The following is a 53,268-nucleotide window of genomic DNA, read 5'->3' on the forward strand; positions in this document are numbered from 1 at the left end:
TAAAATCTAAAATCTAAAATCTAAAATCTAAAATCTAAAATCTAAAATCTAAAATCTAAAATCTAAAATCTAAAATCGATTGACCCCGCCTGCGTAAGTTCTACACGTGAAATTACTTATGTTTTTATAGCCATCATCTCTGCGTGTAATTCCAATCACAAAAAAGTTCGCAAAATATCACATACTTTTTGCTACTTACAGCACAACTTTAAAAGGAAAGCGCGGTTTACAATGAGCTAGATAAGTTCAGAAATTTTTTTTCATGCGAGGTTAAATCAATGGTAGCAAATTCAAATTTTTTATATCCTCAAAATCGCTATTACGGTGAAGTCAAGCCAGAGAATTTGGTATTTAATGCGAATTTACAAGAGTTTTCTCAGCGGGTGGGCTACATCAGTTCCTTGACATCTAACGGTAAAATCTCTGTGGAACAGGCTTTTACTCAAATCCAAACACTCTGGGAACAGGTGGAAAACTCGAAAAAGCAGTTAGGAATCGGCGAAAATCCATTTTCTGCTTGAATAATTAGCGGTTGGCTTTGACGTTGATTTACGGTGATTGATGCCGATCGATTAATCCACAGCTTAAGATGAAAAAGTAGCTAGTGGCGATCGACCTTTTTGCCTATGAGTTCCGACCTAGTTCCTCTCCTTCCCAAAGTATCCGTCGGCCGCCGCGCCGCGGCCCTCTGCATCGACGGAATCGCAGTTTGGCTGCCCAGTTTGCTTCTGGGCAGTAATCCCATCGTCCAAACCATATTTTTTGTCCTGCTGTGGCTGATCCTGCGCGTAGCCATCGTCAGGAAAAACCAAGGTCAAAGTCTCGGGCGCTGGGCCTTGGACATGAAAATTGCCGATACCAGATTCCAACGGACTCCCGGAGTGCAAGAACTCTGCAAGCGCGAGGCATTGCTGGGCTTTTGCGCTGCCTTAGCCTTCGCAGGTATAGCTGGGCTCACATCTACCAACGCCGCCGTCTTGCTGCTGATGCTGCCCCTGGCGATCGACTGTAGCGTTGCCCTCACCTCCGCCGAAAGGTTTCCCCAAGCTTTCCACGATCGACTCGGCGGGACGATCGTCGTCGGAACCCGCCGCGGCTACTCCCTCGACATCAAAGTTAGAAGATTGCTTGACCAAGTGCAGAGCAATGTGAGAAGATAATAAATTGTGTTTAAATTAGTCGAAATTTATTTAGAATTATGGCTAAAGGCGTCCGCATCATAATTACTCTAGAGTGTACTGAGTGCCGAACAAACGCGAGCAAACGCTCAAAAGGCGTGTCTCGGTACACCACCACCAAGAACCGCCGCAATACGACGGCGCGACTGGAACTCAAAAAGTTCTGTCCCCACTGCAACAAGCACACTGCCCACAAAGAGATCAAGTAGTGATTAGTCATTAGTCATTAGTCATCAGTCATCAGTTGTTGGCAATTGATATTGAACCCGCCCAAAAACGGGTAAAAACCCCCGACAATCCTGAGTGGAGAGCGCAAAATTTTAGACGAAGGTTCAAGCTCCCAGATTCATTTGTGGAGTCAATCTAAAACCTAAAATCTAAAATCGACTCACCCACAAAAAGCAGATAACTAACAAATGCTTTACTGACGGCTAGCAACTAACGGCTAAAAACTAACAGTCAACAGTCAACAGTCAACAGTCAACAAACAACAAACAACAAACCATGACTTACTTTCGCCGGCGCGTTTCGCCAATCAAACCAGGAGACCCGATCGACTACAAAGATGTCGATTTGCTCAAAAAATACGTCACAGAACGCGGTAAAATCTTGCCCCGCCGGATTACCGGTTTGACGGCAAAACAGCAGCGAGACCTGACCAGAAGCATCAAAAGAGCAAGAATTGTAGCTTTGATGCCCTTCGTAAACCAAGAAGGTTAACAGGATTTTGGATTTTGGATTTGAGATTTTGGACTGGGATAAGACTTGCGCGAAAATAGCGTCTTTCTGTCATTAAAAAGGCAGCAAGATAATTGCGAAATCGGGTTGAGAGTCGCTGCGGCGCAAGTCTTAATCACAAGTCACAAAGTTAAAAAACAAGGAAGAAAAAAAATAACTTTTTAGATTTTAACTTTCACAATTGACCAGAAAAATTGCCAACATCCAAAATCTAAAATCGCAAGCTCGAAACTCGATAACTGGCAACTGTAAAAATCCAAAATCTCAAATATAAAGCTGGCAAGTGGAGAAGGGAACGTTAGTAGAATTTAGAGTGCACGGCGACCGCCGTCTGGCAGTTGCCGATCGCCCCGACGGCAAGAAAAACTGGGTGCTGGTAGACGAAAACGGTCAACCGCACAGCATACCGCCCAAACAAATCAGCTACGAAGTAGTCGGAGAAACTTACAAAGCCTCCGACATTCCCAAATTTCTCAAAGAAGTAGAAGCCTACTCAGATCCGTCGAGTTTGGAAGTAGCTTGGGAACTCCTAGTCGGCGACGGAGAAACAGCAGATCCCGAATCCCTGGCAATGCTGCTATTTTCCGATCGCAGTCCGGCCCAGTGTTACGCTGCTTACTGTTTGCTATCAACAGACAAACTGTATTTCAAACAAAAGGGCGATCGCTACGAACCGCGATCGGCCGCCCAAGTAGCCGAAATCAAACACCAGCAAGAAGTAGAACAGCAGCGACACCAAGAATCCCAAGGATTTTGGGATCGAGTCAAACAGCGGCTGGCAGGAAAAAATGTAGGTTGGGAAAACAGCGATCGAACTCGCCTCGACGCCCTAGAACGCTTTGCCACCCTCGGAGAAGAAGCAACGCACCGCACTCCGGCTTTAGAAACTTTAGCCAGCTTAGAACGCTCCGAAAACCCCGAAGCAGCCTTTGGGCTCCTAGTCGATCTCGGCCTGTGGAGTACCCACGAAAACCTGTTTTTGCGGCGCAGCCAAATTCCCCTACAATTCTCCGCAAAGGTATTAGAAGTGGCCCAACGCTGCCTAGAAAATCCTCCCACCGACTCGGACACAAATCGTCTCGATTTAACTCACCTCAAGGTTTACACGATCGACGACGAAAGCACCACCGAAATCGACGACGGCCTCAGCTTAGAATTTCTCGAAAACGGCCAGCAGCGCCTGTGGATACACATCGCCGATCCCACCCGCCTGCTATCCCCCGGAGACGAACTCGACCTCGAAGCCAGAAAGCGCACCACTACCGTTTACCTGCCCACGGGAATGATTCCCATGTTTCCCCCAGCTTTGGCAACCGGGCCGATGAGTTTAATTCAAGGCAAAGAGTGCAGCGCGCTCAGCTTCAGCGTCACCTTAGACGAAATCGGCGCGGCTCAAGATTACAGCATCCACATCAGCACCATAAAACCCACCTACCGCTTGACTTACGATGACGTAGACGAAATGCTGGAGTTGGGAATCGAAGCAGAACCGGAAATAGGCGCGATCGCCTCTGCGGCAAAACTGCGGCAAAAATGGCGGGAAGCCCAAGGGGCAATCAGCATTTTCATGCCAGAATCCGTCATCAAAGTCAACGGCGACGACATCAAAATCCACGTCATCGACGACTCCACAGCCCGGATGCTAGTAGCCGAAATGATGATTTTAGCTGGCGAACTAGCCGCCCGCTACGGTCAAGCTCACAGCCTGCCCATACCCTACCGCTATCAGCCACAGCCCGAACTCCCCCCAGAAGAAGAACTGCTGGCCGTGCCCGCAGGCCCCGCCCGCGCTTGCGCCGTGCGCCGCTGTATGCCGCGCAGCGAAATGGGTTTGACCCCCGGACGCCACGCCGGCTTGGGTTTGGAATCATACACTCAAGTTACTTCCCCGATCCGCCGCTATACCGACTTGCTGACTCACTTCCAAATCAAAGCCCACCTGCGGGGCGAACCCCTACCTTTTGCGGCTGAAGAAATACAGGACATAGTGATGTGTCTCGGCACCGCAGTTAAAGAAGCCTCTACCGTAGAACGCCAAACTAACCGCTATTGGGGATTGGAATATTTGCGGCGCAACCCCGATGAAGTTTGGGAAGCTTTAATGCTGCGCTGGCTGAGGGAAGACAGCAATCTCGGATTGATTTTATTGGAAGAGTTGGGTTTAGAATTGGCAATGCGATTTGGTCGATCGGTCGAAATAGGCGATCGGCTAGAAGTCAAAGTCACCCACTGCGATCCGCGATCGGATGTTATTAACTTCCAGGAAATGATCTTTGAAGCCGCACAATAGGATTTTAGATTTTAGATTTTAGATTTTGGATTGCAAAAATCTGTGTTGAAGGCTGAAACTGAGGATAAATATCGTTTTTAGTCGAGTTTCCGACAATCAAGCATCCAGGATACAAGCCCCCGGATTCATCCGTCCAGAAATAAAAAACCTGTATCCGACTAAAATCTAAAATCTAAAATCTAAAATCTAAAATCGATTGACCCCCTCGCATTCCCCTTGTCAAGGACAGGGGGTAAAAAAGATGATGGGTTCATATCTAGTCCTGTAAAATAATCTTGACATCCTCCCCGCCGTAAACGGTCGGGGATTCTAAACATCACTGTTTAGGCTTCCTCTTTCCACGACTCGACTTACATTGAGGAGTTACCTCACCAATGCAGCGGTCGATGTCTCCAGAGGCGTTTAACGTTTCCGTGTGCCCCACGGTACGAAGTCCTAACTCCAGTATGTTGATTGCTGCATTCCAGTCACGGTCTAGTACAACACCGCAGTGCTGACAGCGGTGCGTTCTTTGACTCAAAGACTTTTTAACAACTTCTCCACAGTTAGAACAATTTTGCGAAGTGTAGTGCGGAGGCACAGCGACTGTTACCACTCCAAACACTTTGCCAAAATATTCCAACCATTGCCGGAAATTAGACCATGCAGCGTCAGAAATAGACTTGGCTAACTTTCTATTTTTGACCAAATTTCGCACCTGCAAATCCTCGTAGGCTACCAAGTCGCTAGACTGGATTACGCATCTTGCCAATTTCACGGCAAAATCTTTACGCTGTCTACTTACTTTGAGGTGTTTTCTGCTTAATCGGTTTCTCGCTTTGGCTCTGTTTTTAGAGCCTTTTTTTGTTCTCGAAAAACGGTGGTTCAGTCGTTTGAGTGCTTTATGGGACTTCCTGAGATGACGCGGGTTCTCAACTGTTTGACCATCTGAATCGGTGTAAAAGTGCGTCAAGCCAACATCCAAACCTAGTGTTTTACCAGTTGGTGTTCTCTTTTCTAACCTCTCTTGGTCTATCAAAAACTGCACATAGTAACCGTCAGCCCTACGAACTACGCGGACTCGCTTAATCTGCTTTAATTGATAGAAGTGTAGGTCGCGAGTTCCCCACAGCTTAAAGCTTCCGGCTTCAAAACCATCAGTGAAAGTGATAGTAAGTCGATCGAACGACAATTTATAACCTGTTGTTTTATATTCAACAGAGCCGTGGGTCTGATGTTTCTTAAAGCGCGGAAAGCCTTTTTTCCCTGGTTTGCTTTTTTTGCAGTTGTCGTAGAACCGCGCAATTGCAGACCAAGCTCTTTCAGCAGAAGCCTGACGCGCTTGCGAGTTGAGTTTAGCGGCCCAGGGAAATTCTTTGGCTAGGACAGCGCAGTAGGCACTTAACTCGTACTTGCCGATTCCCAAGTTGTCGAGCCAGTATCTGAGACAACTATTGCGAACAAAGCGAGCAGTGCGGATGGCTTCGTCTAGCCTCTCGTACTGCTGCTGCGTTCCCTCAAGTTTTGCCTCAAATACCAACATAGTTACGCCTGTCGTGTTAGCGTAAGTATAGCACAGAAAGCCGTCCTACAAGGACGGGGCTTTAAACCAAATTATTTTGGTAATTCTTGTGTGGCCGGGTTCACCCCCGATCTGTAATATCAGCCAGAAATCCCGTAAACCCTCCCCGACCACAATATTGTGGTCGATCGACTGGACATAATATTCGATCCAAGACAGGTAATACTTTTGACGTTAAATTGACACGTTTTGCTATCTCCTCTCTTCCTCTGTCTCCTCTGTGTCCTCTGCGGTTAATCAAAAAAAACTTCAGCATTGTAACAATTGGAAGTTTTTACCGCAGCCTAGTAATCTAAAATCTAAAATTTAAAATCGCAAAATGCCCAATTCAATTAGCCAAGTTCAGCCGCCGCTGGAATTCATACCCCCAGCCTACAACCCGCTAGTGATGCAAGGTTGTAAGCAAATACTCCCCTGGTGGCTGCGATTTCGGACGAGTATCAGCCACATTCAAGCCGAAAACGTCGAAACCCTCGCCGAACTATTCCACCAATTTCAAAATCAGAAAGTTCGCTTCTTGCTAGCCTTCCGCCACCCCAACTCAAACGATCCCTACTGTTTGGGACAATTGGTTTGGAAACTGGTTCCGCAAGCTGCGCGGCAAAAAGGCATTCCCCTGCAATTCCCCGTACATTCGCACTTTATTTACGATCGCGGCATTCCCCTGTGGGCTGGTGCGGGCGTAGGCTGGCTGTATTCCAACCTCGGCGGAACTCCGATCGTTCGCGGTAAAATCGATCGCGCCGGATTGCGATCGGCCCGCAATTTATTTGCCAACAGCCAATTCCCGATCGCCGCCGCCCCAGAAGGCGCCACCAACGGTCACAATGAAATAGTTAGCCCCCTCGAACCGGGAATTGCTCAAATGGGCTTCTGGTGCGTTGAAGATTTGCTAAAAGCTGGACGCACTGAAAAAGTTTTAATTGTGCCGATCGGCATTCAATACCGCTATGTCAACCCACCTTGGCAACCCCTAGAAAAACTTTTAACTCAATTAGAAATTGATTGCGGACTACCACCCTTAGATCGCACCGAGATCGCCAACTTAGAGACCGCCAATCCCGATTCCGAAAACCCTAATCACAAATTCCAATATCTGCGCCTTATCCGACTGGGCGGTCATTTGCTAGCAGTGATGGAAGAGTTTTACAGCCGTTTTTATCATAAAACATTACCGCCACAAACATCTATTTTAACATCATTATCGCTACCAGAAAAAACGGCAAGCGATTCGGGCAATGAAGTAATGATCGCTCGACTGAAAGCACTGTTAGACGTGGCTTTGCAAGTAGCCGAAGAATATTTTAACTTAAAGCCCAAAGGCAGTTTAATAGACCGCTGCCGCCGTCTGGAACAAGCAGGCTGGGACTATATTTATCGAGAAGATATCAAAAATATTGCAGCACTTTCTCTCTTAGAAAGAGGATTAGCCGATCGCCTCGCTGAAGAAGCAAGTCTTCGGATGTGGCACATGAGACTTGTAGAAAGTTTCGTGTCCGTCACGGGGAGGTACGTGGAAGAAAAGTTGACAGCAGAACGTTTGGCAGAAACAACTTTACTGCTGTGGGACGTACTGGCTCGCATCAAAGGGGGAAATCCTTTCGGCCGACCGAATTTGGGCAAACAGCAAGTACAAATGACCGTGGGCGAACCGATATCAGTGGGCGATCGCTGGGAGGGATATCAAACCAGTCGCAGGTTAGCAGTTGCCGAACTCACTCAAGACTTGCAATCAGCTTTAGAAAAAATGATTAAATCTTAATTAGTCAGATCGCGAAGAAGTTCAAGGGAAGAAGGAAAAGGTTCGAGGAAAGAAGGATTATATATTTTTATTCACTACCTTTTTCTTTTGTGAGGTGTAAACTGATTGTTATAGACTTTTGGAATAGGTCTAATGAACGGCCAACGCTCGCTCGACAATGAACCAATAAAAATTACAGATGACTAACAAACCGATCGATTTGTCTACTAACTCAATTAAGGTAAAACTGCTGAATTATTTAGCACAGGAATTGCTCACCCCGCTCACTTCGGTGATCGGCATGGCAAGCGTGTTGAACCAAGAAATTTACGGCCCCTTAACCAGCAAACAAAAAGAATATATCGACGTGATCCAAGACAGCAGCCGGTCTTTGCGATCGCTCGTTGAAGAAATTTTGGAACTCGCAGAACTAGATGATTCGGCTTTCACCTTGAGGCGAACAGCAGTTGATATAGAAACTTTGTGCCAGCAGGTTGTGACAATCCTGTCGCCGGCTGCCTCTAGACAAGAGCAAGAAATCAACTTGTCGATGGGGCCCGGGCCGCGCATCTGGTTGGTCGATAAAGATAAGGTTCAGCAAATGCTGCACCACTTAATTTTTAGCATTATTCAATCAGCAGGGGCAGGCAGCGTGATTCGAGTCCACGTTTCTCGGAAAGAAGACGGTATCAACATCGGAGTTTGGGTTTTTCATCCTTGGTTGGGAGAAAGTTTGCCCCATGCTAAACTCTACACCGACTACTTGTTGAAGGTCGGATCGGGTAGCGTTTCGCCATCTAGCTCCGAAACCGACTCCCTCGAAGTCGAACCGCAACTTCCGACACAGGGTTCGCAGCGATTAACGCTGGCGTTTTCTGAATTGGCGTCTTTGGTGGCCGAGAATGCCGAAGATACCGCACCGGTCTTAGCTGGTTACGGGGCCAGGGAACGCTTGGGGCTGCTGCTTTGCTGCCAATTGGTGGAAATTCAAGGCGGTCAACTCTCGATTCAAGGTGCCCCGGAATCTGGATATCGCTACGCGCTCTGGCTTCCCTGCACCAATGCTACGGAATTGTTGGAAGGATGAAGTTAGTTGACTGTTGGCAGTTGGCAGTTGGCAGTTGGCAGTTGGCAGTTGGCAGTTGGCAGTTGGCAGTTGGCAGTTGGCAGTTGGCAGTTGTTAGAAATAACAATTACCTTTTTCCCAATTACCTTTTTCCCAATGCCCAATGCCCGATGCCCAATGCCCGATTACTAAGTACAAATCTAAAATTGAAATGAATTCAGTTTGGCAACAGTTAACTCTGGCAAATTTGCCGCTCTCTCAGTGGCAAAGTGGAAGTTATTTATTAAATTTGGCGATCGGCTCTTTGCGAAGTTGGCGGCAGAGTAGCTGGCTGATGCAGTGGGCAGAACCCCTGGGTTTTGTTTTGCTGGCCTTGACGTTTGGTTTGGGGCCGTTTGTGAACAATGCCTTGGTGGGAGTGTTAATGGCTGCTGGCGCTGCATTTTGGGTGCTGCTGACTGTTTCGGACGATCGCGCGATCGCCTTGACGCCCATTCACTTGCTGGTTCTGCTGTACTGGGGTATTGCCACCGTCGCAACCGCGATGTCGCCGGTGAAAGCCGCCGCTTTTACGGGTTGGAGCAAGCTAACGCTATATTTGCTGTTTTTTGCGCTGATGGCTCGGATATTGCGATCGCCCCGTTGGCGATCGTGGTTAATTGCCGTATTTTTGAACGTCGCTCTAGTTGTCAGTTTCTACGGCGTGCGGCAGTGGATTGACAAAGTGCCACCATTAGCTACTTGGAACGATCCGACTTCTACTCAAGCCGATGTCACGCGAGTTTACAGCTTTTTGGGCAATCCAAACTTGCTGGGTTCCTATTTGCTGCCGGCCATTGCATTGAGCGCCGCCGCACTTTTTGTGTGGAAAGGATGGGGAACAAAATTTTTAGCGCTGACGATGCTGGTGGTGAATTGCGCGTGTTTGCGCTACACGGACAGCCGGGGTGCTTGGATCGGTTTTGTGGCTCTGCTTGTGGTATTTTTAGTGCTGCTGTGGTACTGGTACAGCCCTTTGATGCCTCGGTTCTGGCGAACTTGGGCCTTGCCGTTAGGGTTAGGAGGTTTGGCTGGGGCCTTAATTTTGGGAGTGGCTTTAGTGGAGCCGCTGCGCGATCGAGTTTCGAGTATGTTTATCGGCAGAGGTGACAGCAGCAACAATTTTCGGATTAATGTTTGGACGGCGGTCATTGACATGATTCGCGATCGACCAATTCTCGGAATAGGCCCTGGGAATACTGCTTTTAATAAAGTTTATCCGCTTTATATGAAGCCGAAATTCACTGCTTTGAGCGCTTATTCTGTGCTGCTGGAAATTGCTGTAGAAACCGGTTTTATCGGTTTAATGTGTTTCCTGTGGCTGATGACTGTCACCGTCAATCAGGGTTTGGTGCAAATAAAAAGTCTGCGGGATTCACAATTTAACCTATCTCGTTTAGAGGAAGAATCCCAAGAGCCAAAATCTAAAATCCCAAATCTTAAATCGACTCAGGGGTTTTGGTTGATTGGGGCGATCGCAACTTTAGTCGGCATGATGGCTCACGGTTTTGTCGATACAGTTTGGTACCGGCCGGAAGTTAATATGCTTTGGTGGTTGATGGTGGCGATTATTGCTAGTTTTTACAGCAACTCGCAGCAGCAGCCAGATTCAGTTTTGACGGAGGGCGAGTAGATAGAATTGCTGGCGGGGTTTTCTCCCCGCCCGGTGCGGATTCCAGCAACAGCGGACACAGCAATTATTAATAGTTATACCAATTCAAAAAAAGAATGCAGCTTGATGCAAGCTGCAAACCATTATAGTCATTAAGTTGTTTCCAATTCTTCAATTATTTAATCTCAAATCTCAAATCCTATCAGGTGCGCGCTGCGCACCCTGCATACTACTACATACTACATACCTGTTGCTGTAAAGTGCTCAGGGTACACTCTACAAAATTTATTGAAAATAACTCTTATTCTGCGCTATCCGAAGGCATGACGAATCTTGGGCACGGATACTTTCCACCATCTCTATCTCTGCACCGCCGCCACGTCGATTGATTGAAGTCGAACGGCGTTTCGACTGATTCATTAACTGTAATTTTAACAGTCGCAGGAGTTGGCAGTGCTTTTGAGACTTGACTTAGCTCCAGTACCGTTATAATCGCCAGTATGGTTGATGAAAACAAAACTGTGCGTTTCATTTATTTGTTTTTTCCTCGTTTAATCGTTGACGTGCCATTCCTATCCATATATCCTCATCGAATTCTTGAGAATCCGCATACTTTAGACAAATTTTCCACTGCGGTAGCGCTTCCTTCGTCTTTTTCATCTTTTCTAGGACTTGCGCTTTTAAGCAGTAAGTTGCTGGTCTTTCACTATCAAGTTTAATCGCTGCATCCAGATGTTGCAATGCCTCTGAATATCGACCCTGTTCCAGGCGAGCCCATCCTAAATTTTTGAGTAAAGAATATTTGACTTGATCGTCCTCAGCTAATTTCAAACCTTGCCACAGCAAGTGAACGGCAGCAGCAAAGTTTTTTTGCTCAACTATATATAATCGAGCGAGATTGCTGTAAGCAGCAGGCAAACCGAGTTTGGCAGCTTGCAGATATTTTCCTCGGGCGCATTGTAAATCTTGCACCTCTTCGCAAAGCCACCCCAAATTGTAAAGAGCTGTTCGGCTTTTTGGATCTACCGAGAGTGCTAACTCATATGCTTGTTGAGTATCACCCAATCGATTGGCTTTGTAGTTTTCAAACGCCATATTATTAAAAAATGATGCCAGTTCCGGCAACCCAAGTTGCCAGCCGCCAAAGCCTACTGTTAGCATCAGGAGTAAGGCCCCCCACTTCGACGAGGGGTGATGCTTTTTTGCTGGCTCTTTCATGACCTTGAAAAGGTTAGCTAATGGTGTCGTTTTTAGCATATTTGAAATAGAAAGTTGCGCGATATTTTGTTTGCCAGATTTAATTGCGACCCTAATGGCATCATAATCTTATGAAATGACTCAGGCTTGAGTTCATTTCTTATAAGAGTTTGCAAGTCCACAGCCGAATGCTTGGGTAATGCTGCCACTACCTAGATGTATTCGAGCATAGGTTAATCATTCATGAGACTCCACAAGCGATCCGGATCTTTTCAGAAAGAAGGAAGCCGGAAGCCGAAAGCCTGAAGAAGGCAGGACTGTTGTCGATCGAATAAGTAATAATACTTAGTCTACGAGCGGGCGATCGACAGTATGCGACTCTATGAGGAGATACAGCGTATTCCACGTTTATCAAGTGTAGGGGCTTACCCTGGGCCGTTTCTCTACGGGGATCGAACGAGCTGGGGTTTAGTTCATCAACATAGAATCTGCTGTAAGATGGACTCCGGTGAAATAACTCTAATTAAGTTTGTAGTGATGATGGAAGTCCTCAAAATCCTCCTTTGAGGATTTTGAAAAAAATTATGATGAGTAATGAACCGAACTCAATTTAAAATAGCCAATCATTAATGAGCAATCACCAATCACTAATGACTCCTGACTAATAAACATCTCAATAAATTAACTTTTAACCTTCGAGTAGCAAAGGTTTTAGTTTATTTGTCGGAGATGACTAATGACTGATGACTGATGACTGATGACTGATGACTGATGACTGATGACTAAAATTGCTTCATTGCTCTTTCCATATCCCGCTTGTCTTCGCGTTTTTTCAAATCTTCGCGTTTGTCGTACAGTTTTTTCCCTTTACCCAAACCGATATCCAGTTTTACCCAGCCGCCTTTCAAATACATTTTTAACGGCACTAAAGTCAAACCTTTTTCTTCGACTTTGCCGATTAATTTGCGAATTTCCTGCTTGTGCATCAGCAATTTACGGGTGCGGCGGGGTTCGTGATTAAAATAGTTGCTAGCACTTCTCCAAGGCGAAATGTGAACGTTGATCAGCCACAGTTCGCCATTCCGAACTAAGCCATATCCGTCCCGCAAATTGGCTTTTCCTTCCCGAATTGATTTGACTTCGGTTCCCTTCAACTCGATGCCAACCTGATATGTCTCTATAATTTCATAGAGATGGCGCGCTTGTCGGTTATCGCTAACAATTTTGTATCCTGGGCTTTTTTCGCTCATTTTTACCTCCGATAAAATTAATTATTATAACGCTAGCTTTTCTGTAGAGAAAATCGAAGCTTGACAAAACTTAAATAATCGGTCTAGGCATTACCAATTTTGCTGAGCTAAGATGTCACCAACGTGAATGTCAAGCGGTATCATGCAGCGCACCAATATTCCCAATTCTGACCTTCCAGATGCTGTCAGTCCCAATTCAGGGTTTAATTTGGTTTGGCTGGCTCCTTTTTTGTTAGCGATTGCTTGGTTTTGGGCCAATATCTCGGCAGTTAAGTGGCTGTTATCCTCGCTTGTTGAGATACCCACACTGTACAAGATAGTAATTGCTTTTCTGATTGTAGCATTAGTAGTGCGATCGACTGGGAGCTCCGTTAGCGCAGCCCTCGAAGAGGATCGCCCGCCTGGATTTTCGCCCAATTTCGTTTTGAGGCGATATCCACTGCTGTTGATGTTGGGTGCAGGTATTTGCTCGATCGCCCTTCAGTGCATAATTGATATCAAACAAATTACTGTCCTGCTATTTATCCTCGGAACTTACGGGCTGTGCGGCTTATTGGTGGAGCCGAATTTTTGGCGAAAAAACTTGCCAGTTGCGGGCTTGCTGGCTTGTATTTTACCATTCAACACTCAGTTGAATAACGGATTAGGCTTGCCGGCGCGAGTGCTGACTGCTCAGGTAGTAGAACAATTGCTCTCAATGCTGCACGTTGGGGCTATTTCTTCTTACGATATCATCGTTTTGGAAAACGGCATCGCTCACGTTGACGTGCCTTGCAGCGGCATTAAAACACTCTTAGTGGGCACGCTATTTTTGCTAACTGCTACCTGGTTAGAAGGCCGCCAATTGAGTTTAAAATGGCTGGCAGTATGCGCTGCTAATTTCTTAATGTTAGTGTCTGCTAACGCTTTGCGGGTTGCCGTGCTAGTGCTGGTTGCCCAAGTTTTCCAACAGCCAACTTATGCAGAAATTCTGCACGTACCCCTGGGAATTGTGGGTTTAATCTGCGCTTGCTTCTTAAGTTGGTTGATGCTGCAAAAAGTTCCGAAATTTCAAGAAACAAAAGGAATTGATTTTAACTCGCAACGGGATTTAGAAATACTCAAAAATCAGCCTCTGGCAAAACCCGGACTAATTGCTGCGGTGGTTGTTTTGGGGGCAATTTCTCAATTGTATCATCTAGAAAGCGAAAAATTAGCGATCGCCCCCCTGAAATTTCCCGAACAAATTGTATCCGAATCAATCCCGCTGAATGCCAGCGAACAAAAATTCTTTGGCAATTACCCAGGCACGCAAACAGAAAAAAATCGATTTGTCTCAGGCAACTTGCGCGGTTCCATGCTCACAGTAGCCAGCACCTCTTGGCAGACTTATCACGCACCGGAGCTATGTTTTATAGCCAGCGGGATTCCCGTCAATCGAATAGAAAAAAAACAGCTAACTCCTGCCGTAACGGCGCGCTGGCTTTCTCTCAAAGACAACCAACTATCCGCTGCATACTGGCTGCAATCTGCGAAACAAACTACCGATAACTTCTTGTCGCGCATCGGCAGCGACATCACCCATAAAAATCATACTTGGGTGCTAGTTTCCATTCTATTTGACAGTTCTGTAAACCCCGCAAGTTCTGAAATACAAAACTTCGCTAATACTGTACACAATGCCGTAAATTATAGCTTAACAAGAGGCAAAAATGAAAAGATTAAAACTGGTCTTTAATATAATTTTTCAGTCAATATTTTGGCTGTGGAACCTGACATTTTTATCAATCGTTTATCTCGGAATTTTGCCCTATGTAGGAATTCCCTTAATTCAAGCCACAATAGACGGAATTATTCCCCTTGAATTTTTCTTAACCCTAACAGCACTGATAGCAATACCGACAATATCTACCGCAATCGGATTCAGGACTTTTAGGAAGCAACCATTGCAGCTAATGCGATTGTTTTACGGAGTAGAAACCCCCTTATTTTTGCTCTGTTTACTCAGGTTATTTCTGCTGCGAGAGCTGAATCCTGCTAGTTCTCAAATCATCGCTACTCTTGCTTTGTGCATTGCAGCATTTTTAGTGGAAATGCTGTACGGATATCTAGGGAAAATAGAAAATGTTCAAAACATTTCAGATTCCCAAACTTCCCATAACAAACAGCATCGTTTTATAAGCTTAATTGGAGAAAAGCAAAGTGCATGGTTGCAATTAGGTTGCCACAGTTTAATGCTAGTAGTTGGTATTTGGGCGGCAACATTGCTGATGTTTTACGCTCTACCAGTAGGATTATTTACAGTTGCGGGATTTTTCACTTTAGTCATTGAATTTTTCAAATTTACATGGGTATCACCATTTCTGGAGATTTTTAAATACGGGGCGTGGGCATCGGCTTTAATTTGGATACCGCTATCCTTTATATTGTTTGGTTTAACCTGTAGCTTATTCGTTGTCATGCCTTCGCTGTACGGCTTTCTCTACATTCATTCCGGGCGGAAAATATGGCAGAGTTTTGCTGCACAATACGGGAAAAATAAAGCGCTAATCGGAAGTTTGGGAGTCATAGCAGCTTGGCTGGCTATTTTCTCCGCTTTGCAGCAACAGCCGCAAGTTGCAGCACTGAAAATGCTGGCGACTCCGCCCGCAAATGATAGCAGCCGCCAAACTTTATTAGCCAAGTCTGATATGATTCGATCGGGCTTAGTTAACGCTTATTTGTCCCCTTACCGCTACCTCAGCACTGTGGGAGAAAACAACCACATTTATGAGATTTACACAAATACTTTGAATTTGCCTGACCAAGCGGCTCAAACTGTGCAGAACAGCTATAATTTTTTAATGTCGCCGTTTTTGTATCAAGGTTCTAGTGCAGATGTTAAAAAAGCAGAAAAACTCTACGGCGAATTCTTCGATACGGAACTGCAAAAAGGCGACACAGAAGCAGTAAAACACGCGGTACAGTCAACATCAAACCGCGAAGAAGCAAAAGCCGGTTTGCTGAATGTCAATCAGGAAAAAGTCTGGTTGCGATCGCAAGAAGTGACAGTCAAAGAAAACGGCGATTGGGCAGACGTTCAACTCTACGAAGTTTACAATAATCAAACAACAAACTTGCAAGAAGTATTCTACTACTTTTCGTTGCCGGAAAGCGCAGCAGTCACAGGAATTTGGCTGGGAGATACTGGGGATTTGAAAAAGCGTTTTGCATTTACTGTATCGCCTCGCGGTGCCGCCCAGCAAGTCTACAACGAACAGGTAGCAGAAAGAGTCGATCCGGCTTTGCTAGAACAAATTGGCCCCAAACAATACCGCTTGCGGGCTTTTCCAATTCCGGTAAAACGAGAATTCACTCAAACTGAAGGGCCCACGGAAATGCACCTGTGGCTTACTTACAAAGTCATGCGCCAGCCACAGGGTTGGGCTATGCCTGTTTTGGCTGAGAAACGCAACATTTTTTGGAACCAAAATACGCGCCGCACGATCGCCGGAAAAGAAGTGAAATACAGCGGGAAAGAAGCAAGAGAAACTTGGCTGCCACCCTTTTTGCCCGCAGCCGCACAGCAACCTCTAACAGCGCAGCAGGCGGTTCTACCGGGAGGAAATATCATTTATGCTAAGCCGCTGGCTGATGCAAATTACTCGCTACCGCAAGGCAAGAAATTTGCAGTTATTCTGGATACTTCCCGCAGCATGGCGGCGGAAAGTAAGGAAGTAAAAGATACTTTTGAGTGGTTGAAAGCTAATACAGCAGGCAAAAATGCTGTTGATTTGTATGTCGCCAGCGCTGCGGGAATGCCGCCTAAGTTGGTGCAAGATGTACGCAATTTCGATGCGGCAAAGGTGACGTTTTACGGTACGATCCAGCTCAAAGATATGCTGCAACAGTTTGCACAGTTGCGGGGCGATAAAATTTACGATACTGTATTTTTGGTCAGCGATCGCCACAGTTACGAATTGTCGGACGATCGCAAACCTAAAGTTTCCATCTCTGCACCGCTGTGGACAGTGCATTTGGGAGGTTTGCCCCCGGGCTACGACGACTCAACTTTAAAGGCAATTCAAGATAGCGGGGGCGGAGTTGCTACGGACATGAAAGAGGCGATGCAGCGAGTGGCAACGACAGCAGCTTCGGGCAAATCTACAGTTAGTGTTGTTGATGGCTATGCTTGGAGTTATGCCAAAACCCCGCAGTCGAAAAAAACCGCCAAATCGGCGGCAGTTGCAGAGCCAAAAGATGCCGGAAATGAAAGCTTTAAACCGATAGCGGCGCGGCAATTGATAACTGCACTTAGCAAGCAGAAAAGTTCAAATCAATTGAGTCAGTTGGATGCGATGCACTCGCTGGCTAAAACCTTTAAAGTGGTGACGCCTTATTCTTCGATGATTGTGTTAGTTAATGACGCGCAAAGGGAGCAGCTAAAAGCAGCGGAAGCTAAGAGCGATCGATTTGACAGAGAGGTAGAATCGGGTAAGGAGGAGTTAACTAAGCCGAACAATCCTCTGAATGTTTCGGGGGTTCCTGAACCGGAAGAATGGCTGCTTTTGGCGGTAGGTGCGATCGGGCTTTTGGTGATTTTCCTCCATCAGCGGCGCGCGAAATTGATAGGTTGAAAAGTCCGATGGTTGAAATTTATAGCTCTTCTCAGGTCGAGGAGGTATGACTGACAACTTATATAACGACTAAAGAAGAGGGCTAAAGCCCAACTACGTACCTCATTTACTTGAGAACCGCTATAATTAACTCCTTCCCAGGCGATTTGCTTGGGAAGGAGTCAACGATTAACCAAGCAGAGCCTCCGAATCTGCATTACCAGGCTCTGCCTGTTAACGAGTAAACCGACTTCTGCAAGAAAACCTGCACCCGCCGTGAGAATATCTGATATCATATCCGGTCGATTACCATAACAAAAACGGTTCGATCGTTTGCATTTCAGTCCGCACCCTCGATCGAATCTGATTGTGGTTAATTACTCGGAAACCAGATGAACCCCCGATGCCCATTCAAAACTTTAAGCCGCCACCACCAAGCACCAGTAAAGTCGATTAAGGCTCGATCAAAATTGCTTTCGGTTTCTGAGAATCCAACAGAGAAGCGGAAATCAGAATCACCAGATCCTCTGTTTCATTTTGACCGTAATGCACCATGCCCCCTGGCTCAACTAAAGAATCTCCCACCGTCAGACGAGTAGTTTGGCCCGCGTCTAGGGTTTCTTCTTTACCATTGGCGCGTTTAATTTTCGCGGTTCCCTTGACAACATTATAGGTGAGCGTCCCCAATTCAACTTTTTCAATTTGCATCCCTGGATGAATATGAGGTGGCAGTTTTGCCCCAGCAGGAATGGTATAACGTACTAATTCTAAAATTCGACCTTCTGCCTCACTGGGATAACCACTCGCTAAGACTTCCCGCTTCACGGTTTGAGTATAGCTATTGCTCGGTGGTGGTGTTTGCTGACTTCTCGCGATCGTCACTGTTCCCAAGCTAACCATCATCATCACAGAAAAACGCAAACCTAATTTTTTCATAGTCTTTTTTGTTTCAATCTCTAGTTTTTCCATCCCTAGTGGGGATTTGATCCGTGAATCATCACTCATCTATCTCCACAAAAACGCGATCGCCCTCAATCTTTACCGGATAAGATTCCAGGGCATCGGCTGGTGCATTCAAACATTTACCGCTATCTAATTTGTACTGATACTTATGGAACGGACAGGTAATGATACCCCTGCTTACCTTACCCATGTCGATTGGATATTCCAAATGACTGCAAGCATTGCGGTAACAAGTGACATTCATGCCTTGACGATTTAAAATCAGTGAAATCCCCTCAACTTTCACCTTCAAAATATCCCATTCGGGAACTTGATTCAGCCCTGTTATCTCTACCCACATATGATTTCTCTCGCTTTAAGTAAATTATTGCAAATTAATGCGCGATCGCCCGAAACGCATATTAGACATCGCCAGAATTGCAAGCTTTGAACAGGCAAGATGCCTGTTCCACAATAATTATGGGAGATGTCTATTGAACAACGAGCGATCGCGCTCTAGTTCTAACGCCAACACCTCTTAAAGTCTGAATAGACTGTACAAGCTGTTGGCGGTAATTCACGCCTGCCAAGAATGTTATATCACCCCTACAGTCGCAGGTAACGCATGAGAATGCTCATAACTTCACCCGGCTTTTGGGCTCGTTGCAGCGGGCTCCACTCGCTGACAGAGGCAAAACCCAAACAGTAAAGGATGTTAATGATGCTCCTCACCGCTTTGGGAGAACCTATCAGCAGGATTTTGACGGGTTCTCGATCGGGTTGCGGAGGATGGGCTACAGGTACTGTCGCTGTAGCAGTATCGGTTGCTGGGGGATTGGCAAGGAAGTTTTTCGGCATCAGCGTTTTGTGTTTTTGCGGTTTATGTTACCTATAGGCAACAAAATCATTCTATCCTGAATGTTACCTATAGGCAACATTTACGAAACGATCGGCCTCTGAGACAATCTGAGGCATGGGAAAAGCAGGCAAAGCACTCAAGCAAGTGCTGGAAACTTACGGCATCAGCCAAAATCGCTTGGCTGTGACAATGGGGGTAGGACGTTCCAACATTCACCGGTGGGTCAATGAAAGTAGAGATCCTGTAGCAGAGGCAGTGTTGGACATTCGGAAAGCACTATCGCAAATTAATCCGCAGGCATCAGCAGATTTCATTCGTTTGTATTTAGATGATTTGGAGGAAAAACTCGAAGAGTAATAATGTCAACAATCTTTACTTAGCTGCGAGCTTCTGAGAACATAGAAGCCATGAGTAAGGCAGGAAAGGCGCTGAAGCAGGTTTTAGAAACCTATGGCATCAGCCAAAATCAATTGGCAGCGATTATGGGCATTGGACGATCGAGCATTAACCGTTGGGTTAACGAGAATAGAGATCCGGCATCTGAAGCGGTTCTAGAGATTCGCAAGGGATTACAGCAAATTAATCCCGATGCAGCAGGGGATTTTATTCGTTTGTATTTAGATGATTTGGAGGAAAAACTTGAAGAGTAATCATATGGGCGATCGGGCGATCGTCTCCCGTGCCAGTTATGCTTGAGATAGACTCAACAAATAGCTGACAACATACAGCGTATTCCAGGTTTGTGAAGTGTAGGGACACGGCAGTGCCGTGTCCCTACGGGGAAGCTCACTATAGGCGGGTGTACTTCATAAATACGGCTAACGTTTGAGCGATCGATTTCCATCTTTGCCGCCAATTGATATTGACTGATATCGTATGCCTCTAATATTTTTTTGAGGGCTTTACCTGCTCTTCCCATGCTCCCGATTGTGTCAGAGAGTCACGATTCTGTAAACGTTGCTGATTGTCACAAAGTGCGGTAAACTTTGTACATTAAGTGCGATCGTTTTTTCCCTCTCAATTTAATTGTATTGTTCGTCAAATACCGGAGTTTGGCTGGGGCGATCGCCTAGCCCGCCGCCAACCAGCGTAAACTTACGCATATAGGGAGACCTGTACCCTAAAACAATATCCGACTTGGGTACTCCGACTTCAATTAACTCATTAGCAATTCCTACTTCAGTTCCATCTCGCTGAATCCAAATCTTGTCCTCTTTAATATCGATGTGAATAACGCAACCATAAACTCGTCTTTCTCCACGCCATCCCACATGAAACATCAAATAGCGATCGCGTTTGATGTCACAAGCAATTTCAGTTTCTATCTCCCCATCGTCCGAACCGCAGCTAGAGTGTTTTTCAATGATTGATTGAATTAGCTCTCTATACTTTTCTATTTCCATATAACGATCGCCTCTCTCGCAGGATTAAACACAATCAAGTTTAATTGCATCCGCGTCACTGACATTCGAGCTAAACGCCGAGTAAAAAATTCTTCATAAATATCTTCGGGAATTGCCAAATAAAGAAGTCTATCCGGTTCTGACTCTTCCAAAACCACTTTATAATTCCAGGCTTGACCTATAGCCTCGTGAAACTGATTTATCAATGACAGACCTAAAAAACACTTAATTTCTACTGCTATCTTCTGTCCGTACTTTTCGGCTCCTAACAAATTATTTTCAGCCCCTAAGTCCACATAAAGCTTATCTTCGTCTACTTTGAGGTACAAAGGATCGTGGGTAATAGTCCACCCTTCCTTTTCCAAAGCTGAACATACAGAGGCATGAAAGATATCCTTGGCCGACATAGATTTTGATAAATCATGTTACTCGCTCCCATTATATCATCTTTTACGGCTGTGCCAGACAAACGGGCGATCGCATTTTGAATTAAATGCGATCGTTTCTTCCTCCTCCATTTAATTGTAAGGCTCATCAAATACCAGAGTCTGGCTGGTGCGATCGCCTCAATATTTGACGATCGGCCTCAAACATACTATTCAGCTTCCCCCTACGGATGAATCTGACTCAAAATCACTCTCAACCGATCGTAATCATCCTTCAGCAAAACACTCAAACTCCTCCCCGCTTCCACCAACCAAGTTCGATCGCGCATCCGCAACTGATAAATCTCCCGAATCGCTGCCGCCGTCAGCGCATCCACCGGCGCATTAGTCACTCCCAGCAGCGTCCTCAAAAAATCCAATTGTACGGTAAAATCAATCACCTCATCCGGTTCGCAGCGATAAACCGCCTGGTGAATTTGCGGCGGGCGCGGCGGCAAATACTGATAAAATTTACCCCTAGATGGGCCGTGACCGTTCAACCTTTCCGGCGCAGTCTCAAACCCCACAATCGCCACTCGAAACTCGGTTTTTAGCATCGCAAAAATCTGCGGTTGTTCTTCCCGCAACTCTTCCAGCGACAAACCCAAAGCGCGAGCTCTGTGCACCGAGTCGATCGGGCTAGTCGTAGCGTAATAAACCACGCCGTAGATTTGATTTTTCGACTCTTCATCCTCGGCCTTCACCCAACTGCCAAAAGGCGGCATCACGGGAAAACTCAAGTCTTCCGGTTCCAAACATTGAGCCAAAAACTCCGAAGTTGCCGTCTCGATCACCTCAGCAATGCGATCGGGATGGCGTTCTTTTGTAGCAAATTGGGGTAAAGGTAAACGCATATTAGTCAGTTGGCAGTTGGTTGTTGGCAGTTGGTTGTTGGCAGTTGGTTGTTGGCAGTTGGTTGGTTGTTATTTATTATTATTATTTGTAAGTGGGTACTAATAAACAATAACTAATAACTACTGACAACTGACAACTGTCAACTGTCAACTGTCAACAACCAACTGACTATTTCACGCGACCAGCCGTAGCATCGACAAGTTCCAACTGCGACAGCCGGAACGTGATCAGCTTGTCCCAATTGCCACCTTCAAACAGTACCGCTACTTTCCCGTCGCTAACTCGCTGGACTTGTCCTTGAAAGGCGTAGTAAATCTCACCCTTATCTTTAACTCGAACTGCCGAACCAGGAAAAATCATAATTGTTTGAATGTTATGTTTGCTGTTTACAGTTTACCTTTTCTTGGCGATCGAGACTTGATGCTAAAACAGGCAAGATGCCTGTTCCACAAACTAAACAGGCAAGATGCCTGTTCCACAAACTAAACAGGCAAGATGCCTGTTCCACAAACTAAACAGGTTTCTTGTGGGGAGTAGGGGTTGGGCGTCCCGCCCGCCCATCAAAAGCTGATTAACAATCCAAGATGTGAGTTAGGCTAAGGCTGCTACGGAAACTTTACCGGCAATGCGGCCCGCGATCGCCCGCAACTCCCTCGCCGAAGCAGAACCCGGTTGCCCCACCACGATCGGCACCCCAGAATCGCCACCTTCCCGCAACGGAATTTCCAGCGGAATGCGGCCTAACAGCGGCACTCCCAACTCAGCCGCAGTCTTTTCCCCGCCACCAGAACCGAAAATATCGTATTGCTTGTCTGGCATATCCGGCGGCACAAAATAGCTCATGTTTTCCACAATTCCCAACACCGACACTCCCAACTGCTGGAACATCTTTAAACCCTTGCGGGAGTCCAACAATGCCACAGTCTGCGGCGTGGTAACGATCACGACACCAGCCATCGGCACCGCTTGCGCCATTGTCAACTGCGCGTCTCCAGTACCCGGAGGCATATCGACAATCAGATAGTCTAAATCGCCCCAATTCACCTGATAGAGGAATTGCCGAATGATCCCGTTCAACATCGGGCCGCGCCAAATCACGGGTTGGTCTTTGTCAATTAAAAACGCCATCGACACCAATTTGACGCCGTAATTAAACGCGGGTTCGAGGCTTTCCCCGCTTTTTCCGTCCCTAACCATGACTTTCGCGTCCCCCAGACCCAACATTGTCGGGTCGTTGGGCCCATAGATATCCGCATCCAGCAAACCCACCTTGGCGCCGGTTTGCGCCAGCGCTACTGCCACGTTTACCGCCACCGTGCTTTTGCCGACGCCGCCTTTGCCGCTGGATATTGCGATAATATTTTTCACTCCTTCAATGCCTTGGCGATCGACCACTCCCTTCTGCTGCGGCGTTTCGGCTGTCACCTCCACCGCCACTTTTTCGACTCCTGGCAACTGTTTGACCGCTTTTTGGCAATCTTCGACAATAAATTCTCGCAGCGGGCAAGCAGGCGTTGTCAGCACTAAAGTAAAGCTGACGACACCGCCGTCAATTTTGATGTTACGAATCATGTTCAATTCCACCAAACTCTTTTGAAGTTCGGGGTCTTGCACGGGTCGCAGGATTTCTAAGACTGAACTAACATCGAGTGTCTTGGGCATTGTGTTCTCCACCATAGCTCTGCAATTGGGTTAGCGAATTTTCGATCGCAGGTTTAAGTATATTTTTATTGCTATTTTTTAATGTAACTTCATAGCGATCATTTGCAGACCTGCGGTGGCATAATTACATGACGACTGGATTTGGGACTCACGGTCAATCTCAAACTCAAATGCGATCGGCAATAATTTCTACGACCGAAAGCAATTTGGTCACAATCCCCGAATTGATCCGTGGTCGCAATTCTTCAATCTAAAATCTAAAATCTAAAATCTAAAATCGGATGACAGTTTCTACAACACTTAAAACCGCCACTTCCCCGTTTTTGCCGCCGGCTGACTCTAGAGCTAGAGTCAGCAAATTTATGAAAAGCCTACAAGACGAAATTTGTCAATCCCTCGAACAGCTCGATGGTTTAGGCAAATTTCAAGAGGACTCTTGGGAACGCTCTGAAGGCGGCGGCGGACGTTCTCGCGTCATGCGGGAAGGCAATGTTTTTGAACAAGGGGGAGTCAATTTTTCCCAAGTGTGGGGCGAAAGTTTGCCGGCTTTGATTTTGGCCAAGCACCCAGAAGCTGCCGGTCACGATTTCTATGCAACTGGCACTTCGATGGTGCTGCACCCCCGCAATCCCTACTTGCCTACGGTTCACTTGAATTACCGCTATTTTGAAGCCGGGCCGATTTGGTGGTTTGGCGGCGGTGTCGATTTGACTCCTTATTACCCGTTGGCTGAGGATGCAGCTCATTTCCACAAAACTCTGAAAGCAGCTTGCGATCGCCACCATCCCGGATATTATCCGACATTTAAACTCTGGTGCGACGAATATTTCTACCTCCCGCACCGCCAAGAAACCCGCGGCGTGGGCGGTCTGTTTTTTGACTACCAAAGCGCTCAAGGCGCGCTTTACCGCGACCATCATGTCAAAGGCAAGGCCGCTGAGTGCAGCAACAGCATCGGGGTGCCGGAACCTAGGAGTTGGGAGTCCCTGTTCGCCTTCGTACAGGACTGCGGTAGGGCATTTTTGCCGGCTTACACCCCGATTATTGAAAAGCACCGATCGAAAGAATACGGCGATCGCGAGCGCAATTTCCAACTTTACCGCCGCGGCCGTTATGTCGAATTTAACTTAGTGTACGATCGAGGCACGACCTTTGGCTTGCAGACCAACGGACGCACTGAATCGATTCTGATGTCCCTGCCACCTTTGGTACGCTGGGAATACTGCTACGAGCCAGAACCCAACTCTCCAGAAGCCGAACTCTACTCCAAGTTCTTAAAACCGCAAGATTGGGCGAATTGGATGCCTCAGCAGTCACCGACCTGAGTTAAACTACTGGGAAAGTAACCACCGCGATAGATAGTAATAAATTTGAGGGAAGGGTCAGTGATTCATATTGATCAAAAAACCCACACGCTTCAAGACGGTACAACAGTTATCGTCTTAGCACCGACAGGACGGTTGGACATCACAACAGCTTGGCAATTCCGCCTCAAGTTGCAAGAGTGTATTTCCAAACTCAGCCGCCATGTCGTAGTGAATCTTGGTCAGGTTAACTTTATCGATAGTTCTGGCCTGACCTCACTTGTAGCAGGTATGCGGGATGCGGATAAAGTTAAGGGAAGTTTCCGCATTTGCAATGTTCATCCAGAAGCCAAACTGGTGTTTGAAGTCACCATGATGGATTCTGTGTTTGAAATCTTTGAAACGGAAGAAGAAGCTCTAGAGGGGGTGCCGCGCGCAAGTTGAGCACTCCTGCTGGCATCGGTTGCAGTGTCGCGGGTAATTTAAGCTTGAGACTCATAAGCGCCCAGAAACCAAGCAGAAGAACAGGAAGCAGGTAAATTTTTGCCTGCTTCCTTCTGCCTTATTCCTTTCTTGAAAAGTTGAGAGGTTCACCAAAACACTAAAGTAGAAGAATATGTCAAGGTAAAGTCTTGCCTTCTCTCCTAGATAACCAAATCTTTCTTCCTTGTTTCTTGTTGTTTCTTGCTTCAAACCAATATCTCAGCAGCAAAATCCTGACGCTTGACAAATCTAAAAGGGCCCATTAAGGCTCCCCAGATAGCCTTGCCTGTCGTGGGGCTGATTCCTTTGTCGTAGCTGAGAAATTCCTCGCCTGCAGCTTCAAACCCCAAGTCTACTTGGTAATTTTGCCCCCCGTAGGCAAAGCTGCAGCGAGTGCCCTCCGGCAAAGATGCCCGAAACCGATAGCCGTTTGAGGCTAAATTTTGCACCGCAACCGAGAGGGTGCAGCCGGGGAGGAGTTGGATTTGCTCGTTAGTTAGCTTTCCAAGCAAGTCGGGGTTGCAACCGGCTCCTTTGACGGCTGTAATGTCGTGGAACATATAATACTGAGCTTCTATAAGTCCCGGCGCTATCTGTGAGTGCCTCAGTTGCACGATGCGAGGGCGGTATGGCTTGTCTAATTCCAGAATGTTGGCTTGTTCGGCAAACAGAGTAATGCTGGGTTCGGAAAAAAGAGGAACGGGTACGGGTCTTTGCCACAAACGAAGGTGGACGTACCAAGCCGGGTCTGCTAGCGCTTGTTCCCGGTTGTCAAATTCGCCCGCCATGTACTGGGCTAAAGCTCTTAATTCAGGAGAAATTGTCATGTTTGTTTGATTTTTCAGGTTCATGGCTTGACAGAAAAAACTTATTGTGATATTGGTTGCGAGACCTGGCCTGGGCAAGTCAGAAGATTAGATTTATGAGCGATCCCAGAAGAGCTATGATTGTAAAGATACTGGGGTTTTGCCCTCGTAGTGCGACATTTTAATTGTTGCTGCCGATCGCGCGTAAAATATTTTCGATAAAATTTTGCCTCGCTTAGAGGCAGCACCGTTTAAAAAAAACTGGCACTTTTTGTCAGCCCGATCGCAGAGAGACTCCCCCGACTTTACTCACGCCGCGCTGGCACGCCCGCTGCGGCAAAATTATTTATCTATAAGACTCAGGTGAACAATAACCGTACTGTTTCAGATACTAAGCGAAGTTTCTATACGATTCACACTCGACCGATCAACTCAATTTACCGTCGAGTGGTGGAAGAGTTGATGGTAGAAATGCACTTGCTTTCGGCGAATGCCGATTTTCAATACGACCCAATTTATGCTTTGGGTGTAGTCACAGCTTTCGATCGATTCATGCTCGGATACGCCCCAGAAGCAGACAGAGTTTCGATTTTTAACGGTTTGTGCAAGTCCCTAGAGGACGATCCAGAACGCTACAAGCAAGACGCTTACCGATTGGAAAGCTTGGCGGGGCGACTGTCGGGGTCTGAGTTACTCTCGTGGATCGATCGCTCCACCACCTTTGAAGATACAGGAGATTTACAAGCGTCTTTAGGGACGATCGCCAGCAACCCTCAATTTAAGTACAGCCGCTTGTTCGCGATCGGTTTGTTCTCGCTGTTAGAAAAAGCTGATCCCGACTTGGTAAAAGACCAAGAAACGCGAAACGACGCGATCGCCAAAGTCAGTGCGGCCTTGCACCTCCCAGAAGATAAAGTTAGCAAAGATTTAGATTTGTACCGCAGCAATTTGGAAAAAATGGCCCAAGCGCGAATAGTCCTTCAAGATGTCATCCAAGCGGAACGGAAAAAACGCGAAAAGCGAGAGACAAAAGTTACCCCCGGCATCTCGGCTGACTCTTCTGACAGCAACAATTAATCGTTTGAAAGAAGGAAGAAGGAAGAAGGAAGAAGGAAGAAGGAAGAAGGAAGAAGGAAGAAGAAAGAAGGAAGGGAGAATTTTTTATTTGAGGTAACAAATAAATAAAACTCTTAAATTTTAATTTTTCGTTCTTGAATTCTGGCTTCTGCCTTCAGATGAATGTTGCTGGCTCAGAAACTAAAAATCCCGCTTTTTGAATTGAGCGGGATCGACCTAACCAAAATAGAGTTTTTGGGGTGGTACTACGGCTGCGGCTCAAAATTAATGGCGTTAGCTTGGAGCCAAGTGCTTAGCTGTGAAAGAACTTCGTTTCCAGAAGACTTGCCCAAAGCTGTGGGGTTTGGGGTGTCGGGCCTGTCCAAGTTGCGGGCGATCGCTGCGTTGACTTCTTTGGCGATCAAATCGTGAAGTTGTTCTTTAGCTGTAGCCCTTTGAAAATGAGCTCCCTCTTCGGTCGTAGCGTACAGAGGCGGCAGCCTATTTAAAGCATAAGCTGCAATATCTCCCACATCCAGACTCAGGTCGCTCGTCGCCTCAATTTCTGCAACCCTGGCGATCGCATCGCTGAGCACCAACTCTTCCATCACGTTGATGAACTGTTTGCGCGGCAGAACTACCACTTCGCCGGTCAACAGAGCTCCCATCAGACGATCGAGAGCCATGTACTCTTCGATCGACAATTCCGAAGCTGTATTGCATATCCGTCCCACCTCAGCTTCCATAGACGGCGTTAAATAGCCGTCTTGCAAAGCTTGTTCAACAATTTTTTCAATACTCATATATGCTTCCCACTCAACGGCATCATTAATAGAGTTTTGTGAAGACGCGATTGTTAGCGTCTTGAGATTCGAGTTTTGAGGATTGAGTTGAGAATTTTTAGACAAATCCTAACTCAATACTGATAACCCATAACAGTTATCTAAACACCCTAGCCACAAACTTACCCCATAATTGACGGCTTTATTCGTCAAAACCCGTAAAAATTCCTACTCAATTCCCTGAAGCCGCCAAGGTACGGGATCGACGGACTGCCCGTGCACGTACAGTCCCCAATGCAGGTGAGGGCCTGTCGCAGCTCCCGTTGACCCCAGAGCACCAATTACTTGACCGGCTTTCACGACATCGCCCTCCTTGACATCAATCCGGCTGAGGTGCATCAAAATACTTGCTACCCCCTGACCGTGGTCGATACCAACGACATTCCCGTGGATTTTGAACCCTTGGGATTCGCGTCCCACTAGAGACACGCGACCTGCTGCCGGTGCGACTACAGGGGAACCGTAAGCACCCGCATAATCGACGCCGCGGTGGTAGTAGTCTTGAGCAAATACCCCATTATAGTATCGGCGCACCCCGTAAATAGTGGTGATTTCGCCGGAGTTGGGGCGCAACAATTTGCCGTCCCAAAATTTTTCGGGTGTCACCAGTGCTTTAAATGCGTCTACGCGATCGAATTCAGCATCTGTACCTTCCTCGTCTTTCCCAGGCGGTAGCCAGATGGATTGGGTAGGAAAATCTCGATCGCGCACTTGCACGCTCAACTTCTGCACTTGTCCGTCACCAGCCACTTGGATTTGGCGTGCACCGGGTTTCTCAGCAGGGGTTGTCGGTAGCAGCGCCCGAAAGCGATTGTTGCCGATGGGAAACGCGGGGTAGTTTTTTTGCTGTACGGACACCGTGGGAGTGTCGCTGCTGTCTACCTGAATTACTACCGACAGCGTATCTCCGAGTTGAGGATTTGCCGGCGTCACAACTACCTGCAAAGCTTGCACCGGCAGGGCAAAACTTAGAATGCCAGCAACAATTCCCCCGATCGAACTGGCGGTTAGCTTGTTTATTTTCAACCGTCGCCACCGCAAAATCCGACCCGCTATTATTTCCGCACTTAGCCCGCAGTTGCCTTGATTTACATTGGTCATCACCGATATCCTAAATTCTTATCTAGCTAATGTTACACAAAGTAGCTAACTCTAGCACGCTCTCACTGCAAAGGGTAACGCAATGTTAGGACTTGCGCCAAGTCGGTAAATGTAGCCTGTAAAAGCCCAAAACGCAAGGCACTATTTGCGTTATTTGTAGCGTAGCTGCATAAGTTTTGAGTAGTTGACCTATTTATTAAGTAAATGCCACAGTGGTTAATCATACGCAGGTCAAAATGCCATGCCAAATGAGCAAAATCAACCAAGAGAATATGATGCCGTCCTTGGGGGTCAAAATTCAACTCCTGTTGATGCGGCGATACTGGGAGGAATTGCCGGCGTTAAAAGCCGCCTAGCCTCGCCTGCTGTCGAAGTGAGAATCGCCGCACTCTCCGAAGCGCTCAAATATGGAGAAGCAGGGTTAGATTTGATACTGGGAGCATTGCGGGATGAGTCAATGCAGGTAAAATTAGCTGCTTTTTCACTGCTGAAATATCGAGATGAGGAAAAGATAAAGCAACATTTACAAGATTATTTCCCCCTATTTGAATTTGATGTCATCACAGTAGATTCCTCTGGAAAAGAAAACAGCCGTACCAAGTCCTTTGCTCACTTTTTTACTGAATATTTAGGTAACGCAATTTCACTAGAAATGGTTTACATTCCGGGTGGCATATTTATAATGGGCAGCCCCGATAACGAAGCCAGACGATATAAGCAGGAAAGTCCGCAGCATCAAGTCACAGTATCCGCTTTTTATGCAGGAAAATATCCCATCACCCAAGCACAGTGGCAAGCAGTAATGGGAGACAACCCATCATTTTTCAAAGGTGCAAAACGTCCTGTAGACAAAGTATTGTGGCAAGATGCTGTCGAATTCTGTGGCAAACTCTCGGAAAAAACTGGGAAAAAATATCGCCTCCTGAGTGAAGCAGAATGGGAATATGCTTGTCGTGCCGGTACAACAACCCCATTTCATTTTGGTGAAACGATTACTCCTGATTTAGTCAACTATGACGGAAATAAACCCTACGCAAAGGCCCCCAAAGGACTTTACAGGCGACAAACAACCGATGTCGGGAGTTTTCCCCCGAATGCTTTTGGACTTTACGATATGCACGGCAATGTTATGGAGTGGTGTAGCGATCGCTGGCACGATCGCTACAATGGCGCACCGACTGACGGAATTTCTTGGGAAACAGGAACAGACGAGGACCGAGTGCTGCGGGGCGGTTCCTGGGACTTTTCTGCGGTTCTTTGCCGTAGTGCTGTTCGCAACTGGACCTCGGCGGTCAACTGGTGGTGGTTCAAGGGTTTTCGCGTGGCGGTTGCATCGGTTTCTCCCTCGTCCTAGTTTTCTCGGCGAGGGTTTTTCTCTTTTCTCTAGCTAATTTGTAGGGTGCGTCGCTATGAACAATCTACAAATCAAATCGACAATCTCGCAGCGACGCACCGCGAGAGTCAGTCAGGTGCGTCGCCATCTCAAATCTGTAAATTTCATCAAAATTTTCACAGCGACGCACCTACAAAAACTACAAAAACGGAAATCGGTCAAACCTCATTTATAATATTTAAAATATGCCAAGGTCGATCGCACATCAGGAAGGATAAAAAATATGACCCTCAATCTGCCTCTTCCCGATTCAATTCAAAAATTTATTAACGAACAAGTCGCAATCGGAGGCTACAGCAATGCAGCGGAATATATCTTGCACCTAATTCGCCAAGAACAAGCAAGAGCGTTACGAGTTGAGTCGTTATTATTGGCAGGTCTGGATAGTGGCAATTCTGTAGACATTACCGATGATTGGTGGGAGCAAAAACGTACTCACTTGGTGTCTCAACTTGACGAAAAGTAGCAATGACTAAACGTATTGTCATTACACCAAGGGCAAGTCAAGATTTAGACGAAAATTTTGCTTGTATTGCTCACAATAATCTTGATGCTGCGTTGCGTTTTTTTGATGCAGCACGTCAGACATTTGCGAGGTTGGCTCAAATGTCGGGAATGGGTCGCCTGTATCCGGTGCAAAATCCACGGTTGGAGGGTTTGCGAAGGTTGTCAGTTAGGGTTTTTGAGAATTATGTGATTTTCTATTTGTCTTTTGATGACTTTATTGAGGTGGTGCGAATTCTGCACGCAGCGAGAGATTTAGAGGAAATTTTGTCAGGAGATGAAGCCGAGTAGCCGTAGGGTGCGTCGCATATACAATCTGCAAGTAAGATCGACAATTTCACAGCGACGCACGACACAATTAGCCTGCTTGTGTCTTTGGAAGGCTCATTTTTTTAACTAGATTTTTCCGCAGATAAACTGTCAGCGGTTTTTCGATTAAAGAGTAAAAGATGCAGCCAGCAATTACAGTTATCAGTGCTACCAACGCGGGGCAAAGAAGCTATCGAAATATTTTCCTAAATTTACCTTTTGCACGACTTTTGTAGTTGCTGAAATCAGTGGGCAGTGGGTTAAAAATATCTATAGCAATCCTCGCATCAGTCGCAAAATCGAGCGAGACCTGAATCCTTGCAGTGCGAGCATATTGCTCGCGTATAATGCAAGCAAATCATTTAGGATTGCTATAGTAGGAGGCGTCTCCTAAGTATGTGAAAATATAAGGTATTTTCGGAGCATCTTTGAGGTCGATCGATGCCGAGCCTACTATTAACAAAGCGGCCAGCACTCCCACAGTGCTGATTCTATCTATTTCTATGTTGTTCGCAGCCGAAAATATTAATAAAGCTACATATCCTAAATTGGCTACCACAAACAAAATCCACCTGTTTTTGTGAATTTTACTGCCAAATTTAATTACAGCATACCAAGCCTAGCAGCCCCATACAAATTCTAGATTCATATTGCCAAATATTATATTCAGCAAAAAAGCCTCCCGCCAAAATCTACTACTTTTAAATAATGGAGAATCGTCACAAATAGCCAAGTCGAAAGAAGCGGCACAAAATATTTGGGTTTGAACCAGATAGCTAGACTAAAGAGTACATAAAAAAACAATTCATAAATCAAAGTCCAGCCGAAATCTAGGATCGGTTTATCATTCTGAGGTAGCAGAAGGAGAGATACAAATATGTGCGATATACTTAAATCTTTATTATTGGCAAACCCAGGAATTACTAGAAAAAAAACTAAAACTGCGAGCGTAATTATCCAATTGATTGGGTAAATTGTTAGGGTGCGTTTGATTAAAAATGATTTAAACTGGTCTGGTTTCCCGATCGCCGTTCGGTGAACGTACACCATGATAAAACCGCTCAATACAAAAAAGTAATCAACACCGCTCCACCCAGCTTCAAAAAGATTAAATAAAGATACTTTATTTAATCTTTCTATGCTCATCTGGTTTAGGTGAAACAGCACCACCAATAAAGCTCCAATACCCCGATCGACTTGCAAGAGGTTAATCTTTTTGTGAAGTTTTGAACTCTTTGCTCTCAGAAAATACCTTGTTCTATAGTTGCGCTTGCCATTGCTCCCCAACTACAGTCAACGCACCAAACATCGCCAACACATTAGACACTATAATATAACTTTATACTTTTTTCATAAACTTGTGCAAGAAGACTTCCGACTGATCGTTGACTTAGTTCTAGTTCTCGCTGCTGCCGCAGCAGGAGGACTATTTGCCTCGCTGTTGCGACAGCCGGTAATTCTCGGCTACCTGCTGGGAGGGATGGTAGTCGGGCCGGCAGGGTTGGGACTGATTAAAGAATTAATTCAGGTAGACACCCTGGCTGAATTCGGCGTTGCTTTTCTGTTATTTGCCTTGGGAGTGGAATTTTCTTTCGCCGAACTCCAGAAAGTTAAAGCCATTAGTCTGGGCGGGGGGGGCTTGCAAATTGTCCTGACGATCGCCTTTACTACTGCAATTTCCTTGGCTGTAGGCTGGGTAGAATCGCCCGCTCAAGGCGTGTTTTTAGGAGCGATTCTGTCGCTTTCCTCGACAGCAGTCGTACTGAAATGCTTGATGGAGCGCAATGAAGGCGGTACTTCCCACGGTCAAGTCATGCTGGGAATATTAGTAGTTCAAGATTTAGCCTTGGGGCTAATGCTAGCAGTTTTGCCGGCCCTCAACCAGCCAGTAGAAGCGATCGGCATGACGGTAGCGTGGGCCCTGCTGCGGATCGGGTTATTTGCTCTCGGTGCTGTAGTCGCGGGCATTTGGATCGTACCGCAGTTGCTGCGCTACCTCGCGAAAACAGAAAGTCGGGAACTGTTTTTGCTGGGAGTTGTGGTTTTGGCTTTAGGAATTGCGCTGCTGACAGAATATTTGGGTTTTTCGATCGAGATGGGCGCATTTGTGGCGGGTTTAATGATTTCGGAGGTGGAATATGCCGACCAAACTCTAACTTATGTCGAGCCTTTGCGAGATATTTTTGCATCCTTATTTTTTGTCACCATCGGAATGTTAATCGACCCGGTGTTTCTCTGGAACCATCTAGAATTAATTTTGGGACTGGTATTTCTAGTATTTGTCGGCAAATTCTTGATAATAACGCCCATTGTCAGACTATTTGGGTATCCGCTAAAAACAGCATTAATCGCAGGTTTGGGGTTAGCTCAAATAGGAGAATTCTCCTTTGTACTCGCTAGTTCCGGCCAAGCTATGGGACTCGTTTCGCGAAACGTTTACCTGTTAATTTTAGGAACGACAGCAGTCACCCTCGTGCTGACTCCGTTTGTATTGAGAAGCGTGCCGCAGTTATTTAAGTGGGCGGAAAATTTCGGGCCTTTGCAGCGCTATTTTGACGAAACATCTCAACCTGTGGCAATAGCTGAAACTTTACCAGAACAAAATCATGTTGTGGTTTGCGGCTACGGGCGAGTCGGCAGAATTTTAGTCAAAATGCTGCAAAGCCGCAACTGTTCAATTGTGGTGATTGACGAGTCAGAAAGTAGAATTCAAGACTGTAGAGTCCAAGGAATTCCTTACATTTACGGGAATGCTGCCAGCTTGCACGTATTGGAAGCCGCCGGAGTGGAACGGGCAAAAGCAATGGCGATCGCCCTTCCCGATCCCATGAGCACTCGCTTGTGTCTGAAGCGGGCTTTAGAATTAGTCCCGGATTTGGATATTGTGGTGCGGGCAAACCAAGATAAAGACATCGAACTGCTTTACCAACTCGGGGCCTGGGAAGTCGTGCAGCCGGAGTTTGAGGCCAGTTTAGAACTGTCTGCCCACTTGCTGGCTGGCATCGGGATCTCGGCAATGGCGATCGGGCGAGAAGTGCAGCAAATTCGCAGCAGCCGCTATCTGGAATTGCGGCCACCGCGCGAACCTTTGGCGATTTCGCGGGATTTGAAAGTGGCGGTTCGAGATATGAACAGCGAGTGGTACAACTTGCCGTCGGGTTCGCCCTTCGCCAGCATGACTCTGGAAGAAACTAACTTGCGGCAGTTGACAGGGGTCAGCGTAGTGGCGATCGTCCGCGCAAATGGCGAGGAAATTGATTATCCCAACGGCAAGACAGCTTTGCAGTCGGGCGATCGAGTTTTTGTAGTGGGAGAACCCGAAGAACTCATCAGTTTTGAGTTGCTGGCGAAGGGGGAAATTGCAGTGCCGCAGGGCGACAGTTCTTGCCAGTGGCTGAGGCTGCCAGCAAACAGCCCTTGGGCGGGCAAAAAACTGTCAGAGGTAGATTTGCTGAGTCAGTACGGGGTGCAGGTGCGGGCGATCCGCCGGGAAGGGAAATTTACTCGCTGGCCGGACGGAACTACTAATCTGCAACAAGGCGATCGTTTGCTGCTGTGCGGGGGCTTCTACGAGCTCGGCTTGATGCAGCGGACTGCCTCACCGCCGATTCGGCAACCTGCCTTAAAGCTGCCTTTTCTTACTACCCAAGTCAGCGAAAAGCTGTTTAGCGATTAGTCAGTTGGCAGTTGGCAGTTGGCAGTTGGCAGTTGGCAGTTGGCAGTTGGCATTGGGCATTATATCAATTCCGGCTGCGCCGGAATGATATAGAGGACACGGCAGTGCCGTTTCCCTACCGCGATCGATTGTAGGGACACGGCAGTGCCGTTTCCTCCGTTTATATCATTCCGATGCTAACGGATTTGATATTAGTCATTAGTTAACAGTCAACAGCTAACAATGCCCCATGCCTCATGCCCCATGCCCCATGCCCCATGCCCCATGCCCACTCTCCTCACCCGTTGATTTTGATGTAAGCAATTGCTTGTCGCGAAACCAGAATTTGTTTTTCTGAGGCGTCGAGGAGGCAAATGCAGCTATGATCCTGCCAAAAAATTCTGCCAACTAGCAAATCGCCTGTAACGAGTTTTAGTTCTATCTGTTGTTTGTCTTTGATGTAGCTTTGTATTAAGCGAACGCTGGGCAATCCGGTCTCAAATTCAGACATACTGGGAAATGGGTAATTTGGTCATTGGTCATTAGTCATTAGTCATTAGTCATCAGTCATTAGTCATTAGTCATTAGTCTTTGGTGGCAAACTGAGGATTGAGGAGTGAGGACTGAGGACTGAGGACTAAGGACATTCGGGGGGGAGGCAACTGGCAAATGACTAATGACTTTATGAAGTCTATCAACTAATGAGTTTGAACCAACAGAGGTTTTTATGCCGATCGAGTTTGCGAAGTATCAGGGACTGGGAAATGATTTTATTCTGATTGACAACCGCCACTCGTCAGAACCGGCGATTACACCAGAACAAGCTGTGGATTTGTGCGATCGACATTTCGGGATTGGCGCAGACGGTGTGATATTTGCTCTTCCAGGTCAAAACGGCACTGACTATACGATGCGGATTTTTAACTCCGACGGTTCGGAACCGGAAATGTGCGGCAACGGGATTCGCTGTTTGGCTAAGTTTATCGCCGATTTGGAAGGGTTAGAGGCGAAAACTCAGTACCGCATCCACACTCTGGCGGGTGTGATTAGCCCGGAATTGCGATCGGACGGTCAGGTTAAGGTGGATATGGGGGTTCCCCGGCTGCTGGCTGCGGAAATTCCGACAACTTTGGCTGCACCGGATGCCAAAGTTATAGATGTGCCGATCGAAGTAGCGGGTAAATCTTGGTCTGTTACCTGCGTCAGCATGGGCAATCCTCACTGCATTACTTTTGTAGAGGATGTTTCGGCTGTTGCTTTAGAAACTGTCGGGCCTCAATTCGAGCACAACAAAGCCTTCCCGCAGCGTACCAATACGGAATTTATTCAAGTGGTACGTTCGGACTATGTAAAAATGCGGGTGTGGGAAAGAGGCGCAGGTGTTACTCTAGCTTGTGGGACTGGTGCTTGTGCTGCTGTGGTAGCTGGGGTGTTGGTCGGGAAGTGCGATCGGGCAACTGCTGTTGAACTCCCCGGTGGCGTTTTGGAAATCGAATGGGCAGAAGTTTCTGGACGGATTTACATGACCGGGCCGGCACAGCGAGTATTTACTGGTTGTATTAGTGATTAGTCATCAGTTATTAGTCATTAGTCATTAGTGATTAGTCATTGGTCATTAGTCATTGGTCATCAGTCATTGGTCATCAGTCATCTATGGGTGGTTTAAGGCAGTTTTTTGTATAATTGACAAAAAATTGAAATTGGATAATTCAAAATTTTTCTTGAATTCAGACTAAGGTCTTCCCCGTTGAGAACTAATTGGCTGCGGACTAATGACTACTGACTACTGACTACTGACTAAAATCTAATGACTAATGACTGATGACTAATGACTAAAATCTAAAATCTAAAATCTAAAATCTAAAATTAAGTAGGTGGGCTTGCATGGCGGGAGGTATTTATCTGATTCAGGACGACGACAGGCTGGTAGAAATGATGGAACAGCCCTACGACTCGGAAGACCAGTTACAAGACTTGCTAGTAACTTATCCCAATTTGATCGCGGGAGACCAAATCGATCGGGCGACGGCGCGCAGGTGGCTGTTAATTTCGCGGGAAGCTGCAATGCCCAGCGATGAGGAAACAGCGGTGCAGTGGTCGCTGGATCATTTGTTTCTCGACCAAAATGCAGTTCCTACTTTGGTGGATGTCAGGCGAACTCCTAATGCCGAACTGCGGCAAAAAGTTTTGGGTCAGTCGATCGACTATGCTGCTAATGCGTTGGTTTACTGGCCGATAGATTCGATTATTGCTCTGTTTGAAGCTAATTGTCGCGATCGGGGTCGCGATCCCGAACAGATTTTTGAAGAGTTTCTCGGCGCAAATGCTAATGAAGACAGATTTTGGCAGAAGGTTAAAACTAATTTGCAAGCCGGTAAAGTTCGCTTAGTGTTTGTAGCTGACGAGATTTCCGCTGAAATGCGCCGAGTTGTGGAATTTCTCAACGAACAAATGGACCCGGTTGAAGTTTTGGCCCTGGAAATTAAGCAGTATGTAAGTGAAGACGGTTTGAAAACGCTGGTTCCCAGAGTGATCGGTCAGACAGCCGAAGCACAGCAGAAAAAATCCAGCGCAACGCGCGAAAGAAGGCGCTGGGATGAATCTTCATTTTTTGCGGAAATCAAAGCTAGACGGGGCGCGGACGAGGCGCAAATGGCAAAAGCAATTTACCTTTGGGCGAAAAGTCAAGAACCCGAAGTTCAAATCCACTGGGGAACGGGGGATGCCTACGGCGGTTTCGCCGCTCAATTGCCTCAAAGGGGAAGAAAACCCTATCAGTTATTCACTGTAGATATTGCTGGCAGAATGGAGATTTCTGCTGACAATTACGGTTCCCAGCCGCCTTTTAATGCGGAACACAATTGGCTGGAATTGAGAAGTAAGCTGAGTTCGATCGGTCTGTCGCTACCTACAGAACCGGGCGAGAGAAGGTCGCCGAGTCTGGCTTTGTTTACTTTGCAAGACGAATCTGCCCTCAACCAGGTTATGGAAACTTTTGATTGGGTGATCGAGCAAATTAAAACGTTATAGTCAGTAGTCAGCAGTCATTAGTCAGTAGTCATTAGTCAGTAGTCATTAGTCATTAGTCCTTGGTAGTTAATAATTGGTTGCGATCGCCAACAAATAACCAATAACAACTAACAACCCACAAATAACCAATAACAACTAACTAATAACCACTAACTAATGACTAAGCTGATACGCATTTAAATTGGGATTTTTGAAGCCTAGACTCCTTGCACCCTGGCTTTCAGGCAAAAAATTTAAATGCTCAACAGCTTAATATCTAATATTAGCTTGTTTCATGCGCCGCAATGCTTCTCCCAGCCGATCGCAATCTGCAATTAAACTAATTCTCACATATCCTTCGCCGCCCGGCCCAAAAGCATTGCCAGGAGTCACCACAACACCCGTTTGCTGCAAAACATTCAGGGCAAAATCAGTCGAACTCATGCCCGGAGTACAAGGAACCCAAAGATACATTGCAGCCAGAGGTTTGGGAATATTCCACCCTAATTCGGCCAATCCTTCCACCATGAAATCCCGGCGAGTCCTGTAACGATTCTGCACTTCGTGCAAGTAACTGTCGGGCAATTGCAGTGCTGTTTCTGCTGCTGTTTGCAATGCGGAAAATATACCGTAATCTAGGTTAGTTTTTAATGTCCGCAAACCTTGAATAATCTTGCTGTTTCCTACTACAAAACCGACGCGCCAGCCGGCCATATTGTAAGTTTTGGACATGGTGTGAAATTCTACACCGATTTCTTTACCGCCGGGAATTTCTAATAAACTTGTCGGTTGATACCCGTCAAAAGCTAATTCCGCATAACACAAGTCGTGAACCAGCAAAATTTGATGTTTGTGTGCGAAAGCCACAATATCTTTGTAAAATTCGCGGGGTGCTGTTGCTCCAGTCGGATTGCTGGGATAATTAAAGTAGAGTATTTTGGCTTGTTCGGCTACGCTGTCGGGAATGTCGGCTAAGTCAATTACCCAGTCGTTTTCTGGTTTGAGGATGATGTTGTGAACTTTTGCACCGGCGATGATTGGGCCGCGAAATAATACGGGATAAGCAGGACTCGGTACTAATATTAAGTCGCCGGGATTTATGTAGGCGATCGCAAAATGCGCTAAACCTTCTTTAGAACCCAACAAAGGCAATGCTTCGCTTTCTGGATCGAGTTCAACGTTGTAGCGGCGGCTGTACCATTTAGTAATAGTACGGCGGAAACTGGCAGTTCCTTCAAAGGGTGGATAGCCGTGATTTGCAGGATTTTGGATGGCTGCGACGGCGGCTTCTACTACTGGTTGAGGAGTGGCACCGTCGGGGTTTCCCATTCCTAAGTCTATTAAATCGAGTCCTTGTTCGCGGGCGCGGGCTTTGAGTTCGTCGAGACGGGCAAATACGTAGGGCGGTAGTTTTTGCAACCTGTCAGCAGGGGTAATCCAATCCAAGGTCATTTATTTTTTGTCAGTTGTCAGTTTTCCTGGTTTGTAGTAAGGACTTTCGTCCTTGCTAGCACAGCCTTTTCAGGACTTTAGTCCTTACTACAAACTGTTTTAATTCTTAATCTTTAATTCTCCCACAGGTGCGGTGGTAGAAACCATCGCTGCCATTAATTGTTGGGGAACAACTTTAAAAGGCAGTCGGTGGATGTCGGAATTGGGATTGCAGGCTATGTCGGCGGCGCGCTGCAATTCTGTGATGGTAATGTCTCCGAGTCCTAGGTTGTCTAAAGTTTGGGGCAATCCAATCTCGGCGTAGAATTTTAGGAGTTGCTGTCTGGCGCTAGCGGCGAGTTGATTGTTTTGCAGCATTTCTTCTAGTCGCAGTTGTACTAAAATGCCGTAGGCGACTTTTTCGCCGTGCAATGTGCCGTGACTTGCTAATAGATGAGTTAGGCCGTTGTGGACGGCGTGGGCGGCGACGGTGCGGCATTGGGCACCGCCAATTCCGCCGATTACTCCTGCTAGCAATACGGCTGCATCTGTGACTTCTTGCCAGGTTTCGCTACCGGGTTCTTTGAGGGCGGCGGCTGATTTTTGGAATAAAATATCGCGCAGTATTCTAGCTTGTTGAACGGCCGAAATTATCAGAGTTTGTTCGGAGTGTCCGCTGCTGACTGATGCTTCGTACCATTTGGCGATCGCATCTCCAATTCCTGCTACTAATGTCCGCTGCGGTGCGGTTTGAATTAAGCCGTAGTCGAGTATTAATAAGTCGGGACATCTGGCTAATGTGACATCGTATTGGAATGCACCTTGTTCTGAATAAATGTTAGAAAGGGCTGTCCAAGCCGCACAGGTGGCTGCTGATGTGGGTATTGTGACGATCGGGATTTTGCACTGATGGGCGACGAGTTTGGCTGCGTCTAAGGCTTTGCCGCCGCCGACACCGATGATGAAGTCGGCTTCATGGGTGGCTGCTGCTTCGCGGAGGGTTTCGAGGCTGGTTTCGCTGCAATCTTTGCCGTATGCTGTTTCGGCGGATTCTAACTGCTGCTGTTTGAGGATTGGTTGCAGGTAGGGTTGGGCGGCGGCGAGGGAGTTGCTGCCGCCGACGATTAGCGGCCGCTTTCCGAAACGGGCGATCGCATCTCCGGCTTGTGCGATCGCCGATCGACCCCGCAATACACAGGCGGGAGCAATTGTCAAGGAATAAATTGCAGTTGGGGTGGCGGTTTTAGTGCTTTGGGTTTGAGTCATCGAACCAGTGGATAAGTGACGAGAAGGTTGACGCTTTGCAGGATTGCTGGATTTTCTAGGATAACTCTAATCTATGCGGAAATGGTAAGTTTTATAAACTTTTTATTAAGTATTGTGCGGGGTTGGGGGATGGGAGGGCGGAGTTGAGGGGAGTTGGGGAGTTGAGGGCGATCGGTATAATAAATTTACTGCAAAGCATTGAGTAGGCAGAATAGCACTTTACGACACGATCGGGAAAATGTACACTCATTGACTTTACTTCTGTTCGTAAACGATCGCAAAATCTTGTTTTAGTTCAATGAAAATTAGTCTGACACAACCAACTGACCGATCGACAATTTTGATACAGCTTGAGTTGAGCGATCTTTGTATCATAATTCATACATCTGTTCTATTCGATTTTTACGAAACACTCTACATTTGGTTGGGTCAAATTCGGGACTCCCAATTGCCAGCATCAACAAAATTTTACGAGGGTGGCTACTTTATAGAATTAATCGTCGAGAGAGCAAGCAATGACATCCTATGGTTTACGATAGACCAGCAAAAGTATGAATATGAAACAATACATATCACTACTGCAACTAAACTTGATGAATTACTCAAAGCTTTCCATGACGGAATTACTGAATTTGTGAAGCATGAGTATCGTCCATCAGACTGGTCAGTAATTGATGATTTAAGGAACATCAATTGGGGCGCGTTACTCAAGTCGCCAACTATTCCCGGTCAGAATTGGCAGAAACGTTTATTAATGAGTAAGTTGAGAGCATACGACGGAAAAATAGAGCAGAGTGAAGACCCAGAGGAGCGAGCATCGTGGAAGCAACTAACACCCGAACAGCAATGGTTAATTGTCTTACGAGATGTACTAATTGCAGTTATTCCTGTTAACAATCGAACGCCTAGCATAATAGCACTGCTAAGCCTATACCGAACTCTGCCTGTAGATATTGCGTTGGGTGAGATAGACTCAGATTGGTATGAAGGACGTAGGGTTGCGTTAAATAGAGAGTATGAATTAGACAAAATGCGATCGTTTAGCCAACAAGAAAAAGAATGTCGCCGCATTCTCACAACGACTAGGCTCAAAATGCTGAGAGTTGGGCAAATTGTTGATGGGACTGTAAAAAGAATTAAACCTTACGGTTTAATCGTGGATATTGGAGGAGTTAATGCCCTACTACGTACTTTTGCAATTTCTCAAATGCCCGTTGAGCAACTAGATTTAGTCTTTAAGCATGGCGATTGGGTTAGGGCTATGATTGTATCGATGGACATTGAAAGAGGTCGAGTTTCACTTTCAACCAGCGAATTAGAGGTTGAACCAGGTGATATGTTAAAGCAACCCTGGAAAGTCTACGAGACAGCGACTGAAAAACAACCATAAAAAGCCAGTTAATTCGTTACAAATATGCTCGTATGCTCAGAAAGCTAGTTCTGGCGATCGACATTCCTAATTTTATGGACGATAATCAACACATTGTACAAAGTTCCTCACCTATTTGATTTCAATCATTGGAACTCGGCTGTTTTTTCCGGCCAAACAAACCAGACATACTTAAACCAGTCACTAGCAAGCCAATCATTCCCAAGCCGTTCAAAATTGGGTAAATGGCTTGCAGGTGAAAGATTTCACCTGTATGAATTTTTAACAAAAATCTCGATGAAATTTCAATACCCAGCGGCCACTCTCGGACAATAGTTATGACCATTCCAGTCACGACAGTCAGCGCGATCGGCAAAGCAACAATAAGGCCTAGAATGCGGTGGTACTTGCGAAATGCTCTCTTCATAGTGGTTGAAAGTTTGGGAATACTGAGGTTATATAAGGAGCGAGCGTTGAGTGCTTGTTTCTGAGTAACTGCGAAAGTCTAACTAGAAACAGGCACTCACTACTTAATTTTAAGACTTGGGAATGCTATTAATCGTCGTTTCCAGCAACTGCAATTCAGCAATTACTTTGTCTTTAGTTGGCTGAGATTTTTTGAGTTCATCCGTCACTTTTTCGGCGGTTTCTTCAACTGCATCGTAGCTTTTGGGAGCTTTAGCTTTGATGCCGTCTTCAACCTTCTTCCAAGAATTCTCGAATGTGCCAAATTCCGTTTTGGCTTTGGCAAAGTTTCCAGCCTGAACTGCTGCTTTGGTACTGGAAACCACACCACTCAACTCTGCATAGTTTCCCTGGGATGCTGCTTTCTCAGTTTTTACAGCAGTAGCAGCAGGAACCGGGGCGGGTGAAGTTGGCGGAGTGGAAGCTTCCTTAGCGCTGTCGCAACCAGCCAAAGCTAGAAGGCTGATGGCGCTAAGGACAAGGATTTGATTAAAACGAGCCATGAACAATCCTCACATAGATGGATACTAAAATCTATTGTGTCACAAAGAAATCAGATCCGTGGAAATAAATCAATATCCTGCGGGATAGTAAATTTTGAAGCTGGAAGTCGGCTGATAGTTGGGTAAGTTTGGTAAGTTTGGGTTGAGGGAGGAAACCCCACTAGATGATGGTTTGCCACTGTTGACCTGAATCCAGTGCCAGCCAACCTACTGACTACCCTCTTGTGTGTTTTATGTTGAGAAAGCTAATTCGGGCGATCGACATTCCTGATTTTATGGACGATAATCAACACAGATAATTAAGCCTATTACTAATTCTTGCACAACCGTTTCAGAAACTTTTCCGATACATCTGACAAATCGCTCAGTAGTTACACTCCGAACTTGCAAAACATTGCCTGCTGAGTCTGCGTCTAAACAGTTTTATTCAGTTTGCTGAATCAGAATCATGAAGGGGCGATTTTGAAATTTAGGTGGCAATGTAGCCAGAGGAATTATAATCCGCATGGGGATAGAACTAAACATTTCGGAACTAATCGCAACCGCAGGACGTGTTTTGTGAATTTCTTGTCCTCGCGTGGGATCGAGTTGTACCAGCCAAATCTCTCCTCGTTGTGGGTTAGCAGTCATACTCAGTCTCCCAGTCTTCGCCATCTAGTACCGAAAACTCGGTTAATTCAGGATAAGTCACAAAATCTTCGGCTGTAGCAGCCATATACGGTGCTAGTATTTTATGGCGTTCTGCGATCGGCAGGCTAGCAATTTCTCTAAGTGATAGCTTGAGAGTAGGTGCGGTTGTTGACGAACTGTTAGACTCAGAACTTTCGCTGGGTAACTGCTTTTTCTGTTCCGCTTTTTGCACGAGGAATTGTGCAAAATCGAGCAATTCTTGTTGTTTCTCTGTTGGCAACTGTCGCAGATTCTCTAAGACTGCTTGCTCAAAATTAATTGTTTCTGACATTTGAATTACTTTCCTTAAGTGTGTCTCGGTTTATTTCTGGCGATGGGTGAGAGCATTTCCGAGATGTAGGGAGCGATAGCGAGGATTGCTTTTGCGAGCATAATTGTGGATGAGAATGCGGTTATTAATAGTGTAGCAGGATGTTGGGAGGTATAATTCGGATGGTTGCCAGATATTCTACACTTGTTGCTTTTTAGATTTAATTTCATCATGAATACTCCTGGACGCAGAAACCAGGTTTTTTACGGAAATAACGTTACATTTTTTACCTGCCGGTAAAACTCGATCGCTCGCCCCTTTCCCATATCCTAGAAAAACACAGGCACGGTCAAGGCTCAAATCAGCTCGGGCTCGATCGCCTTCTCTGTGCGATCGCGCAGGAAACCATCCCGAGTTTATGATGGTTGTAACAGAATTTGTGGGATTATGATTTCTGTGCAATTAGCCTTCTTGCCTTCATGCCAACGAATGATTCTGACCTACAAATCCAAGCACGAAGAATTCTAGACGCGATTGCTTTCATTCCCTTTGAGCAATGTCAACCCTTGACCCGTGGGTTTGAGAGCATTCCTGCGCGTCCTGGCATTTATGCAATCAGGCACAGAACTGATGGATTGCTCTACATCGGTAAAACCAAGAGCTTACGAGGTCGCTTCAGTGGTGGGCACAAAGCTTTTTTGTGGGCATGGCTCGATAAATATAGCGATGAAGACATACGGATTGCAGTACAGACAATTTCTCACTGGCAGAACCCTGCGTTACTATTGGAGCTAGAAGCCATCATTCTAAGAGCTGCTGAACCCCCTTACAACGTCCAAATTCCAATTGAGATGTAAAGCCATGCAAGCCAAACTTCAAGAGCAACTTTCCCTCGCTGATGCCGAAGTTATTTTAGGACGTTTTCCTGAACGAATTCGTGCTGCCCTAATTGCTCGTGCTGCTGAAATTGAATATCCAATCGAAGCAGTCATTGAGATGGCGATCGCTAGTTTCCTTGACACAGAGGCATTAGGTTTTGCAGATTGCAAACCAGGACGCGGAGAATAACAGCGTCAAGTGGCGATCGCCGCGGTCTAACAACCCGGTTGGAGCGGACTACCGAAAGATATTGGTGGTGATGCAAAAGTTATTTCTAGCCACTCAACCGGAACGTTGCTTTTGGCTGCAACAATGCTTCTAAATTATCTGCCAGTGTTTAACATTAAGCTATTCACCTCTAATTGCTGGAGTTCATTCTATGAGAAAGCCACAAACTGTTAAAGCTTTGGAAGAGCTAGGACGGATTCAACTCTCTAAGAGTTTTTTCATGCGCGAGTTTCTTTATTCAGAAATCTCTCAAATTGAAGGTATCCCTAACATTCCTAGCGATCCTGATTTGGCGATCGCAGCCGGAAAGAATTTGTGTGAGAGGGTGCTTGAACCAATTCAAGATGCGCTTGGTCGGATTAGTATCCGCTCAGCCTATCGTTCTTGTGCGGTGAACGCCAAAGGAGCAGAGAATAAAAATCAGTACAACTGTGCCAGTAATGAGTCCAACTATGCAGAACATATCTGGGATGTCAAAGATTCAGAGGGGTATATGGGAGCAACAGTATGTATTGTTGTTACATCATTCATCCCTTACTATGAACGCACTCAAGATTGGACAGCATTGGCATGGTGGATACATGACCACATTGATGCTTATGCATCAATGACCTTTTACCCAAACTATGCAGCGTTCAACATTAGGTGGAGCGATAATCCTAATGTTTCAAAAAAAAATTATAGCTACGTAGAAAACCCGCACACTGGTAAGATGGGGTGTCTGACAAAGGAGGGGATGGATAATTTCTCAGGTTTGCACGAGCAGTTTTACCAAGAATTTATCGATCGCTGACTAAACATATTTTTGAACTTCTATGCGATAGTTGTAGCCCTGTTCGGTGAGGAATAGTTGGCGGTGTCGGGCAAAATCTTCCTCGCAAGTTTGTAGCGATACTAATGTATAAAAGCTGGCATTGTGTCCGTCGGGTTTGGGGCGGAGAATTCGTCCGAGGCGCTGCGCTTCTTCTTGGCGAGAACCATACTTTCCCGATACTTGAATTAAAACATCGGCATCGGGTAAATCGACGGCAAAATTGCCCACGCGAGATAGAATTAATCCGGGAATCTCTTTGTGACGGAATGCTTCGTATAACCGATCGCGATCTGCCTGTTTTGTCTTCCCCGTAATCAGAGGCAATTGGGTAATTTTGGCGATCGCATCCAACTGTTCGAGATACTCACCAATAATTAAAATACGGTGTCCCGCCTCCTTTTGCAACAAACTTTGCACCACATCCAACTTAGCTGGATTTTCCGCAGCAATGCGAAACTGATTGCGGCGGGGCGCTAGGGCATATTCCATTTTTTCCGCCTCATTTTGGGCGACGCGGATTTCCGTACAATTGGCAGTGGCAATAAATCCCTGTCCTTCCAATTCGCGCCAAGGTACGTCATAGCGCTTGGGCCCAATCAACGTGAATACATCGCCTTCTTTCCCGTCTTCGCGAATCAATGTCGCAGTTAAACCTAACCTGCGCCGTGCTTGTAATTCAGCGGTGATCCGAAATATCGGTGCAGGTAATAGATGGACTTCATCATAAATAATCAGTCCCCACGATTCCGCATTAAACAACTCGAAATGCGGGAATTCATCATCTTTATTCGATCGATAACTTAGCATTTGGTAAGTCGATAGGGTGACAGCAGCCGTCTGTTTGGTGACACTGCTGTACTCAGCGATCGCATCCTCAGTTAAACTCGTTTTGTCTAATATTTCCCTGCGCCACTGGTGCACTGAAGTCAAACTGCTGGTGAGGATGAGTGTCTTTTGCTTGACCAAACTCATCGCTAACATCCCGACTATGGTTTTACCAGCCCCGCACGGTAGGACGATCGTCCCACTGCCACCTTTTACCTCCCCATCCTGATAGAATGCCTCTGCTGCTTCTTGTTGATAAGCACGCAAGTTAAAGGGCAAATCTGTTAGAGTACGATCGCGCAAAGAAATCCCTAATTCGGCACCCTCGACATATCCAGCCAAATCTTCTGCCGGATAGCCCACCGCTAGTAAAGCTTGCTTGAGTACGCCGCGATTCCCGGCATCGACTTGAAAGCAAAGATCCGAGATGCGCTTGCCCAACATTGGTTTAACGCGATCGTCCCGTACCAGCAATTCCGCTAGGGGCAAATCGGCAATTCGCAGTTGTAAATCCGGGTTAGCCGCATCGATTCTTTCAATTACAGTTAATCCATACCGCGCCCCCAACAGTTCAATTTCCTGCGCTACGGACTCAGGAATGGCATACTTGGCATACTTTCGCAAAGCGGAGATCGCGTCTTCAACTGGCATTCCCGCCGCCCGCGCATTCCACACGCTGAGGGGCGTGATGCGATAGGTGTGGATGTGTTCGGGACTTTTGATTAATTCGGCAAAGGGGGCGATCGCTTCTCGCGCCTGTTGTGCTGTGGGAGCGTGAACTTCTAGTAAGATCGATCGATCGCTTTGCACGATCAAAGCATTTTCGGGAACGTAATTCATAGGTTGTTGCGATCGCAGATAAAAGGCAGAACAACTTACCACATTACATCTTGCAACATTCTTAAGAACAGGCAAGATGCCTGTTCCACAAAGAATTAATTTCTTGTGGAACAGGCATCTTGCCTGTTCCGAATTAATTTCTTGTGGGGTGGGCCAGAAAGCCCGCCCATAAAAGCCTTATTGAGAATGATGCAACATCTCAGATACCACCGGACAGAATCTTACTATTTATCCCGCTGGGGTAAGACGTAGCCGATCTGCCGCAGGGCGTTGCGAAATTTAGTTTCCTGGGATAATGGAACCGCCAAAGTGCTAGCGCCCGCTAGCTGACAGAATTTTTTGGTACGGGAATCATTGGCAATCAACACTGCTAAATGGGGGTTAGCACATTCGATTAACTTGACAGTTCCTGCATCTTGCAAACTATTCGATCGTTCTGTAACATCCGTCAGAAATTGCTGTACGGTTTCGGGTAGCGGTTCGATACTTCTTGTCTCTAAAACTTCTTTAAATTCTGCTAGCGGGTATCCGGCTTCAATGGCGGTAAATAGCTTTTGTCGATCGAGTTGCCAGACGACATCTGAAACTTTTTTAGTATAGAGATCGAGGACGATCGCATCTGATGCCGCAATGCCTTCTCCTGCTACAACAATATCTAAATTGGGCAGTACGCGGAGTGTTTGACGGAACTCAATTGCTGGCGGGGTGTAATTCTGAGTCAATCCCAAACAGTAAGCCCCCAAAGCTGTCAGGCGAAAAGAGATTAAGCCGTCGTAGCGGCTGAGAAATCTCAAATCGTCCGTTCCCCAAAGATCGTCAAAATCGCTGGGTACGAGGGACGGATCGGCATAGGCAACATCAATTATTCCCAGGGTAGCAACATACTCAAACAACAGGCAGCGCATATATCTTTCTTGCAGGATATGCCAATCGTGACTGCCCGAATATCCTAAGTTACCATACCCAAATTCAGAAATATAGAGATTGTCGGGATCGCGCGTTACTTCAAACCGATTCCCAGTTGCCAACATATACCTGCTAAATTCGCTAAACAGAATCCATTTACCGACAGGACATTCTGCTAGCCTTGAGGCGATCGCCTCTCTCCGCCCCGCCGCCGCTGTCATGCCGCGCGCCCCCTTGCCGGTTTGTCCTTTAATCGCATCAATGCGGCGAAATTCATCAAAAGAGTTTGTTTTTAACCAGCGCTTCCATGCTGTCTGTAATCCTTTGGCAGGTGATTCTTGCAAAGCTTTCTGTCCCGCTTTGGTCAAAACTAGCTTTTTGCCCGATTGTTCGGCGAATTTGCTCGCTTGGGCGATCGCGGCCCAAGCAAAGGATTTGATGTTACCAACCTCGTAGAATATATCGCCCTTTTCCAAGGTAGCTTGGCGCTGTTCGTCGTTATAAAAATCACCCCCTTGCAATACGGCGGCGATCGCTTTGAGAGTTGCGGCACCAGGTAATGCGGTTTTCTCGCTAACGGCAACTTTTCCCGACTGAATCAGACGCAAAACTGCTTCCAAATCCTTTGGGGCTACCCGTTCCATTTCAAAAATAGTCAAGGGAAGTTCGTACTCGGATACCTCTTTTTTAGATGTACGAAAGTTATGTTTTTCTACACGAACCATAAAATTATCTGGCAGTACATCGCCAACCAGATTTAAGGAAGTTGCTTGAGGTTTTGGCACAAACTTCAGCAATTTTTCTTCAAGATCGTAGGGTATCGCAGTGCCGTAGAAGAACAAGCACAGTATGGATGGTTCTCGGTTGTATCCATAGCGATCGCTTGTTCCCCAGTTTGGTTGTTGTCCGTATTTCGCCACAAATACATCGGCATCATAGCCACCACCTGACCCATGTATAACTTCCGCTACGGCCGCTTTTTGCAAATCGTCTAATTGCGCCCAAACTTGCTTGAGTTTTTCTCCCTGCATTTGCTGTTTAATCCCAGCAACCAGGTCAGCTTTGCGGGTTAATTTACGATCGCCCGACAACAGTGCATTCAGCTTTTTTAAATCTTCAACAACTATTCCTTCGAGTGCCTCTTGGAGGGTAGGAACATCATCTATGGTTTGGTAACGCGGCATAATTTTTGGCAATTCGCCTGCTGCAAAATTGTTTGTGCTACCAAATATAACAACTTTCCGAAAATTCTAACTTGAATTTTTGTAACAAAGTTCTGAAGTTTGGTTTAATATTTTTTCTTAAACACGCAAAATTTATCTGATAAAGTACATAAGTAGGCGATCTTAAAAACTCGGAATTACACAACTATTCTTGCACAATTTTATAGAAATAATCTTAATTTAAGATTTGAGCTTTGAGATTTAAGTCGGAGTGTGAGATAATTATTTACAATCGTGACTTTTGTTTTACTGAACCCGCCGGCGCGGTAAAACAGGAGTGGCAGTCAGCATTCTTAAAAAACATTCCCAATTCCCAATCATCACAAACCAGACGATATGACTCAACAGCCAACCATCACCTACCGCACCGAAAGCGACTCGATGGGAGACAAACAAATCCCATCTAATGTCTATTACGGCATCCAAACTCTCAGGGCTATTGAAAATTTTCCGATCAGCGGCATTAAGCCTTTATCAACTTACGTTGATGCTTGTGTTTTAATTAAGAAAGCTACGGCGATCGCCAATGGCGAACTCGGCTGCATTCCAGAAGACATCAGTCAAGCCATTGTCCAAGCAGCAGATGAAATCCTAGCAGGCAAATTGCGCGATCAATTTGTAGTTGATGTCTACCAAGCCGGCGCCGGAACTTCTCACCACATGAATGTTAATGAAGTTCTTTCTAATCGCGCTTTGGAAATTATGGGCGAGGAAAAAGGCAACTACAAGCGCGTCAGTCCTAACGATCATGTAAACTACGGTCAATCGACCAATGATGTGATTCCGACGGCGATTCGGATCGGCGGATTGTTGGCATTAGAAAAAACTCTTTTTCCGGCTTTGTCGGAGGCCGTAGTTGCCCTAGAAAACAAAGCCGAAGAATTCAAAGATATTGTAAAATCCGGCCGCACTCATATGCAAGATGCCGTGCCTGTTCGACTCGGCGATACCTTCGGCGCTTGGGCACAAATTCTCAGAGAACATACTTTGAGAATTGATAGGGCATCCGATGATTTGACCTCCCTGGGATTGGGCGGCAGTGCGGTGGGGACTGGCTTAAATACTCACTCAGAATATTGTCAAAAAGTTGCTGAAATTCTCTCCGAATTAATCGACCACCCCCTGAAACCAGCAAAGCATTTAATGGCTGCTATGCAGAGTATGGCACCGTTTGTAAATGTGTCCGGTGCACTGCGAAATCTCGCTCAGGATTGCGTTAAAATGTCCCATGACTTGCGTTTGATGGACTCAGGGCCGAAAACGGGTTTGAAAGAAATTCAACTGCCTCCCGTGCAACCTGGTTCGTCAATTATGCCGGGAAAATACAATCCTGTAATGGCAGAAATGACATCGATGGTGTGTTTTCAAGTTATGGGTTACGATAGCGCGATCGCCCTGGCCGCCCAAGCGGGACAATTAGAATTAAACGTGATGATGCCCCTGATTGCCTACAATCTGATTCACAGCATCGAAATTTTAGGCAATACCATCAGCGCCCTGAGCACCAAATGCCTGGAAAAAATAGAAGCTAAGGGCGATCGGTGTCTCGCTTATGCTGAAGGTAGTCTCGCCCTCGTTACCGCCCTCAACACTCACATCGGCTATCTCAACGCCGCCGCTGTCGCTAAAGAATCTCTAGAAACCGGCAAATCTTTGCGGCAAATTGTGTTAGAACGGGGTTTAATGAGTGCAGAAGACTTGGCAAAAGTTCTAGATTTAGAGAAAATGAGTGCGATGCCGGCATCTTCTGCTAACGTTTAGGCGATCGCAAGTATCAGCTAGAAACTAGAAGGCTGAACTCGATTGAATTCTGCATTCTACCTTCTGAGTTCTGCGTAAGGGCTGTCACAGGTTAAAGTTAAAGAATTCAGAATTCAATTTTTTTACATTTAATTCTGAATTTTTTTTATAGTTTAAAGTTTGGGAGGAAAATTTATGCGCGCAGGTTCTTTTGGCAAATTAACTCACGATAAAGAGAACACGACTCAAGTGACATTTCATTATGTGGAAGGTCACACGGAAACCTTTACTATCCCGATGCCTGCACAAGAATTTCAAGAGGAAGTGCTGCATTTGTTAAATCAACCTTGGTTGACTTTTCATTTAGTCGATCAAACGGTTTTTATCTGTACTGCCCGTTTGGTGAAAGTTGAAGTTAAACCTGCTATCCCTGAACTGCAAGGTCAAGGAGTATTCTCTAACTCGCTGCGAGTTAGTACCATGCAGCGGGCTGCTGCTGGTAGATTGCCGATGGATACTTAAACCGAGTTGCTATAGTTAGCGGTAATGGGTAATCGGTAATCGCAATCGCAGACAATTAATAGCGAGGAAAAATTACCAATTACCAATTACCAATTACCAATTACCAATTACCAATTACCAATTACCAATTATGTCTGCTGTTAGTTTAATTCGTGCTAATTCATACGATCGCCAAATTTTGCAAACATCTTTAGAAAGTTTGCTCGCACCCTTGGGCGGAATCTCGGCTTTTGTCAAATCGGGCGATCGGGTTTTACTCAAACCCAATCTCCTCACCGGTTCTCGCCCTACCAAAGAATGCGTCACCCGCCCAGAATTGGTTTACTGCGTGGCTAAAATGGTCGTGGAAGCGGGAGGAAAACCGTTTTTAGGTGACAGTCCAGCTTTTGGTAGCGCAATGGGTGTAGCCAAAGCCAACGGTTATTTGCCGCTGTTGGAAGAACTGAATTTGCCAGTAGTTGAGTTTCAAGGAAAACGCTACGAAACTGTCAGCGAAGATTTCAATCATCTGCGAATTTGCAAAGAAGCAATGGAAGCGGATGTAGTGATTAATTTGCCCAAACTAAAATCTCACGTTCAATTAACGGTGACAATGGGCGTGAAAAATTTGTTCGGCTGTGTCCCCGGCAAAATGAAGGCTTGGTGGCACATGGAAGCTGGCAAAGATAGCGCTAGGTTCGGTGAAATGCTGGTAGAAACTGCCCGGGCAATTAACCCAAATTTGACGATTTTGGATGCAATTATCGGTCACGAAGGTAACGGGCCAAGCGGCGGCGAACCTAAGTTTTTGGGAATTTTGGGCGCATCTGATGATGTGTTTGCCTTGGACAGAACTTTAGTTGAAATTATTAATGCCGATCCGGCGGCGGTTCCGACTGTAGCTGCGGCGATGAGATTGGGACTTTGCTCGAATTTAGAGGCGATTGATTTTCCGCTTTTGCAGCCGGAAACTCTCAAGGTTTTGGATTGGAAGTTACCGGAAAACATGATGCCGATCGACTTTGGTATGCCGCGGGTGATTAAGTCTACTTTCAGGCATTTTTATATCCGGTTTATCAAGGAACGGATGGGGGCTTACGCGGGCAAATAATTAGACTCGGCTTATCCCCAAACTAAAAAGTCCGCGCAGGCAGACTTTCAATACCAACAAGCAATCTCAAATAAAAAGTAAAATTTTATGCGCTCGCCTCAAATCCATCGATCGATCTGTTAAACTAAAATCTTGCACGTCTACTGGAAAGTTATCGCCAACAAAAACCTCGTGGCTTTGCTGAGCTGTTCCCCTTCTTTAGCCTTAATGCTCTTAGCGGTAAATCCCCTTAATCCTAGGCACCCCAATTTCCCAAAATAGAAGCATTGAACCCAATGGCGAAATTCCAGTCATTCGATTTTAGATTTTAGATTTTAGATTGACCCCACGGATAAATTCGGGGGCTTGAGGATTTTAGATTTGAGATTTTGGA

The 53,268-nt window shown here is 46.2% G+C and carries 57 protein-coding genes; 30 read left to right on the forward strand and 27 right to left on the reverse strand.

Annotated features, from left to right (window positions below):
- The first annotated feature begins 278 nt into the window (after positions 1-278).
- From QUA56_RS26085 to QUA56_RS26105, 5 genes are all read left to right on the forward strand, one after another.
- Positions 279-521, forward strand: coding sequence for a DUF7219 family protein (locus QUA56_RS26085; protein ID WP_333363680.1), 243 nt, complete (start codon positions 279-281; stop codon positions 519-521).
- 105 nt (positions 522-626) lie between these two features.
- Positions 627-1,160: an RDD family protein gene (locus QUA56_RS26090; RefSeq protein ID WP_333363683.1), complete on the forward strand. Its 534-nt coding sequence runs from the start codon at positions 627-629 to the stop codon at positions 1,158-1,160.
- Positions 1,161-1,198: 38 nt separating this feature from the next.
- Complete coding sequence (gene rpmG, locus QUA56_RS26095; protein WP_015175916.1) at positions 1,199-1,387, forward strand: 50S ribosomal protein L33; 189 nt, start codon at positions 1,199-1,201, stop codon at positions 1,385-1,387.
- A 295-nt stretch (positions 1,388-1,682) separates the two neighbouring features.
- Positions 1,683-1,898, forward strand: a complete 216-nt coding sequence (gene rpsR / locus QUA56_RS26100; protein ID WP_006631377.1) for a 30S ribosomal protein S18 — start codon at positions 1,683-1,685, stop codon at positions 1,896-1,898.
- Between the two features lie 301 nt (positions 1,899-2,199).
- On the forward strand, positions 2,200-4,206 hold the full coding sequence (locus QUA56_RS26105; RefSeq protein ID WP_333363686.1) for a ribonuclease R family protein: 2,007 nt from the start codon (positions 2,200-2,202) through the stop codon (positions 4,204-4,206).
- A gap of 316 nt (positions 4,207-4,522) precedes the next feature.
- Here QUA56_RS26105 and QUA56_RS26110 read toward each other — a convergent pair whose 3' ends face one another.
- Complete coding sequence (locus QUA56_RS26110) at positions 4,523-5,728, reverse strand: transposase (RefSeq protein ID WP_333363689.1); 1,206 nt, start codon at positions 5,726-5,728, stop codon at positions 4,523-4,525.
- Between the two features lie 358 nt (positions 5,729-6,086).
- Here QUA56_RS26110 and QUA56_RS26115 point away from each other — a divergent pair, with 358 nt between their 5' ends.
- The 4 genes from QUA56_RS26115 (at position 6,087) to QUA56_RS26130 (ending at position 10,246) form a co-directional block, all read left to right on the forward strand.
- Positions 6,087-7,529, forward strand: a complete 1,443-nt coding sequence (locus QUA56_RS26115; protein ID WP_333363691.1) for a 1-acyl-sn-glycerol-3-phosphate acyltransferase — start codon at positions 6,087-6,089, stop codon at positions 7,527-7,529.
- Between the two features lie 178 nt (positions 7,530-7,707).
- A complete protein-coding gene (locus tag QUA56_RS26120) occupies positions 7,708-8,595 on the forward strand; it encodes a histidine kinase dimerization/phospho-acceptor domain-containing protein (RefSeq protein WP_333363694.1) in 888 nt (295 codons plus the stop codon).
- Positions 8,596-8,601: 6 nt separating this feature from the next.
- Complete coding sequence (locus tag QUA56_RS26125; RefSeq protein ID WP_333363697.1) at positions 8,602-8,766, forward strand: hypothetical protein; 165 nt, start codon at positions 8,602-8,604, stop codon at positions 8,764-8,766.
- A 19-nt stretch (positions 8,767-8,785) separates the two neighbouring features.
- Positions 8,786-10,246: an IctB family putative bicarbonate transporter gene (locus QUA56_RS26130; protein WP_333363700.1), complete on the forward strand. Its 1,461-nt coding sequence runs from the start codon at positions 8,786-8,788 to the stop codon at positions 10,244-10,246.
- A gap of 280 nt (positions 10,247-10,526) precedes the next feature.
- Here QUA56_RS26130 and QUA56_RS26135 read toward each other — a convergent pair whose 3' ends face one another.
- The 3 genes from QUA56_RS26135 to smpB all read right to left on the reverse strand — a co-directional run bounded on the left by QUA56_RS26135 (position 10,527) and on the right by smpB (position 12,672).
- Positions 10,527-10,757, reverse strand: a complete 231-nt coding sequence (locus QUA56_RS26135; RefSeq protein ID WP_333363703.1) for an Osc7112_2153 family protein — start codon at positions 10,755-10,757, stop codon at positions 10,527-10,529.
- A complete protein-coding gene (locus QUA56_RS26140) occupies positions 10,754-11,443 on the reverse strand; it encodes a tetratricopeptide repeat protein (RefSeq protein WP_333363705.1) in 690 nt (229 codons plus the stop codon). Before QUA56_RS26140 ends, QUA56_RS26135 begins: the two co-directional genes overlap by 4 nt.
- A gap of 761 nt (positions 11,444-12,204) precedes the next feature.
- On the reverse strand, positions 12,205-12,672 hold the full coding sequence (smpB, locus tag QUA56_RS26145) for an SsrA-binding protein SmpB (protein ID WP_006631384.1): 468 nt from the start codon (positions 12,670-12,672) through the stop codon (positions 12,205-12,207).
- A 127-nt stretch (positions 12,673-12,799) separates the two neighbouring features.
- Here smpB and xrtO point away from each other — a divergent pair, with 127 nt between their 5' ends.
- Together xrtO and QUA56_RS26155 are read left to right on the forward strand one after the other, a co-directional pair.
- Positions 12,800-14,389, forward strand: a complete 1,590-nt coding sequence (xrtO, locus tag QUA56_RS26150; protein ID WP_333363708.1) for an exosortase O — start codon at positions 12,800-12,802, stop codon at positions 14,387-14,389.
- Positions 14,364-17,267 (forward strand): TIGR02921 family PEP-CTERM protein, encoded by a 2,904-nt coding sequence (locus tag QUA56_RS26155; RefSeq protein ID WP_333363711.1) that lies wholly within the window; start codon positions 14,364-14,366, stop codon positions 17,265-17,267. The genes xrtO and QUA56_RS26155 overlap by 26 nt, the downstream gene beginning before the upstream one ends.
- Positions 17,268-17,699: 432 nt before the next feature.
- On the opposite strand, the gene QUA56_RS26160 is transcribed toward QUA56_RS26155, so the two are convergent.
- The 3 genes from QUA56_RS26160 to QUA56_RS26170 all read right to left on the reverse strand — a co-directional run bounded on the left by QUA56_RS26160 (position 17,700) and on the right by QUA56_RS26170 (position 19,046).
- On the reverse strand, positions 17,700-18,182 hold the full coding sequence (locus QUA56_RS26160) for a cupin domain-containing protein (protein ID WP_333363715.1): 483 nt from the start codon (positions 18,180-18,182) through the stop codon (positions 17,700-17,702).
- Positions 18,183-18,243: 61 nt separating this feature from the next.
- Positions 18,244-18,549 (reverse strand): Rieske (2Fe-2S) protein, encoded by a 306-nt coding sequence (locus QUA56_RS26165; RefSeq protein WP_333363718.1) that lies wholly within the window; start codon positions 18,547-18,549, stop codon positions 18,244-18,246.
- Between the two features lie 245 nt (positions 18,550-18,794).
- Positions 18,795-19,046 (reverse strand): peptide ABC transporter substrate-binding protein, encoded by a 252-nt coding sequence (locus QUA56_RS26170; RefSeq protein ID WP_333363721.1) that lies wholly within the window; start codon positions 19,044-19,046, stop codon positions 18,795-18,797.
- 115 nt (positions 19,047-19,161) lie between these two features.
- On the opposite strand from QUA56_RS26170, the gene QUA56_RS26175 reads away from it, so the two are divergent.
- The gene (locus QUA56_RS26175) at positions 19,162-19,404 is read left to right on the forward strand and encodes a helix-turn-helix transcriptional regulator (protein ID WP_333363724.1); all 243 of its coding nucleotides are present in this window, start codon (positions 19,162-19,164) and stop codon (positions 19,402-19,404) included.
- A gap of 50 nt (positions 19,405-19,454) precedes the next feature.
- Positions 19,455-19,697: a helix-turn-helix transcriptional regulator gene (locus tag QUA56_RS26180; protein WP_333363727.1), complete on the forward strand. Its 243-nt coding sequence runs from the start codon at positions 19,455-19,457 to the stop codon at positions 19,695-19,697.
- Positions 19,698-19,750: 53 nt separating this feature from the next.
- Here the strand turns inward: QUA56_RS26180 and QUA56_RS26185 are convergent, their stop codons facing one another.
- From QUA56_RS26185 to QUA56_RS26210, 6 genes are all read right to left on the reverse strand, one after another.
- On the reverse strand, positions 19,751-19,966 hold the full coding sequence (locus QUA56_RS26185; protein WP_333363729.1) for a helix-turn-helix transcriptional regulator: 216 nt from the start codon (positions 19,964-19,966) through the stop codon (positions 19,751-19,753).
- Positions 19,967-20,069: 103 nt separating this feature from the next.
- Positions 20,070-20,450, reverse strand: a complete 381-nt coding sequence (locus QUA56_RS26190; RefSeq protein ID WP_333363732.1) for a XisI protein — start codon at positions 20,448-20,450, stop codon at positions 20,070-20,072.
- A complete protein-coding gene (locus QUA56_RS26195) occupies positions 20,441-20,857 on the reverse strand; it encodes a XisH family protein (protein ID WP_333150130.1) in 417 nt (138 codons plus the stop codon). Before QUA56_RS26195 ends, QUA56_RS26190 begins: the two co-directional genes overlap by 10 nt.
- 203 nt (positions 20,858-21,060) lie before the next feature.
- Complete coding sequence (locus QUA56_RS26200) at positions 21,061-21,729, reverse strand: HAS-barrel domain-containing protein (protein ID WP_333363735.1); 669 nt, start codon at positions 21,727-21,729, stop codon at positions 21,061-21,063.
- A gap of 169 nt (positions 21,730-21,898) precedes the next feature.
- Complete coding sequence (locus tag QUA56_RS26205; protein ID WP_006631389.1) at positions 21,899-22,090, reverse strand: NAD(P)H dehydrogenase subunit NdhS; 192 nt, start codon at positions 22,088-22,090, stop codon at positions 21,899-21,901.
- Between the two features lie 231 nt (positions 22,091-22,321).
- Positions 22,322-23,392, reverse strand: coding sequence for an Mrp/NBP35 family ATP-binding protein (locus tag QUA56_RS26210; protein ID WP_333026460.1), 1,071 nt, complete (start codon positions 23,390-23,392; stop codon positions 22,322-22,324).
- Positions 23,393-23,673: 281 nt separating this feature from the next.
- Between QUA56_RS26210 and hemF the strand changes: the two genes are divergently transcribed.
- Both hemF and QUA56_RS26220 read left to right on the forward strand, forming a co-directional pair.
- Entirely contained in the window at positions 23,674-24,717 is a 1,044-nt protein-coding gene (gene hemF, locus QUA56_RS26215) for an oxygen-dependent coproporphyrinogen oxidase (protein WP_333363738.1), read from the forward strand.
- Between the two features lie 60 nt (positions 24,718-24,777).
- Positions 24,778-25,140 (forward strand): STAS domain-containing protein, encoded by a 363-nt coding sequence (locus tag QUA56_RS26220; RefSeq protein WP_006631392.1) that lies wholly within the window; start codon positions 24,778-24,780, stop codon positions 25,138-25,140.
- Between the two features lie 245 nt (positions 25,141-25,385).
- On the opposite strand, the gene QUA56_RS26225 is transcribed toward QUA56_RS26220, so the two are convergent.
- Positions 25,386-26,006 carry a chromophore lyase CpcT/CpeT gene (locus QUA56_RS26225; protein ID WP_333363741.1) on the reverse strand — a complete coding sequence of 207 codons (621 nt, stop codon included), beginning with the start codon at positions 26,004-26,006 and terminating at the stop codon, positions 25,386-25,388.
- 342 nt (positions 26,007-26,348) lie between these two features.
- On the opposite strand from QUA56_RS26225, the gene psb29 reads away from it, so the two are divergent.
- Positions 26,349-27,062 (forward strand): photosystem II biogenesis protein Psp29, encoded by a 714-nt coding sequence (psb29, locus tag QUA56_RS26230; protein ID WP_333363744.1) that lies wholly within the window; start codon positions 26,349-26,351, stop codon positions 27,060-27,062.
- A 245-nt stretch (positions 27,063-27,307) separates the two neighbouring features.
- Here psb29 and QUA56_RS26235 read toward each other — a convergent pair whose 3' ends face one another.
- Positions 27,308-27,844, reverse strand: a complete 537-nt coding sequence (locus QUA56_RS26235; RefSeq protein WP_333363810.1) for a late competence development ComFB family protein — start codon at positions 27,842-27,844, stop codon at positions 27,308-27,310.
- Positions 27,845-28,051: 207 nt separating this feature from the next.
- Positions 28,052-28,984: a M23 family metallopeptidase gene (locus tag QUA56_RS26240; RefSeq protein ID WP_333363747.1), complete on the reverse strand. Its 933-nt coding sequence runs from the start codon at positions 28,982-28,984 to the stop codon at positions 28,052-28,054.
- 241 nt (positions 28,985-29,225) lie between these two features.
- On the opposite strand from QUA56_RS26240, the gene QUA56_RS26245 reads away from it, so the two are divergent.
- From QUA56_RS26245 to QUA56_RS26255, 3 genes are all read left to right on the forward strand, one after another.
- The gene (locus QUA56_RS26245; protein WP_333363750.1) at positions 29,226-30,338 is read left to right on the forward strand and encodes a formylglycine-generating enzyme family protein; all 1,113 of its coding nucleotides are present in this window, start codon (positions 29,226-29,228) and stop codon (positions 30,336-30,338) included.
- A 262-nt stretch (positions 30,339-30,600) separates the two neighbouring features.
- On the forward strand, positions 30,601-30,843 hold the full coding sequence (locus tag QUA56_RS26250) for a type II toxin-antitoxin system ParD family antitoxin (protein ID WP_333363753.1): 243 nt from the start codon (positions 30,601-30,603) through the stop codon (positions 30,841-30,843).
- A gap of 2 nt (positions 30,844-30,845) precedes the next feature.
- A complete protein-coding gene (locus tag QUA56_RS26255) occupies positions 30,846-31,172 on the forward strand; it encodes a type II toxin-antitoxin system RelE/ParE family toxin (RefSeq protein ID WP_333363756.1) in 327 nt (108 codons plus the stop codon).
- A gap of 376 nt (positions 31,173-31,548) precedes the next feature.
- Here the strand turns inward: QUA56_RS26255 and QUA56_RS26260 are convergent, their stop codons facing one another.
- Together QUA56_RS26260 and QUA56_RS36940 are read right to left on the reverse strand one after the other, a co-directional pair.
- The gene (locus QUA56_RS26260; protein WP_333363759.1) at positions 31,549-31,749 is read right to left on the reverse strand and encodes a hypothetical protein; all 201 of its coding nucleotides are present in this window, start codon (positions 31,747-31,749) and stop codon (positions 31,549-31,551) included.
- A 107-nt stretch (positions 31,750-31,856) separates the two neighbouring features.
- On the reverse strand, positions 31,857-32,477 hold the full coding sequence (locus QUA56_RS36940) for an acyltransferase family protein (protein ID WP_445242951.1): 621 nt from the start codon (positions 32,475-32,477) through the stop codon (positions 31,857-31,859).
- A 73-nt stretch (positions 32,478-32,550) separates the two neighbouring features.
- On the opposite strand from QUA56_RS36940, the gene QUA56_RS26265 reads away from it, so the two are divergent.
- Together QUA56_RS26265 and QUA56_RS26270 are read left to right on the forward strand one after the other, a co-directional pair.
- Positions 32,551-34,866, forward strand: a complete 2,316-nt coding sequence (locus QUA56_RS26265; protein ID WP_333363762.1) for a cation:proton antiporter — start codon at positions 32,551-32,553, stop codon at positions 34,864-34,866.
- Between the two features lie 11 nt (positions 34,867-34,877).
- Positions 34,878-35,000: a hypothetical protein gene (locus tag QUA56_RS26270; RefSeq protein ID WP_333363765.1), complete on the forward strand. Its 123-nt coding sequence runs from the start codon at positions 34,878-34,880 to the stop codon at positions 34,998-35,000.
- A 143-nt stretch (positions 35,001-35,143) separates the two neighbouring features.
- Here the strand turns inward: QUA56_RS26270 and QUA56_RS26275 are convergent, their stop codons facing one another.
- A complete protein-coding gene (locus tag QUA56_RS26275; protein WP_333026471.1) occupies positions 35,144-35,356 on the reverse strand; it encodes an Hfq-related RNA-binding protein in 213 nt (70 codons plus the stop codon).
- Positions 35,357-35,572: 216 nt separating this feature from the next.
- Between QUA56_RS26275 and dapF the strand changes: the two genes are divergently transcribed.
- Positions 35,573-36,415, forward strand: coding sequence for a diaminopimelate epimerase (gene dapF, locus QUA56_RS26280; protein WP_333363768.1), 843 nt, complete (start codon positions 35,573-35,575; stop codon positions 36,413-36,415).
- A gap of 314 nt (positions 36,416-36,729) precedes the next feature.
- Positions 36,730-37,875 carry a hypothetical protein gene (locus QUA56_RS26285; protein ID WP_333363771.1) on the forward strand — a complete coding sequence of 382 codons (1,146 nt, stop codon included), beginning with the start codon at positions 36,730-36,732 and terminating at the stop codon, positions 37,873-37,875.
- Positions 37,876-38,124: 249 nt separating this feature from the next.
- Here QUA56_RS26285 and QUA56_RS26290 read toward each other — a convergent pair whose 3' ends face one another.
- Together QUA56_RS26290 and QUA56_RS26295 are read right to left on the reverse strand one after the other, a co-directional pair.
- Entirely contained in the window at positions 38,125-39,306 is a 1,182-nt protein-coding gene (locus QUA56_RS26290) for an aspartate aminotransferase (protein ID WP_333190633.1), read from the reverse strand.
- Positions 39,307-39,405: 99 nt separating this feature from the next.
- Positions 39,406-40,551, reverse strand: a complete 1,146-nt coding sequence (locus QUA56_RS26295) for an iron-containing alcohol dehydrogenase family protein (RefSeq protein ID WP_333363774.1) — start codon at positions 40,549-40,551, stop codon at positions 39,406-39,408.
- 298 nt (positions 40,552-40,849) lie between these two features.
- Here QUA56_RS26295 and QUA56_RS26300 point away from each other — a divergent pair, with 298 nt between their 5' ends.
- Positions 40,850-41,941, forward strand: a complete 1,092-nt coding sequence (locus tag QUA56_RS26300) for a S1 RNA-binding domain-containing protein (RefSeq protein ID WP_333363777.1) — start codon at positions 40,850-40,852, stop codon at positions 41,939-41,941.
- 121 nt (positions 41,942-42,062) lie between these two features.
- Here QUA56_RS26300 and QUA56_RS26305 read toward each other — a convergent pair whose 3' ends face one another.
- From QUA56_RS26305 to QUA56_RS26320, 4 genes are all read right to left on the reverse strand, one after another.
- A complete protein-coding gene (locus tag QUA56_RS26305; protein WP_333363780.1) occupies positions 42,063-42,347 on the reverse strand; it encodes a peptidase in 285 nt (94 codons plus the stop codon).
- A 109-nt stretch (positions 42,348-42,456) separates the two neighbouring features.
- Positions 42,457-42,888 (reverse strand): hypothetical protein, encoded by a 432-nt coding sequence (locus QUA56_RS26310; RefSeq protein WP_333299803.1) that lies wholly within the window; start codon positions 42,886-42,888, stop codon positions 42,457-42,459.
- A 423-nt stretch (positions 42,889-43,311) separates the two neighbouring features.
- Positions 43,312-43,518 (reverse strand): type II toxin-antitoxin system PemK/MazF family toxin, encoded by a 207-nt coding sequence (locus QUA56_RS26315; protein WP_333363782.1) that lies wholly within the window; start codon positions 43,516-43,518, stop codon positions 43,312-43,314.
- Positions 43,508-43,849, reverse strand: coding sequence for a DUF2281 domain-containing protein (locus QUA56_RS26320; RefSeq protein ID WP_333363785.1), 342 nt, complete (start codon positions 43,847-43,849; stop codon positions 43,508-43,510). Before QUA56_RS26320 ends, QUA56_RS26315 begins: the two co-directional genes overlap by 11 nt.
- A 416-nt stretch (positions 43,850-44,265) precedes the next feature.
- On the opposite strand from QUA56_RS26320, the gene QUA56_RS26325 reads away from it, so the two are divergent.
- The 3 genes from QUA56_RS26325 (at position 44,266) to QUA56_RS26335 (ending at position 45,728) form a co-directional block, all read left to right on the forward strand.
- Positions 44,266-44,685, forward strand: coding sequence for a GIY-YIG nuclease family protein (locus tag QUA56_RS26325; RefSeq protein ID WP_333363788.1), 420 nt, complete (start codon positions 44,266-44,268; stop codon positions 44,683-44,685).
- A gap of 4 nt (positions 44,686-44,689) precedes the next feature.
- Positions 44,690-44,896, forward strand: a complete 207-nt coding sequence (locus QUA56_RS26330) for a hypothetical protein (protein WP_333363791.1) — start codon at positions 44,690-44,692, stop codon at positions 44,894-44,896.
- Positions 44,897-45,086: 190 nt separating this feature from the next.
- Positions 45,087-45,728, forward strand: coding sequence for a peptidase M15 (locus QUA56_RS26335; protein ID WP_333363794.1), 642 nt, complete (start codon positions 45,087-45,089; stop codon positions 45,726-45,728).
- Here QUA56_RS26335 and QUA56_RS26340 read toward each other — a convergent pair whose 3' ends face one another.
- Positions 45,729-47,489 carry a DNA repair helicase XPB gene (locus QUA56_RS26340; protein WP_333363797.1) on the reverse strand — a complete coding sequence of 587 codons (1,761 nt, stop codon included), beginning with the start codon at positions 47,487-47,489 and terminating at the stop codon, positions 45,729-45,731. It abuts the gene before it with no gap.
- Between the two features lie 149 nt (positions 47,490-47,638).
- A complete protein-coding gene (locus tag QUA56_RS26345; protein ID WP_333363799.1) occupies positions 47,639-49,504 on the reverse strand; it encodes a hypothetical protein in 1,866 nt (621 codons plus the stop codon).
- Between the two features lie 375 nt (positions 49,505-49,879).
- Between QUA56_RS26345 and QUA56_RS26350 the strand changes: the two genes are divergently transcribed.
- The 3 genes from QUA56_RS26350 (at position 49,880) to QUA56_RS26360 (ending at position 52,895) form a co-directional block, all read left to right on the forward strand.
- A complete protein-coding gene (locus QUA56_RS26350; RefSeq protein ID WP_333363802.1) occupies positions 49,880-51,304 on the forward strand; it encodes an aspartate ammonia-lyase in 1,425 nt (474 codons plus the stop codon).
- Positions 51,305-51,478: 174 nt separating this feature from the next.
- Positions 51,479-51,805, forward strand: coding sequence for a hypothetical protein (locus QUA56_RS26355; RefSeq protein WP_333363805.1), 327 nt, complete (start codon positions 51,479-51,481; stop codon positions 51,803-51,805).
- 130 nt (positions 51,806-51,935) lie between these two features.
- Positions 51,936-52,895 (forward strand): DUF362 domain-containing protein, encoded by a 960-nt coding sequence (locus QUA56_RS26360; protein WP_333363808.1) that lies wholly within the window; start codon positions 51,936-51,938, stop codon positions 52,893-52,895.
- Positions 52,896-53,268 lie beyond the last annotated feature (373 nt).

Origin of the sequence: Microcoleus sp. N3A4 (genome assembly GCF_036701805.1) — a bacterium.
GTDB lineage: Bacteria > Cyanobacteriota > Cyanobacteriia > Cyanobacteriales > Microcoleaceae > Microcoleus.

Coding starts and splice junctions, on each gene's coding strand:
- QUA56_RS26120 (WP_333363694.1), top strand. CDS start 7,708: ATGACTAACAAACCGATCGATTTGTCTACTAACTCAATTAAGGTAAAA.
- QUA56_RS26250 (WP_333363753.1), top strand. CDS start 30,601: ATGACCCTCAATCTGCCTCTTCCCGATTCAATTCAAAAATTTATTAAC.
- QUA56_RS26285 (WP_333363771.1), top strand. CDS start 36,730: ATGGCGGGAGGTATTTATCTGATTCAGGACGACGACAGGCTGGTAGAA.
- QUA56_RS26335 (WP_333363794.1), top strand. CDS start 45,087: ATGAGAAAGCCACAAACTGTTAAAGCTTTGGAAGAGCTAGGACGGATT.
- QUA56_RS26130 (WP_333363700.1), top strand. CDS start 8,786: ATGAATTCAGTTTGGCAACAGTTAACTCTGGCAAATTTGCCGCTCTCT.
- smpB (WP_006631384.1), bottom strand. CDS start 12,672: ATGAGCGAAAAAAGCCCAGGATACAAAATTGTTAGCGATAACCGACAA.
- QUA56_RS26240 (WP_333363747.1), bottom strand. CDS start 28,984: ATGACCAATGTAAATCAAGGCAACTGCGGGCTAAGTGCGGAAATAATA.
- QUA56_RS26115 (WP_333363691.1), top strand. CDS start 6,087: ATGCCCAATTCAATTAGCCAAGTTCAGCCGCCGCTGGAATTCATACCC.
- QUA56_RS26300 (WP_333363777.1), top strand. CDS start 40,850: ATGAAAATTAGTCTGACACAACCAACTGACCGATCGACAATTTTGATA.
- xrtO (WP_333363708.1), top strand. CDS start 12,800: ATGTCAAGCGGTATCATGCAGCGCACCAATATTCCCAATTCTGACCTT.
- QUA56_RS26195 (WP_333150130.1), bottom strand. CDS start 20,857: ATGTCGGCCAAGGATATCTTTCATGCCTCTGTATGTTCAGCTTTGGAA.
- QUA56_RS26085 (WP_333363680.1), top strand. CDS start 279: ATGGTAGCAAATTCAAATTTTTTATATCCTCAAAATCGCTATTACGGT.
- QUA56_RS26200 (WP_333363735.1), bottom strand. CDS start 21,729: ATGCGTTTACCTTTACCCCAATTTGCTACAAAAGAACGCCATCCCGAT.
- QUA56_RS26345 (WP_333363799.1), bottom strand. CDS start 49,504: ATGCCGCGTTACCAAACCATAGATGATGTTCCTACCCTCCAAGAGGCA.
- QUA56_RS26355 (WP_333363805.1), top strand. CDS start 51,479: ATGCGCGCAGGTTCTTTTGGCAAATTAACTCACGATAAAGAGAACACG.
- QUA56_RS26310 (WP_333299803.1), bottom strand. CDS start 42,888: ATGGCTCGTTTTAATCAAATCCTTGTCCTTAGCGCCATCAGCCTTCTA.
- rpsR (WP_006631377.1), top strand. CDS start 1,683: ATGACTTACTTTCGCCGGCGCGTTTCGCCAATCAAACCAGGAGACCCG.
- QUA56_RS26360 (WP_333363808.1), top strand. CDS start 51,936: ATGTCTGCTGTTAGTTTAATTCGTGCTAATTCATACGATCGCCAAATT.
- QUA56_RS26175 (WP_333363724.1), top strand. CDS start 19,162: ATGGGAAAAGCAGGCAAAGCACTCAAGCAAGTGCTGGAAACTTACGGC.
- QUA56_RS26350 (WP_333363802.1), top strand. CDS start 49,880: ATGACTCAACAGCCAACCATCACCTACCGCACCGAAAGCGACTCGATG.
- QUA56_RS26305 (WP_333363780.1), bottom strand. CDS start 42,347: ATGAAGAGAGCATTTCGCAAGTACCACCGCATTCTAGGCCTTATTGTT.
- QUA56_RS26225 (WP_333363741.1), bottom strand. CDS start 26,006: ATGACAATTTCTCCTGAATTAAGAGCTTTAGCCCAGTACATGGCGGGC.
- QUA56_RS26185 (WP_333363729.1), bottom strand. CDS start 19,966: ATGGGAAGAGCAGGTAAAGCCCTCAAAAAAATATTAGAGGCATACGAT.
- QUA56_RS26160 (WP_333363715.1), bottom strand. CDS start 18,182: ATGAAAAAATTAGGTTTGCGTTTTTCTGTGATGATGATGGTTAGCTTG.
- QUA56_RS26290 (WP_333190633.1), bottom strand. CDS start 39,306: ATGACCTTGGATTGGATTACCCCTGCTGACAGGTTGCAAAAACTACCG.
- QUA56_RS26165 (WP_333363718.1), bottom strand. CDS start 18,549: ATGTGGGTAGAGATAACAGGGCTGAATCAAGTTCCCGAATGGGATATT.
- dapF (WP_333363768.1), top strand. CDS start 35,573: ATGCCGATCGAGTTTGCGAAGTATCAGGGACTGGGAAATGATTTTATT.
- QUA56_RS26235 (WP_333363810.1), bottom strand. CDS start 27,844: ATGAGTATTGAAAAAATTGTTGAACAAGCTTTGCAAGACGGCTATTTA.
- QUA56_RS26295 (WP_333363774.1), bottom strand. CDS start 40,551: ATGACTCAAACCCAAAGCACTAAAACCGCCACCCCAACTGCAATTTAT.
- QUA56_RS26140 (WP_333363705.1), bottom strand. CDS start 11,443: ATGAAAGAGCCAGCAAAAAAGCATCACCCCTCGTCGAAGTGGGGGGCC.
- rpmG (WP_015175916.1), top strand. CDS start 1,199: ATGGCTAAAGGCGTCCGCATCATAATTACTCTAGAGTGTACTGAGTGC.
- QUA56_RS26180 (WP_333363727.1), top strand. CDS start 19,455: ATGAGTAAGGCAGGAAAGGCGCTGAAGCAGGTTTTAGAAACCTATGGC.
- hemF (WP_333363738.1), top strand. CDS start 23,674: ATGACAGTTTCTACAACACTTAAAACCGCCACTTCCCCGTTTTTGCCG.
- QUA56_RS26210 (WP_333026460.1), bottom strand. CDS start 23,392: ATGCCCAAGACACTCGATGTTAGTTCAGTCTTAGAAATCCTGCGACCC.
- QUA56_RS26275 (WP_333026471.1), bottom strand. CDS start 35,356: ATGTCTGAATTTGAGACCGGATTGCCCAGCGTTCGCTTAATACAAAGC.
- QUA56_RS26170 (WP_333363721.1), bottom strand. CDS start 19,046: ATGCCGAAAAACTTCCTTGCCAATCCCCCAGCAACCGATACTGCTACA.
- QUA56_RS26255 (WP_333363756.1), top strand. CDS start 30,846: ATGACTAAACGTATTGTCATTACACCAAGGGCAAGTCAAGATTTAGAC.
- QUA56_RS26205 (WP_006631389.1), bottom strand. CDS start 22,090: ATGATTTTTCCTGGTTCGGCAGTTCGAGTTAAAGATAAGGGTGAGATT.
- QUA56_RS26110 (WP_333363689.1), bottom strand. CDS start 5,728: ATGTTGGTATTTGAGGCAAAACTTGAGGGAACGCAGCAGCAGTACGAG.
- QUA56_RS26320 (WP_333363785.1), bottom strand. CDS start 43,849: ATGTCAGAAACAATTAATTTTGAGCAAGCAGTCTTAGAGAATCTGCGA.
- QUA56_RS26330 (WP_333363791.1), top strand. CDS start 44,690: ATGCAAGCCAAACTTCAAGAGCAACTTTCCCTCGCTGATGCCGAAGTT.
- QUA56_RS26155 (WP_333363711.1), top strand. CDS start 14,364: ATGAAAAGATTAAAACTGGTCTTTAATATAATTTTTCAGTCAATATTT.
- QUA56_RS26245 (WP_333363750.1), top strand. CDS start 29,226: ATGCCAAATGAGCAAAATCAACCAAGAGAATATGATGCCGTCCTTGGG.
- QUA56_RS26315 (WP_333363782.1), bottom strand. CDS start 43,518: ATGACTGCTAACCCACAACGAGGAGAGATTTGGCTGGTACAACTCGAT.
- QUA56_RS26090 (WP_333363683.1), top strand. CDS start 627: ATGAGTTCCGACCTAGTTCCTCTCCTTCCCAAAGTATCCGTCGGCCGC.
- QUA56_RS26135 (WP_333363703.1), bottom strand. CDS start 10,757: ATGAAACGCACAGTTTTGTTTTCATCAACCATACTGGCGATTATAACG.
- QUA56_RS26190 (WP_333363732.1), bottom strand. CDS start 20,450: ATGGAAATAGAAAAGTATAGAGAGCTAATTCAATCAATCATTGAAAAA.